The sequence below is a fragment of the Paenibacillus sp. TC-CSREp1 genome (assembly GCF_050171015.1).
Lineage (GTDB): Bacteria > Bacillota > Bacilli > Paenibacillales > Paenibacillaceae > Paenibacillus > Paenibacillus silvae.
In genome coordinates this window covers 115,344-173,014 of record NZ_JBNOKM010000016.1, presented here as the reverse complement: position 1 = coordinate 173,014, position 57,671 = coordinate 115,344, and the positions used below count along the sequence as shown (strand labels likewise).

The following is a 57,671-nucleotide window of genomic DNA, read 5'->3' as shown; positions in this document are numbered from 1 at the left end:
GCATTCAGTTTGGCAAAGGCCTCTGACAAATAGTTGCGCACCGTTCCATAAGACAGGTGCAGGGATGCAGCGATATGGTTGGCGTTCATGCCAGTGGCTGCCAGTCTCAGCACTTCCTTTTCTCGCTCTGTTAGTGGGTTAGCCGATTTGGCAGCACCAAACACAAGCTCGGGTGATACCTCACGACCACCATTCATGACGCGACGGATGGCTTCAGCCAAACGGTCACTGGGTTCGTCCTTGAGCAGGTAGCCTTGTACCCCTGCCTGTATAGCACGTTCCAGAAACCCTGGTCTTGCAAAAGTCGTGAGAATAATTATGCGACAGTTCAGTCCAAGTTGCTGTATGCGTTCAGCGACATCCAACCCACTTATGACAGGCATCTCGATGTCCATCAGACACAAGTCAGGCTGAAGTGAAATAATACGCTGTAAGGCTTCTTCTCCGTTACCCGCCTCGCCAATCACTTCAAAATCATCCTCCAGATCAAGCAGAGAGGCTAAAGCACCCCGAAGCATACGCTGATCTTCAGCGATGAAAATACGAATCATGATGGTATCCCTCCTTGAAGTTCGTTTGCAACAATGGGGAGGAACAGTGTCAATTGGGTCCCCTGTGTATCCGATTCTATCTGGAGGGAGCCATCAATCAGATGCAGCCGTTCCGACATGCCCTTCAGGCCATTGCCTTGATGCTGATTGCTTGGTATTCCTGTTCCATTATCCTGAATGGTAATATAGATTCCATCTACTTCCCGCATGAGTAAAATACGACTTCGGGTTGCTTTGCTGTGTTTCACGATATTCGTCACCGCTTCGAGCAAACATAAGCTGGCCATATTCTGCGTGAGATCTGGTATATCATTGGATACCTCCTGCGCGGTAGTCAGCTCGAGTTCAATATCTGCGCTGCGCAGCATTTCCCTGGCATCAGCCAAGGCTTCGACAAGGCTGATCGCTCGCATATCGGAGACAAGCTGACGCACTTCCCTCAGGGCTGCTCTGGAAGTGCGTTCGATCTCGCGAGCTTCCTGGATCGCACGTTCCGGATTTTTGCCAATCAGCTTTGCCACCAGCTCACTCTTTAATGTAATTAACGAAAGGGTGTGTCCCATCGTATCATGCAGATCTCTCGCAATGCGCATCCGCTCCTCGCGTTTGATTAATTCCTTGATATGCTGTTGGGCCTCATCAAGTTTTGCTTCAAGCTGCTGACGATCCAGCATGGTGCGAATACCGTAAGGAGAAATCAGCATGATGAGGTAAAATGGAGTGAAAAACAACAGCTGCTGGGAGCTGAGCTGATTAACAGCCATGGCCATAATGATCGGAATGGTCTGAATGATTGCAAATACCAACAGAAACACTCGAAAAATTTGCTTCCCGGTATACCACCCTATGAAGTTGGCCGTAAAAAATCCAAGAAAAAACATGTTAGGATCAATGATCAGAGTCAGGATAAAAACACATAACATCTGCAAAATGAGCCAGTAGGAAAATAGAATGCGGCCTGCTGTCATATATAGCTGCCGATAGGTCAGGACAAATACAATAAAAGTAATAATTCCGATGTATTGTTCATGTCCTCGAGCGTCGGACAGGTAGTATATAGGCATAGCTAAGTAAACCATCCAAATGTAAGGATAGATTCCAAATCGTTTAGGGAAAAGCTCAAATCCTCGAAGCATATACCGAGATTACGCCTCCTTCTGTCTGCTGCGGATATATGTGGATAGTAACATAAATGCCGCCAGATAACCTCCCAAAATAAGAATGTCCCGTAATTGCGGCTTGCCACCGCCAATGATGACCCATGCACCGTTGCCAAAACTGTAGGAGGGAAGCCAGCGTCCAATCTGTGCAAGCCAGCCGGGCATAACGTCAAGCGGCATCCACATGCCTCCGAGCAAGGCGAGTGAGAGGTATAAGGCGTTGCTCAATCCACTTGCGGTATCTACTCGGCGCAGCGTTCCGATACAGGTGCCGAGGGCAAGAAAGGGCAGAGAACCGGCAAGAATCCATAATGCAGATATGATCCACTGCGAGAAGCTGAGCGAGACGCCGTTAATCAGATAACCGGACGTAAAGATGACGATAATCGAGCATATATGGATGAAAGTCTGGCCTATCATTTTGCCACCGAAATAAATAGAGTTTGGCAGCGGTGTGACCCTGAGGTAGGTAACCCAGCCGTGAGCTCTCTCTTGTACGAGGCGAATACCGAGTGTCATGATCGACGAACCCATCACACTGAAGCAGGTCATGGACATTAGATAATGAGCATTCCATTTCTGGGCATCTACAGCATCGGTTGTAAATATACGTGTATATAGTACGTAGAACAGCACTGGAATCAGCAAGGACCAAAACACAAAATAGACATTCCGAATCATACGAATCATCTCTGCACGGGATTGAGCAATTAACATGGACATTATTGTTCCTCCTCCTTAACGTTACTCAGCATGGACGCATAGGCGTCTTCCAGCTGTCCTGATTCAATGCGGATATCCTGAACAGGAAGCTGCATCGTTATGATCTGACGAATCAAAGCGTCTGTATCTTTGCTGTGGAGAACGCACCGATGGTGATGATACTGCACTTGATCCACGCCCGGTATTTTTTTGATCAAGTCGAGATGTGGCGCTGCGTCTGTATCCATGATTTCTGTATGAGCCGATTCGCCATTCAACTCAAGAAAAGGTGTATAGGTAAAGGACAAGGTTCGCTTGGTCATTCCGTTTTTGATTTGTTCCGGTGTGCCGTCAGCAGCAATAGTGCCTTCGTTGAACAATATAATCCGATCAGCTGCTTCGTCTGCTTCCTGCAAATAATGTGAGGTAAAGATCACGGTTTTCCCTTGTTTCGCAAGTGTGCGGATCTGCGCCCAGAATTGTCTGCGAGTCTCGGAATCCAGGCCTACCGTGGGCTCGTCGAAAAAAAGAATGTCGGGGTTGCCAGTCATGGCCAACGCAAAATTCAAGCTGCGCTTCTGTCCACCGGACAGCTTTTCTGCTCTTCGGTTCAGATCATTCGGTGACAGGCCGGTTAATCTCTCCAATGCTGCTGTGTCCAGAGGAGCTGCATAATAGCTTTGTACCATACGGATCATCTCGCGTACGGTGAGAAAGTCCATAACACTGACATCCTGCATCATGACACCAATCCGCTGCAGGACCTGCTTGTGACCTGGAGGCATGCCAAGGATTCGGATGCTGCCCGAGGAAAGGCTGGTGAGGCCCAGCATCATTTTAATCGTTGTTGTTTTACCCGCACCATTAGGGCCAAGAATAGCTGTAATCGAACCTTGAACGATTTCAAGCGAAACTTCGCGGACAGCTGATTTGTTTCCGAACTGTTTGCTAACATTATCCAGTGTAATGATGGTCTTCTTATGTGAATTCTTCATGTATAATCACGTCCTTTGTCTAATCAATAATGGGATACTTTCATCTTATCTGTGAGGACGTGAGTGGTTTAGTAAGCATTGTCATGAATATCAGATGACAATTGTCATTTTTTCATGAATGGAACGAGTGATGATGATATATTATGAGTTGAGGCCTCCGTATCTATTAGGGGAGGAGAGAGAGCCTGCGTTTTAACTAGACAAAAGTAGTATGTATGCGCATACAAAAAAATGTGTGACATCGTTCACAATGCCTCAGGGACCGGGTATGTCCAGAGGTCTTCTCGTCTTGACCCCGGCGTATCCTTCAATTATAGTTGGTACGTAGGACTAAACTATTTTAGATAGATAAAGGTGGCTTGCAGCATGTCTGAGAAAATCTACGTTGGGGTCGATCTCGGCGGAACAGCAATCAAGGTCGGTATATGTGATGATCAAGGTCAGCTTATGCATACGTATGAAGGACCGACTGAAGTGGATCAGGGCGTTGACACGGTTATCGCCAACATCGAGAAGTATGTCCGTCATATCATTGCCGAATCGCCATACAGTTGGGAACAGCTTGAAGGTGTCGGTGCAGGAGTTGCCGGTTTCACGAATGTACGCGAGGGAATTATTGTTCATGCCCCTAACATCGGATTTCGGAATGTTGCCATTCGTTCGGTTCTGGAGGAACGACTGGGCAAGCCTGTCAAAATAGATAATGATGCGAACGTTGCTGCTCTTGGTGAAGCCTGGGCAGGAGCTGGCAAGGGCGTTGACGACTGTGTATGCTTTACACTCGGCACAGGCGTTGGTGGTGGTCTCATCCTGAACGGGAAAATCTATCAGGGCTTCTCGGGTATGGCGGGAGAGCTGGGCCATATCAGTGTTGTGCCTGATCTGGAGGCGATCAAGTGCGGCTGTGGTAAAATGGGATGTGTAGAGACGGTATCATCGGCAACAGGTATTATTCAGATGGCCAAGGATGCTGTCGAGCGCGGAGACCACACATCGCTTGCACTAGTCGACAAGATTGCTGCCAAGGAAGTGTTTGATGCAGCCAAAGCAGGCGACGAAGTAGCGCTGCGTATTGTCAAGCGTGCAGCCTTCTATCTGGGCAAAACGATGGCAACTGTTGCAGCTGTGCTGAATCCTGAATTGTTCATTGTTGGCGGCGGTGTCTCCAAAGCGGGGGACTTCCTGTTTGATGAAATTCGTACTGTATTCGCGCAACTGACTCCAGAGCCGCTGCAGCAGGGTGTTCAGATTCTGGAAGCTACACTGGGTAATAATGCAGGTATCGTAGGTGCTGCAGGTCTTCTCTTGCGTTCGTAGTAACCTCGTAACAAGATCATCCGACAGCAATATGATAAGGAGGGGACATTTATGCTTGAAGGTGAAGGCTCACCGGGCACAGGCGCCACGCTCATTATCATTACGGGCATGTCCGGAGCGGGTAAAACGATAGCTGTACAAAGCCTGGAGGATCTGGGTTTTTTCTGTGTAGACAATTTACCGCCTGTTTTGATTCCCAAATTTGCAGAGTTGATTGAACAATCAAATGGCAAGATTGGCAAGGTGGCATTGGTCATCGATCTGCGGGGACGTGAATTCTTTACTGCATTGTCTGAATCATTGAACTATATTAAAGATCATTTTACGATTCACTGCGAAATTTTGTTCCTGGATGCCACCGATTCTGTGCTCGTGCAGCGCTATAAAGAGAGCAGACGCAGACATCCGTTGGCACCGGAAGGCATGCCGCTGGATGGCATCAAGCTGGAGCGCAAGATGCTGGAGGAGCTTAAAAACTCGGCAACGCAGGTGCTGAATACGAGCACGATGAAGCCTGCTCAGCTGAAGGAGCGCATCATTTCACGCTTCTCCCATCTGGAGAGCCGGATGTTATCGGTGAACATTACGTCTTTCGGATTCAAATACGGCATCCCGATTGATGCAGATCTCGTATTTGATGTTCGTTTTTTACCGAATCCGCATTATATTGATCATTTGCGGCCGAATACGGGGCAGAATAGTGAAGTATACGAATATGTTATGAAATGGCCTGAAACGCAAGCGTTTCTGACCAAGCTGCTGGATATGCTGCATTTTCTGATTCCGCAATACCGGAAGGAAGGCAAAAGCCAGGTTATTATTGGAATCGGCTGTACCGGAGGCAAGCATCGTTCGGTAGCAATATCGGAATACTTGGGCAAAATGCTCGGCAGCAGCGAGACTGAAGCTGTTTCCGTAAGCCATCGCGACGCCGACCGGGACCGTCATTGAAGAGGGTGAAGGGATGAAAGAGGCCGGACCACGAAGAGAACGTCCGAGAATCGTTGTAATGGGCGGTGGAACCGGATTATCGGTGATGCTTCGCGGTTTGAAGGAAAAACCGATGGATATCACGGCCATCGTTACGGTTGCAGATGATGGTGGAAGTTCAGGCATCCTGCGCAGTGAGCTGCAAATGCCGCCCCCGGGCGACATTCGTAACGTGCTTACCGCGCTGGCAGATGTTGAACCGCTGCTCTCAGACATGTTAAAATATCGTTTCAATACAGGCGCGGGGCTTGCAGGACACAGCCTGGGCAATCTCATATTGGCTGCAATGACGGATATATCAGGCGACTTTGTGACCGCTGTGCGGGAGCTTAGCCGCGTGTTTGCCGTTAGGGGTCAGGTGCTCCCGGCAGCTGGTCAGGCGGTTGTGCTGCATGCGGAGATGGAGGATGGTTCCATTGTTACAGGCGAGTCCAAAATTCCTGAAGCAGGCGGGCGCATTAAACGGGTTTTCCTTGAACCGGATCACGTGGAGCCGTTGCCAGAAGCGGTAGAGGCGATTCGCCAGGCGGATGCGATTCTGATCGGCCCGGGCAGTCTATATACAAGTATCCTTCCCAATCTGCTTGTACCCAAGCTGGCAGAGGCCGTTGTTGAAGCAGATGCAGTGAAGATGTTTATCTGTAATGTGATGACACAGCCAGGAGAGACGGATAATTACACCGTGAGCGATCACCTTGTAGCGGTTCAGGAGCATATCGGTCATCAGCTCTTCGACTATGTGATCGTAAACAATGGTGAAATTCCGCTGCAAGTGCAAAATAAGTATGCGGAAAAAGGTGCAAAGCCGGTTGTGCTTGATATGAATGTACTGAAAAGCTCGGGTTATCAGGTTGTCGCAGATACGCTTGTTCTGTTCAAAACCTATCTGCGTCATGACGCCGACAAGCTTAGTCATCATATTTACCAGCTGGTTCAAAATTGGATGTTACGGAAGAGGTGAAGTCTCATGTCATTTGCAGCACAAACCAAAAAAGAATTAACGATGATTGAAAGCGAACCGTGCTGCGAACAGGCGGAACTTTCAGCCCTCATCCGTATGCTCGGTGCAGTGCAGTTATCGAATAAAAAAGTCATCTTGGATATTTCGACAGAGAATGCTGCCATTGCAAGACGGGCATACTCTCTGCTTAAAAAGCATTTTCAAGTGCATACAGAGTTGCTGGTACGCAAGAAAATGCGGCTGAAAAAGAACAATGTATATATTGTTCGTGTTCCGTCAATGGTGCAAGAGATTCTGAAGGAGCTGCATATTGTTTCCGAAGGGTTCCTGTTTACGCCTGGCATCAACGCAGAGCTGCTGGAGAAAAACTGCTGCAAGCGGGCTTATCTTCGCGGAGCGTTTCTGGCAGGCGGATCGGTAAACAACCCGGAGGGTTCGTCGTACCATCTGGAGATTGCGTCGATGTATGAGGAGCATTGCCAGGCTTTGGTCGATCTGGCGAATGAATTTCATCTCAATGCCCGGTGTATAGAAAGGAAAAAAGGATTCATCCTATACATTAAGGAAGGCGAGAAAATCATTGAGCTGCTCAGCATCATCGGTGCGCACCAGGCTTTGTTCAAGTTCGAGGATGTTCGTATCATGAGGGATATGCGCAATTCAGTGAATCGGATCGTGAACTGTGAGACAGCCAATCTGAACAAAACGATCGGAGCGGCTGTCAGACAGATTGACAATATTCGTTTACTGCAAAAGGAAGTGGGCCTCGAATCCCTTCCAGATAAGCTGCGTGAAGTGGCAGAGGTAAGACTTGCCCATCCCGACATCAACCTGAAGGAAGTTGGCGAATTGCTGAAAGGCACTGTGAGCAAATCAGGTGTGAACCATCGCCTTCGGAAGATTGATGAGCTTGCTGAGAAAGTGCGCGCGGAACGTACGTTATAGTTGAAGGTTGAAATGAATCATTTAAGTTTAAGGTTTGTTATGACCTTATCAGGTCATTGTAGGTTACTCGTGCGGGTGAAGGAGATGCTTCGGTGTCGGCTTTTTGCCTAAGTCCGGGGGCTGCGTTTTTTCTTCTAGTGTCCTGCACGGGTTAATGGTATAATGTTGTATAAATATAATTGTGTATTTAATGTCCAGATTTCATAATAGGGGGTAAGTTTCTATGACAAAGCACCCGGTAGTTGTCCGTTTGAAAACGGGTCTCCATGCCAGACCTGCAGCACTGTTCGTTCAAGAAGCGAATAAGTACTCATCTGAAGTGTTCGTCGAGAAGGACGATAAAAAAGTGAATGCTAAAAGTATTATGGGAATTATGAGCCTTGCGATCAGCACAGGTACGGAAATCCATATCAGTGCAGAGGGCGCGGACGCCGATCAGGCTGTAAACGCTTTAGTTAGTTTGGTTAGCAAGGAAGAGCTCGAAAACCAATAAGCATAAAATTTGAGTTTGTTTTGAATGTGATGAAGAAGTCCCGCAAGGGGCTTTTTTGCGTTATATATAAGTTGAAGCCAAGGATGTTTACATGTGCACACAGATATAAATTTGTATGTTATCGGCGCAGTCAAGTGCAACATTATGGAATTTGTCCCGTCTGTTAAGGTATCAAATCGCTTCAAGTTTGAGAAGTTAAATATGAGGAGGTTAATCGTAATGGGTAAACAATGGATGAAGCCGTTCGGCGCGGTACTGGTGGCAAGCTCTTTATTAGTTGGAGGTACAGCCTGGGTTGCACCAGGAAACTACGCATATGCGGCGGAGGTTCAGGGAGTGCAGCAAAATGTGATCAATGTCGTAGGTAAGGGTGAAATTCAGGTGAAGCCGGATATTGCCTATCTGTCCATTGGTGTGAACAGTACTGCAGAAACTGCGGCATCAGCGCAGAAAGCAAACGCTGCTAAAATTCAAAAGGTGACCAATCTGCTGAAAAACACTTGGAAGATCAGTGCAGATGATATTCAAACAAGCCAGTTCTACGTGCAGCCGAACTACACGTACAGTGAAAAAGACGGGCAGAAGATCAAAGGGTATACGGCTCATCACACGTTGACTGTGACGTATCGTGATATGGACAAGATTGGTGAGTTGCTGGATGCAGCTTCACAGGCAGGAGCCAACAACATCGAGAATGTGCGTTTCACAGTAGAGAATCCGGAGAAATACGAATCCGAAGTGATTGCTAAGGCAGTAGCCAATGCAGATGTGAAAGCCGGAGCAATTGCTAAAGCAGTTAAACGCCAGCTTGGAACAGTTCTCTCGGTAAGCCAACCGGATGGTAACGTTCCTGTATTCTATGCAAATGAATCTATAATGGCAAAAGCGGCAAGTGACTCCAATGCAGGCACACAGATTGAAGCAGGCCAGGTTAAGGTAAGCACGGTTCTTAATATCACGTATGAGATGAAATAAAAGCTTCTGACCCATAATAAATAAAATAGTTAAAAATCAATAATTTATAAAAATGACAAAGATGCTGTCCTCTGGACAGTGTCTTTTTTGTTGTATGAGCTCACTTTAAGGAAGCGAGAGAATATTATTTTTACGTTGACTCGTCGGTGAATGAGAAAATCATGTCGTTTTTGTATAGATGTTCGTGACAAAATGTTCATTTTCTGCTTTTTTTTCAGCACGACTTTCATCAACATTGTAACTGGAGCTGTAAATCTTTCAATGACGTGACTAGTTATAATAAACAACGTAACGACGAGCAGCAGGAGATAGGAGTATGTTTTCACAAACTTCAGCATCAGCTGCAAATTCATCTCGAAATGGGTTAATGGTTAGTAAGAGTTGAGCGTATGACATATGCAATTACAATTGTGGCTGTATACGCAATAAAACTGATGGTGAATAAAAGAGAGGAGTTTTATAGATGAATACATGGAAAAAGTGGACGAGTGCATTATTGGCAGCAGGGGTAATTATGGGAGGCAGCACAGCGTGGGTGGATCAATCTGTTCAAGCTGCTTCGGTAACTTCCAAAGTAACTGCACCAGCTGAGGTGACCTTAAAATCAGGTGGCAAAACGCTCGCGCAAAAAGGATTGCTTCAAGGTGGTTCGACCTGGGTGTCACTGACAGCTGTCAAAGATGTAGCAGGTGGTACACTCAAATATGATGCCAAAACGAAGTCATACACGGTAACCGCAGCTAATAACGCGATGACCGTTAGTCTGATGGATGGACAGCCAAACGTGTACATTAACGGTTATTACCCTCAGGTGGAAGCAAAATTAATTCAGGGCCGATTGTACATTCCGTTCTCTGCCATGAGAGATTATTTGGGTGTGCAGGGCAGTTGGGATGCCAAAACGAAAACACTGACGCTCAGCAAAGTGAAGCAAAACGACGTGAAGGTAACTTCCGTGACGGAGAAAGCAACTGTGAAAAATGCCGAAGTAGATATCCGTTATCCGCAGGTGAGCGGGCTTGCGAGCAAAGAAGTGGAAGCAACGATCAATAAAGTGCTCAAGGATGAGGTGGATACGTCCTTTGCAGCCTTCAAGAAACAAACTGCTGAATTTGGTGGTGCAACCGCCCAACGTCCATATGCCTTTGAAACATCGTATGTGGTGACATACAACGAAAATGGCGTACTGGGCCTGATTACGCAACATTATGAAGACTACGCAGGAGCACACGGCATGACGTATCGTGCAGGACACACGTTTGCCCTGGATACAGGTAAAGAGCTGACACTGGATGATGTACTGCAAAACAGCAAATCTATGCGTGAAACGATCAGCAAAAAGGTTGGCGAGCAATTAAAAGCAAGTGGTGGATATTTAGACGGATACAAAGGCTTGAATAAAGACCAGGACTTCTATGTAACTCCAACGGGTGTAGTTGTATTTTTCCAACTGTATGAGTACACAGCTTACGCGGAAGGCTTCCCGGAAATAACATTCTCTTATAAAGAAATTCTGCCTAAAGGCACTGCACCGTTCAGTAACGTAACATCCGAAAAATAAGCTGGCATTCCGAACAAACGTATACTTGCATCTTCACATCAAAAGTACTTATTCATTTATACATGTGAAAAAGGTAAAGAGAAAGCCCTCGTCATGTTTCAAGTGACGAGGGCTTTCTCTTTGTTCAGGCAATGCACCCTGTTTAACGGGTGGTGTTATTGCCTGTTCATATAAATGGCACAGGGCGGATTCACCTATATATCGGTGAATCCGCCCTGTGTATGGAACGGCAAGCCTCCAGGCTGCAGCTTAGATGCCTTGGGAGCCTACGTTTTGAATTACTTTATCGATGATACCGTAATCGGCTGCTTCAGCAGCACTCATGAAGTAGTCACGATCTGTATCTTTTTCGATGCGTTCCAGTGGTTGGCCTGTGCGCTCGGAGATGATGCGGTTCAACGTATCACGCATTTTCAGGATGCGGCGTGCGCGAATCTCGATGTCTGATGCTTGACCTTGCGCACCACCCAGTGGCTGGTGAATCATGATTTCGCTGTTCGGCAGAGCAAAGCGTTTGCCTTTAGCCCCTGCGTTCAGCAGGAATGCACCCATAGAAGCCGCCATACCTACACAGATGGTAGATACATCCGGTTTGATGAATTGCATTGTATCGTAGATGGCCATACCCGCGGTGATCGATCCGCCCGGGCTATTGATGTATAAGTGAATGTCTTTCTCCGGATCTTCCGCTGCCAGGAACAACATCTGTGCCATGATGGCATTAGCCACAACGTCATTCACGTCGCTGCCAAGGAAAATAATACGATCCTTCAGCAATCTGGAATAGATATCATAGGCGCGCTCACCCCGGTTGCTCTGCTCAACGACCATTGGAATATAACTCACGTGAAAAACCTCCTCGGAAATGTAAATGTTTAATTGGTGTTTATATTTAAACTGTTACCGTATTAACCACATCATAAACAATCTCAAACAAAAAGTCAAAGAAAGTCAAACTAACTTTGAAAAAAAAGAAACCTTTCCGGTTTCGTTGGTTAAATGCATTATGAGCTGTTGTAAAATAAGTGGCGCGCCCGCCAAGAATCGAACTTGGATCTCAGGCTTCGGAGGCCTACGTCATATCCATTGGACCACGGGCGCAAATTATGTGACAGCAATAATGATTATATCCTATGGAGTAGGGAAATGCAAGCCATTGCTTTGCAGGGCAATGGTTTCGCTTATTGGACAGGATGGTTTGAATTGATTGCGAAATGATCATGATAAAGAAGAATGGATAAAGTCTGGTTTTGAGTACATGCTATAAGAGGTTTTGGACATGCCTGCCAAAAAGTAAAGTGTGCCACATATAGACGCTAATGACGCCTTTCTTCTATATGTAGTGTGAAATATCTCATAGTATGGTGTGCAACCATCTCCTAATGAATTTGAAGCTTCGAGGTCGCTCATCGTGTCCATGACGAAAGCGCGGAGATTGTGAAAATAGGCGCGTACAGGCGCCCGCAAATGTATCGAAATAAGCCATCGAAACACTTGCATATCGCGTCAGTTTTAGGTAGAATAAACGTGGGACTTAAAAAGTTAACCCGGGACATTTTAGGGCCATGAAAGAAGCTTGGAGCGAGAAGCTTGCGGGAGTGGAAAGCATGCGAACGATTTTAGAAGTGCAAAAGCAGCTTCTGCCCGATCTCATGGATGTCTTGAAGAAGCGCTATACGATTCTGCAGCAGATCATGTTATCGGATGTGATCGGACGGAGAACGTTGGCCAATTCCATGCAGATGACCGAGCGGGTTCTGAGAGCTGAGACCGATCTGTTAAAGGCTCAGGGACTTATCGAAATTGACAGTGCCGGCATGAAGATCAGTGAGGCGGGTTACGAGTTGCTGCAGCAGTTGGAGCCTGTCGCGAAAGAGCTGTTCGGATTATCCGAGCTGGAAGAGCGAATCAAGCAAGCCTACGGCCTGCAAAAGGTAGTCGTAGTTCCTGGCGATTCGGACGTATCTCCTTTTGCCAAGAGAGAACTGGGAAGGGCCGGAGCGAAGGCTCTCGGCAGCGTTATGAATGACAACGACGTTGTAGCCGTCACAGGCGGATCAACAACGGCCGAAGTTGCAGAACAGCTCACACCACCAACTTCGCTCAAGGGGGTCTGGTTTGTGCCAGCCCGTGGCGGACTGGGAGAAAGTCTTGAAATTCAAGCAAATACGATTGCATCCACGATGGCAAAGCGGGCAGGGGCTCAGTACAAACTTCTGCATGTACCGGATTTGCTTAGTGATCATGCCTATGAATCACTGCTTCAGGACCCGAGTGTTCAGGAGATTTTGCAGCTGATCAGGCAGTCACGCATCGTTATTCACGGCATCGGTGATGCGGTAGAAATGGCGAAGAGACGCAAGCTTGCCCCGGAGATTATTGACGAACTTCAGGAGCAGGGCGCTGTATCGGAGTCTTTCGGGTATTATTTCAACGATCAGGGTGAGGTGGTACATACCATGCTTACACTGGGGATGCGGCTTCAGGATATCGAACGCACCGATGTGGTGATCGGCATTGCGGGCGGCACAAGCAAGGCAGCTGCCATTCATTCCGTACTGCGGTTCGGGCAGGAGGATATTCTGATTATTGATGAGGCTGCGGCCAAAATCATTGTCGCGGAAATGGAATGAACCCATTTTCCAGAGCTGAAATGGTTTTATTTTCAACACAACTCTTGTTGTCTTGACGGACTTCACCGTCTGTCTTGAATATATAAGTTTCATAAAAATCAATCAAAACTTGGGAGGAACTTACTCATGATTAAAGTAGGTATTAACGGTTTTGGACGTATCGGTCGCTTGGCATTCCGCCGTATTCAAAATGTAGAGGGCATTGAAGTAGTAGCAATCAACGACTTGACTGACGCTAAAATGCTGGCTCATTTGCTCAAATATGATACAACTCAAGGTCGCTTTGACGGCGATGTTGAAGTACACGACGGCTTCTTCAAAGTGAACGGCAAAGAAGTTAAAGTACTCGCTAACCGCAACCCTGAAGAACTGCCTTGGGGAGACCTGGGTGTAGATATCGTTCTGGAATGTACTGGTTTCTTCACAACAAAAGAAGCTGCTGAGAAACACTTGAAAGGTGGAGCTAAGAAAGTTGTTATCTCCGCACCAGCTACTGGCGACATGAAAACCATCGTTTACAACGTAAACCATGACATCCTTGATGGAACTGAAACTGTAATCTCTGGCGCATCTTGCACAACAAACTGCCTGGCTCCTATGGCAAAAACACTGCAAGACAAATTCGGAATCGTTCAAGGTTTGATGACTACAATTCACGCTTACACTGGCGACCAAAACACTTTGGATGCTCCACACCCTAAAGGTGACTTCCGTCGTGCTCGCGCAGCAGCTGAAAACATCATCCCTAACACAACTGGTGCTGCTAAAGCAATCGGTCTGGTTATCCCTGAACTGCAAGGCAAATTGGATGGTGCAGCTCAACGCGTACCAACACCAACAGGTTCCCTGACTGAGCTGGTAACTGTTCTTGGTAAAAAAGTAACAGCTGACGAAGTTAACGCAGCTATGAAAGAAGCTTCCGATCCACAAACTTTCGGATACACTGAAGACGAAATCGTATCTTCCGACATCGTAGGTATCACTTACGGTTCCCTGTTCGATGCGACTCAAACTAAAGTTCTGACAGTGGGCGACCAACAATTGGTTAAAACTGTAGCTTGGTATGACAACGAAATGTCCTACACAGCTCAACTGGTTCGCACATTGGAGCACTTTGCAAAAATGATCAAGTAATAACTTGAAATAACATAGAGCGGAAACAGATTGCCATTGTTTCCGCTCTTTATATATGAAACTTTTGCAAATTTCTCATGAACACCAGGGCTGACAAGGGATGAGAGCCTTGAAAGGTCCACCAAATACATGGGTGCGGAGGAAATAGAGATGAACAAAAAAAGTGTACGTGATATCGAATTGAATGGAAAACGGGCATTCGTGCGCGTAGATTTCAATGTGCCGCTTGAAGATGGTAAAATTACAGATGACAAACGTATTCGTGCAACATTGCCAACGATTAACTACCTGATCGAAAAAGGTGCTAAAGTCATCCTGGCAAGCCACATGGGTCGTCCAAAAGGTGAAGTTGTTGAATCTATGCGTTTGACTCCAGCTGCAGAGCGCTTGTCCGAATTGCTCGGCAAACCGGTTGTTAAAGCGGATGATTCCGTTGGCGAGGCGGTAAAAGCTCAAATCGCGGCAATGAACGATGGCGACGTATTGTTGCTTGAGAACGTTCGTTTCCACGCGGGTGAAGAGAAAAACGATCCGGAACTGGCTAAACAATTTGCTGAGCTGGCTGACGTATTCGTTAACGATGCATTTGGTGCGGCTCACAGAGCACATGCTTCAACAGAAGGAATCGCTCACTTGCTGCCGGCAGTATCCGGTTTGTTGATGGAGAAAGAGCTTGACGTGTTGGGTAAAGCATTGTCCAACCCTGAGCGTCCTTTCACAGCAATCATCGGTGGTTCCAAAGTTAAAGACAAAATCGATGTGATCGACAACCTGCTGAACATTGCAGACAACGTAATCATCGGTGGCGGTCTGTCCTATACATTCATGAAGGCTCAAGGTTATGAAGTAGGTCAATCCCTGCTGGATGAGTCCAAACTGGATGTTGCTCTGGGCTTCATCGAAAAAGCCAAAAAACTGGGCAAAAACTTCTACCTGCCAGTGGATATCGTAATTTCCGACGATTTCAGTGCGGATGCAAACACTAAAATTGTTGAAGTTGGCGACATTCCTGCAGATTGGGAAGGCATCGACATCGGTCCAAAAACACGTGAGATCTATGCTGACGTTGTTAAAAACTCCAAACTCGTTGTATGGAACGGACCAATGGGCGTATTCGAAATCGAACCTTTCTCCCACGGTACTCGTGCAGTAGCAGAAGCTTGTGCTACAACATCTGCTTACACAGTCATCGGCGGTGGCGACTCTGCAGCAGCAGCTGAGAAGTTCAAACTGGCTGACAAAATGGACCACATCTCCACAGGTGGCGGTGCATCGCTCGAGTTCATGGAAGGCAAACAGCTTCCAGGCGTAGTTGCATTGAACGACAAGTAAGCTTTAAGCTATAGCATGAAGGAGTTGAAACCAATGAGAACACCAATTATCGCGGGTAACTGGAAAATGTTCAAAACGGTTTCCGAATCCAATGACTTCATTCAGGAAGTTAAAGGAAAAGCGGAAGTCGAAGGCGTAGAAACGGTAATCTGCGCACCTTTTACTAATCTGCCATCCCTGGTAGAGGCTGTGAAAGGCACTAGCATCAAAATCGGAGCACAAAATCTTCACTTCGAAGACAACGGTGCATTCACTGGTGAAATCAGCGGTGTTATGCTGAAAGAACTGGGTGTAGATTACGTGATTATCGGTCACTCGGAGCGCCGTCAATATTTTGCGGAAACCGATGAGACTGTCAATAAAAAGCTGCATGCAGCATTCCGTCATGGATTGACTCCAATCTTCTGTCTTGGTGAAACGCTTGAAGAGCGTGAAGCGAACCAAACAAAAGACGTATGCAAAGTACAAACTGAAGCAGCTCTGGCAGGCTTGACTGCTGAGCAAGCAGCACAAGTGGTTATCGCTTATGAGCCAATCTGGGCGATTGGTACAGGAAAATCCTCCACATCCCAGGATGCGAATGAAGTTATTGCTTACATCCGCACGCTGGTGAAGGATCTGTACAACGAGCAGGTTGCAAATGCAGTTCGTATTCAATACGGCGGCAGCGTGAAACCGGAAAACGTAACAGAATACCTCGGACAAAGCGACATCGACGGCGCACTTGTTGGCGGTGCCAGCTTGCAACCGGCTTCGTTCATCGCACTTGTTGAGGGGGCGAAGTAAGATGACAGCTCCAAAACCTGTAGCACTGATCATTATGGACGGCTTCGGTCTGCGTAACACGGTGGAAGGCAATGCGGTAGCGCAAGCCAAAAAACCGAACTATGACCGTTTCATGAGCCAGTTCCCACATACCACACTGACTGCTTGCGGTGAAGCTGTAGGTTTGCCAGAAGGCCAGATGGGGAATTCCGAGGTAGGTCACCTGAACATTGGTGCCGGCCGGATCGTATATCAGGATTTGACCCGTATCTCCAAGTCGATTCGTGACGGCGAGTTCTATGACAATGAAACACTTGTCAAAGCAGTGCGCGAAGCGAAGCAGAACGGTAAAAAGCTTCATCTCTACGGCTTGTTGTCCGATGGTGGTGTACATAGCCACATCGACCACCTGTTCGCTATGCTGGATCTGGCTAAAAAAGAAGAAATGAACGAAGTATATATTCATGCCTTCCTGGATGGCCGGGATGTTATGCCGGACAGCGGTAAAGACTTCATGCAGAAGCTGATCGCTAAAATTGATGAGGTTGGTGTAGGGAAAATCGCAACAGTCCAAGGTCGCTATTATGCAATGGACCGTGACAAACGCTGGGAGCGTGTAGAGAAATCTTACCGTGCTATCGTTTATGGCGATGGACCGAAATACACTGATCCGCTCAAAGCGGTTGAAGAGTCATATGAGAAATCCGTATTTGACGAGTTCGTTGAACCAACGGTTATCGTTAAAGCGGATGGTGAGCCGGTAGGTTTGGTGGAAAGCGGCGATTCCGTTGTATTCCTTAACTTCCGTCCTGACCGTGCAATCCAGTTGTCACAAGTGTTCACCAACTCCGATTTCCGCGGTTTTGACCGTGGACCGAAGTTCCCTGTGGGCCTGCACTTTGTGTGCTTGACGCTGTTCAGTGAGACGGTTGAGGGTTATGTGGCTTATGAGCCGAAGAACCTCGACAATACCCTGGGCGAAGTGCTGGTACAGAACAACAAAAAACAACTGCGCATTGCAGAAACCGAGAAATACCCGCACGTAACCTTCTTCTTCAGCGGCGGCCGTGACGTAGAGCTTCCAGGCGAAACTCGCGTGCTGATCAACTCGCCTAAGGTTGCAACGTATGACCTGCAGCCGGAGATGAGTGCTTATGAAGTTGCGGATGCAGCGGTTCGTGAGATCGAAGCAGATAAACACGACGCAATCATCCTGAACTTTGCTAACCCTGACATGGTTGGACACTCCGGAATGCTGGAGCCAACGATCAAAGCGGTTGAAGTTACAGATGAGTGCATGGGCCGTGTCGTAGACGCAGTTCTTGCCAAAGGCGGCGTGGTGCTGATTACTGCGGATCACGGTAACGCGGATATGGTGTTTGATGAGCAAGGACGTCCGTTCACAGCTCATACAACAAACCCGGTTCCATTGATCGTTACAGATCCGAATGTAACGCTGCGTGAAGGCGGAATTTTGGCCGACATCGCGCCAACCATTCTTGACCTGATGCAATTGCCTAAACCGGAAGAAATGACAGGTACATCCGTTATTGCTACCCGTAAATAAGTTGCACAGCCACTATATATGAAATTGGGAAGTTTGGCGTTTACCTCGGAACGAAGGCAGCAGAAATGGTCTGAAGAAGCGAAGCGTTCGCCTTTATCACAGGATTCCAACTTATGAAAATAAGTTCAAAGGAATCCGGGGATAACAGCGATCGGAAGACGATTCTGCTGACGTAGTGGATAAGGGGAAACACAAGTGGTCCTGATTTTAAATAAATTCAAAATTAAAGGAGACTATCACTCATGACTATTATTACTGACGTGTACGCACGCGAAGTCCTTGACTCCCGCGGTAACCCTACAGTTGAAGTTGAAGTATATCTGGAGTCCGGCGCACTCGGACGCGCAATCGTTCCATCTGGTGCATCCACTGGTGCCCACGAAGCGGTTGAGCTTCGCGATGGTGACAAATCCCGTTACCTTGGTAAAGGCGTACTGCAAGCTGTTAAAAACGTAAATGAAGTTATCGCTCCAGAAGTTATCGGTATGGACGCTTTGGATCAACTGGGCATCGACAAAATGATGATCGCTCTGGACGGTACACCAAACAAAGGTAAATTGGGTGCAAACGCAATTCTGGCTGTATCCATGGCAGTAGCTCGCGCAGCTGCTGACGCTTTGGAAGTTCCACTTTATGTTTACCTGGGCGGATTCAACGCGAAAACTCTGCCAGTTCCAATGATGAACATCATCAACGGTGGTGAGCACGCGGACAACAACATCGACGTACAAGAGTTCATGGTATTGCCAGTTGGCGCACCAACATTCAAAGAAGCTCTTCGCGTTGGCGCAGAGATCTTCCACAACCTGAAATCCGTACTCAGCTCCAAAGGCTTGAACACAGCTGTAGGTGACGAAGGTGGTTTCGCTCCAAACCTGGGTTCCAATGAAGAAGCGATCACTACGATCATCGAAGCAATCGAAAAAGCAGGTTACAAACCAGGCGTTGACGTATTCCTGGGTATGGACGTTGCTTCTACTGAGTTCTACAAAGATGGTAAATATACACTGGCTGGCGAAGGCAAATCTTACACTTCCGCTGAGTATGTTGACCTGTTGGCTTCATGGGTTGAGAAGTACCCAATCATCACAATCGAAGACGGTATGTCCGAAGACGACTGGGAAGGTTGGAAATTGCTCACTGAGAAATTGGGAGACAAAGTTCAACTCGTTGGTGATGACTTGTTCGTAACGAACACAGAGCGTCTGTCCCAAGGTATTGAAAAAGGTATCGGTAACTCCATCCTGATCAAAGTTAACCAAATCGGTACGCTGACTGAAACTTTCGATGCCATCGAAATGGCTAAACGTGCAGGATACACAGCTGTTATCTCCCACCGTTCCGGTGAGTCCGAAGATAGCACAATCGCAGACATCGCGGTTGCAACAAACGCTGGACAGATCAAAACAGGTGCTCCTTCCCGTACAGACCGTATCGCGAAGTACAACCAATTGCTCCGCATCGAGGATCAACTGGATACACGCGCTCAATACATCGGTCTTAAAGGCTTCTACAACCTTAAAAAATAAGCTGTATTCACAGCTTTTCAGGCAAGCCGGGTGACCGGCTTGTCTTTTTCTTTGGTGTGACAGGGTTAAATATCCGGGAAAACGTCTGCTGTGTACTACTTGTATCACACTCGTAGCTATGCTACAATTAAAGTAACTGTTTTTATGGTGAGATGTTATGCCCACATGGGTAGGAGGTGGAAAGAATGGATATTGCTTTGAAATTGCTGCTCGTTGTTTTCTCGATCGGTCTAATCACTGTAGTATTGCTGCAGCACGGAAAAAGCGCTGGTTTGGCGGGTGCCATCTCCGGTGGTGCGGAACATCTTTTCGGTAAAACGAAAGCGCGCGGACTGGATCTTTTCTTGCAACGTGCAACAGTGGTACTTGGTGCAGGATTTATGATCTTGGCTATTATTGTTACGGTGGTTTCCAAGTAACCTCAAGTTATCTGGATTCCCGAATTGAATTAAATAGCTGAAGCCCCATGGCTTAACGGATAAAAAACCTTCGTTTCGTGCTGAAACGGAGGTTTTTTAATAGAAATTTATTGAACCAAAGTTTTCCAACTGTTAAATAAAAAATGAAGGAAAGTTTGAACTTTTTGCTTCTGTACGATTCCCCTTTTGCTGCGACGTATCCCCGAAAATAGCAGGGCATGCTCTTGCCGGTGCTGAATATTCCTAATGTATATACTCAGTTGTGCTGTTTTTTTATAAAAATGCTGATGAAGTTCAGATCGGGCAGTCTGCTGGCTGCATAAACTGTGTGAAGAAGTTCATTGCTGCCGAGCTGGTGCAGTGGACTCTGTAGTTTTTTGGCGTGGTACGGATGGGCTGGATTGAATTCGTGTATACTAGGGTATGAGATAGTGAGGCCGCAGGTTTTAACATTTGTCCTATGGCACCTGTATGATTACGACGCGAATTCCGATACATAAAGAGAAGAGATCAGACTAACACTCTTACGTTTCCCGAGGTGAAAACTAATGATAACCGAACAACAATTACTCGACTTCATGCGGGAGACCGCTTATAAACCGATGACTTATCAGGAGCTGGAACAGCACTTTCAGATTGAAGATGCTGCGGATTTCAGAGCCTTTTTGATTATGCTGAACACGCTGGAGGAATCCGGCCAAATTTTGCTGACGAGCAATAATCGCTATGGTATGCCGGAACGTATGAACCTGGTGCGTGGGCGCTTGCAAGCGCATGCGAAGGGTTTTGCCTTTTTGATTCCTGAGGATCGGGAGCATCCGGATGTGTACATCCATGCCAATGATATGAAAAGTGCAATGAATGGGGACACCGTTCTTGTAAAAGTGACGTCCCAAGGCCCGTCTGGCGGACGGCTGGAGGGTGAAATTGTACGCATCGTGAATCGTGCGATCACACAGGTTGTGGGTGTTTTTCAGAGCCACGAAGTGTATGGATTTGTTATTCCGGATGATAAACGGATTAATCGTGATATTTTTATCCCGCGTACGAATTTTGCAGGGGCTGTAGATGGACAGAAGGTCGTTGCCAAGATTGTCAGCTATCCAGAAGGCCGCGCGGCAGCAGAAGGAGAGATTATCGAGATTCTGGGTCACAAGGATGAGCCGGGCATCGATATTTTATCGGTCATACGCAAACATCAGCTGCCTGAGGCTTTCCCGGATGAAGTGATGGAAGAAGCAGAGAAAGCGCCGGATTCCATCACGGAAGAAGAGATCGTTCAGCAGGGACGCCGCGATCTGCGCGGATTGAACATCGTGACGATTGATGGCGAGGATGCGAAGGACTTGGATGATGCGGTCAACGTGGAGAAGCTGCCGAACGGCAACTACCGTCTGGGTGTGCATATTGCCGATGTGGGTTATTACGTGCGAGAAAACTCCAAGCTGGATCAGGAAGCATATAACCGTGGATGCAGTGTGTATCTCGTAGACAGGGTTATTCCGATGCTGCCACAGCGTCTGTCCAACGGTATTTGCAGCTTGAATCCGCAGGTGGATCGTCTGACGTTGTCTTGTGAGATGGAATTCAATGACCAGATGAAGGTTGTAAAACATGATATTTTCACGAGTGTGATTAAGACAAAGGAACGCATGACGTATTCTAATGTGCGTAAAATCCTTGAAGGCGAAGAGCCGGAGCTGCTCGAACGTTATAAAGATCTCGTGGATGACTTCCACCTGATGAAAGAAATTGCTCTGAAGCTGCGGGCGATGCGTATGCGCCGCGGGGCGGTTGACTTTGATTTTGAAGAGTCCAAAATCATTGTCGATGAGAACTGCAAACCGGTCGATATTGTCAAACGGGAGCGTTCGATTGCGGAGCAAATTATTGAGGAGTTCATGCTGGCAGCGAATGAGACGGTTGCCGAGCATTTCCACTGGCTTAAAGTGCCGTTCATCTATCGTGTGCATGAGGACCCGGATCAGGAAAAGCTGCAAAATTTCCTCGCCTTTGCGGCGAATTTTGGGCATCATGTTAAAGGACGTGGCAATTCCGTTCATCCACGCGCGCTTCAATCGCTCTTGGAGGATATTAACGGCACGAAGGAGCAGACGGTCATTAGCACGATGATGCTTCGTTCGATGAAGCAGGCGAAGTATGACTCTGAAATGTCAGGTCACTTTGGTCTGGCGGCAGAGTTCTATAGTCACTTTACATCACCGATCCGTCGTTATCCCGATCTCGTTATTCACCGCGTCATTCGTGAAGTCATCGAGAATAACGGAGCATTGCCGGAGAATCGTCAGGAATATCTGGCAAGCCGGATGTCGGATATAGCTCAGCAATCGTCAGAACGTGAACGTGTAGCTGTTGAAGCTGAGCGGGATACGGAGAAAATGAAAAAAGCCGAGTATATGCTCGATAAGGTCGGCGAAGAATTCGAAGGCATGATCAGCAGCGTCACGAGCTTTGGTATGTTCATCGAACTGGAGAACACGGTAGAAGGTCTGATTCGTCTCAGCGCACTGACCGACGACTATTACCATTTTGATGATCAGCATATGGCACTTATTGGGGAGCGCACCTCGAAGGTGTTCCGTATCGGTGACGAAGTGAAGATTCGCGTGGCTCGTGTAAGCATGGAAGAGTATACGATTGATTTCGAGATGGTCGATATGAAACCTCGCAGAGAGCGTGAGGGCGGCTTCGAACGGGGTGGACGCCCTGGTGGTAAAGGCGGTCGCCCAGGAAGCGGCGGCGGACGAGGCGGAGCCAAAGGTGGCTTCGGTGGAAGCCGTGGTGGTAAAGGCAGTGCTGGTGCAGGCGGTGGCAAGCGCGAGCGCGGTGGCCGATCGGCGAGTGAGGGTGGCAAAGGTGCTCGTGCGGGCCGCGGCGCTGCTCCTGCAGGAGCGAATGCTGGTTCAGGTGCAAGCGCGGGCTCCACGACAGGTGGTTTTACTGGCAAACGCGGTGGTAAACCGAAAGGTGAGCGCCGTGGAGGCGAACATGGTGGTGCGAGCAGCCGTGGGCAAGGTGCGGTAAGCTTTGGGTTTGGCTCGGGTAAAGGTGGCTACAGCTCTGCACCGATGGGTCAGGACAGTGCTTCTGCAGGCGGACCAGGAAGTGGCCTGAACGGCAGTGGCCGTGGCGAAGGCAGCTTCAAATCCGGTAAGGGCGGCAGCGGTAAAGGTGGCAAAGGCGGAGGTAAACGGAAGAATACATCGCCTAGCGGTATTTTTATCGGTGAAAATGCCACACCAGGCGGAGCACAGGAAGAAGGAGCGCCACGCCGCAAGCGCAAGAAAAACAAAGGCGGAGCCGGGAATGCCACAGCGGCTTTTGTACGGAAGAAAAAGAAGTAAGCGAGAAGCCTATAACGTGTATTGAGGAGGGGCGGCAGAGACCGCCTCTTTCTTGATTTTAACAGCGGTCCTTGCTACAATTAAGGTCTGGCACAGGGTTTAATGGTGCATCATGGATGCTATGTTAATACAGCATGGTACGGGTTTATTTTACGAAGAAGGAGTGAGGACATGGGCAAGAATGACGGGCAAAATAAAGTGCTTGCACAGAACAAAAAGGCTTCCCATGACTACTTCATTGAAGATACGTATGAAGCGGGCATGGTACTGACCGGCACGGAGATCAAGTCTATTCGCAACGGTCGTGCGAACATCGGGGATGCGTTTGCTACGATTCGCAACGGAGAGATTCATATTCACAACATGCATATTAGCCCTTTTGAACAAGGGAATCGTCACAATCCGCTCGATCCGACGCGTACACGCAAGCTGCTGCTGCACAAGGCGCAGATTCACAAGCTGCTGGGATTGTCGAAGCAGGATGGATACAGCATTGTGCCTTTGAAAATCTATGTGCGTAACGGGTATGCAAAGCTGTTGCTCGGACTTGGTAAAGGTAAGAAGCAATTTGACAAGCGTGAATCTGCTGCGAAGCGGGATGCTCAACGTGATATTCAACGTGCTCTGCGAGAGAAGCAGAAGGTTGCGCGTTAAGAGAGAATTATATTTCGTGCGAACCGAAAAGGTGTGCCCATCATGTGGCTGACCAGCTTCTCATGAGGAAGGGCACCGCGTGTTTGGAGCTGGGTTACGGTTTGTCTGTCGGCAAACTTGTTGATGGGTAATGAATGTAAGGAGTCCTCACGGCTTGCCATGTTTGGCGCAAGTGGGGATTTTTTAATGGTGGTTATTGCGTAAGGTGGCCTGATGGTGGGTAAGTTAATGTCATCAAGGGTGTCAGATTGGATTGGGAATGGAATGAAGAAGAATAGGATCAGGTATGAATTTAAAATGCTTTTGTTTGATACTTCTGGTGAAATCGACTTAGCATTATCTGCATGATGTGTGTTACTGGTAGTGCACGGTTCGCCGGATATTAATCTGTAGGATGAGGGTGTAACGGCACATATTACAGCATATGATGTGTGCTTGGGCAAACTTTACTTCCGATGATTGACGCGGTATAATATGTAGACGATTGAGCTTGATGTGTCAGGTTGAGTGATCTAATCAAGTCGGATATTGGATAACCTTACATCTGCGCTCAGTACACTGGATTGCCTTCCAGCAATCTGCACTATATCGGTGATTTAGGCTGTGTTATGATTATTCATGTAGCAGACAGGAATGCCGAGTATGTAAGAAACATCTTTTCACCTTGGAGGGACTAGATGTGCAGCACCTTTGCTCCGTATTCACGGATTAATCCTGGAGCCCTTCTTATATGAGGGGGCGTTTATGGATTCGACGGGGATAGTTCGAGCATGGGTAGCGGGTAGTGGGGACGCGTCCGCTTCATCAACGCTAAAGCCTATTAAACGGCAAACAACAAACAAACTACGCTTTCGCAGCCTAAGAAACTGTGTGCGTGCTTCTACCCTGCATCGCCCATGTGACAGGACTAGGGGCTAACAAGTAGTGGGATACGCTGTCACATCTCCGCCTGGGGTGTGCTGAAGAAGACAATCAGGCTGACCCAACGTATAGCCGGTTACGGGGCGATACTCGGGTGACATTAAAACTGTGACTACACCCGTAGAAGCTTATGTGTCGTTATCTTCGGACAGGGGTTCGACTCCCCTCGCCTCCATTCTAAAAACCCGCTCACTGAGCGGGTTTTTTACTTGTAATGCAGAAGATTATAGACAAAATATAGACATTAGATTCCTAAAGTGTATATATCGAGGATGTTGTAGACATAATGTCTATTCAGGATTGATATTATTTTATTAGGAGTAGGATCATTAATGATTGAGTTTAAGACAGGAAACTAGAGCTTTATACTTGTAAAAAGTTATGTAAAAAAGTAAGAACGACAGAGATGGACAATACAAGTGTAAAAGAATGGTATGATAATTATTGATATCAGATCGAATGCTACAATGAAAATGGACAAAAATTATTTCGTATGATTTTCTCATCTTCAGATGGATTCATTATTCCGAATTGGATAAATCATCAATATAGCCAGAAGAAAAGCGGATTAATCTCCAAGTGCTCCGTGATACGGCGATACGTCCATTTTTCTTCAAGACGTATCGCCTCTATTTCTATTGGTCATAAAAGCTTTTTTTAATACGGGAACTTTGATTGTTTAAGAAGAACTTGTCCTCTGGGGAATCCTGATCCACCATAAATAGTTACTGTGTAGGCACCTGAAGGAACAAGCGGCATAAGATTATTATTTATGAACTCTACTGTTGCACCTGCTACAATGTTTTCATCAAAAATAACTGTACCCTTACTGTTGTGCTTTACTTCTATTCTAAAAGACTGTGCTCCTGTATTTTTTACATTAAGTTTAATGTTTGGATATCCAATTTCCACAAAATAACCTTTTACAGGGTCCACTTGATCACCCACTAAATCCCAAGTTAGATGCATTTCCTTAGATGTATTAGGACTGGTTTCTATAATTTTATTTTCCTCTTCAAGTTTTAAAGAAGTACTATATTTCCAATAAACAGAAAATATTATAATAAGTGATAAAAGTAATAAAATGGCGCCTAGAACTTTTCTTTTCATTCATTTAACATTCCCTTCAATAAAATAAAATTTTATAGAATTCATTCAGAATCAATCTGATAGATATGACTTTATAATACACCTCTTTGCATACAGATGTTCCTATAACTTTATAAACAAGAAATAAGTATGTTTAGTCACCCTTAGTATAAACATTGGCTCTACAAGTTGAATTAGAACGTTTGCGTATGGAGAGTGCTTACTTATAAAAGTTAATTTCAACATTCAAACATAACCCGTGAGCATGAGCACTAACGAAACAAGGGGTAAAAATCAGATAACAACTCATTTTCAATTATAAAAGCGGTTACAAATGGCAATTTGTCGTGGTATAATATGAGGAAATTTATAATAATTTCTATATTTCTGCGGGAGGAGGACGTAGGAGATAAGAAGTAGGAAGGTAATGTTTCTGGGGTCAATTACGTTTAATATGCAGTGAAGTATAATTAGAATGGAGTGAATGACGCATGAACTTGAAAAAGTTATCGTTAGTGTGGTGTAACAGCTTGGATAAGATGTTGCTACTGCTCGCCCCTATCTTTGTAATAACTGCGGAATCTTCTGAATCTCATTACGTATCCGGTATGGATCATTCTAAAGGGTGGAATAAGGCATATGTTGGAGATATTCTGTTAAATTGTTGCCCTTCCACACATAATAGCCTATGACGATAGATACATTAGATACACAACAGATGTCGTTGCTGACGAGAAAAAAAGTGGTCAAAATTATTATGGACTATGGTTCCATTATATTCGGTCTCAAGCATATTATTGAGCAATTTGAATTTATCGAGAATGTAGTTATAAGCCACGGCCTGGATTCGGGTGACGTTGAACGGATGAAGCCTGATATTTTAATGCTGCAAGATTCGATTGCTTATCGATATGCCTCCCAACTGGCGAAGTGGAAAAGCAATGGAATTGTCGATCATATTATCGTTTTGTACGATAAAGATAGTGAACTGAGGGTAGATCAATTATGGAAATGTCAGATCGTCAGCTACTTGCCATCTTACTCAGATGCCAAACAACTGCTGATTGCGCTTGAAGGTCAATTGAGAGGTTTTTCTATTATACCTACCCATATTACCGAGCATATCGAATTAAGACAAAAATCGCAGAAATCGATGCGTTTACTGACTCAAAATGAGCAGCGGGTGCTCAAGCTGGTGGCAGCGGGGCGGACCAATACAGAAATTGCACAAGCCATGCATCTAAGTGTCCGTACGGTGGAGACATATCTGAACAAAATATACCGAAAGCTTGACGTACGTAACCGAGCAGAAGCGGTTTGCAAATATTATCAAATTAATGCACATTAATTCATCATACTATATAAGTTGAACTGTTCATTTACACGTTAACGGAGGGGACAGAAAAAACCTGAAAAAGCGGAGCGGTCGCCTGAAAGCTTTCTGCAAGAAAGCTACATCGGAAGCATAGGCTTATCACCGGATTTTCCCCTTTGGAAAAGGGAATCGAAAAAATCTGGGGATAACAGCGATTGGAAGGTTATTCTGTCATCGGAGTGGTGTGTGTAAAATCTGTAGTTCAACTTATACGAGCCGAAATCTGAGACATGAACAGTCTTGGTTTTCGGCTTTTTTCATCAAGTTTTGTAGTTATATGGAAAACCACATGGAAAAATGTGGTTTTTACGGATAGGCGGTCATGTCATCTTTGAATAATATAAATGTAACAGGATGTTGCTGATTGAGACAGTTCAGATTAATGGAAGGAGGTGAGAACCTATGAAGGCGTTGGAAATGATAGGCGAAATTAATGAACAGGAATTGATGGAATTGTCGGGTGCCACAGAAGTACAAGCTGCTTCTTCTTGGCCTTGTGCCATTGTTCCGCCAGTACTCATTTGGACAATCACAGATTCGGCTAATTCTTGCCCGTCGACAGCATGTTCTTCAAGATGCTAATTTTTTCGAATTAAAAAGGAAGGTGGGGATATCAAATGGTTACTTTTCATTCGGATCATCCATATATGAAGGCCTCATATGTATCGGAGCGAATTCCGGCTGGAGCTAATCCTCTCCGTCTGAAAGATCGTTCGGACACATTGTTATCATGGATGGGACAATCCAAAGCAACCGAGCAGGAATTCGCAACAAGGTTACAATCGAAAGGCTTGAATCTTGACGAGTTCAATCACTTGCTCGCTAACAAAGATATCCCCGCCACCTTACATACAGGGTGGATGGATGATCTGGATTCAATCTTAGACCAAACACCAGAATCCTGGTTGACTCAATATGTACATATGGGAATCGGTGTTGTAGTACTTCCTTTTTTATACGAATATTCTGAACAAGTACGGCGTTGGTTCTCGCTCTCAACCACAGAGAAAATCCTGCAGGAACCCGTCTTGAATTCGTTGCAGGCAGGCTTCTTGCGTGACTTGCGAATGGTAGCTGATCGGACGAGTGTCTATATGTATCACTTGGCAAAGGAGCAGGAGGCTGAACTGACGCTCGAAACGTATGTGAAACGGTTAGCTTCCGGAATGACTGAAATCAGAAAAATGTTAGAGCAGTTCCCTGTGTTGGCTAGAATTTTGACAGAGATGTCTCTTCGAGCGGCCAATAATACGATTGAAATGTTAGAGCGATTTCAGAATGATTATGACGAGATTGCTGCAATGTATTTTGATGGAAAGCATCGTCGCTTGAAATCAGTACAGACCGGTGCAGGTGATAGCCATCAAAATGGCAGAACAGTCACTATTCTGGAATTTGATTTGAACATCAAGTTGATATACAAACCGCGTTCGCTGGATACAGATCTTGCTTTTGCCGGTTGGCTGCGTTATTTAAAGAATAAAGGACTCCGTTATGAGTTAAAGGGACCGCTGACTTTGTCTAAACAGCAGTACGGTTGGCAGGAGTTCGTGGAGCATCGTGCCTGCCAGAATGAAGCTGAAGTGAGAAAGTTTTATTATCGCATGGGTATGCTCTGTGGAATTTTGTATGGTTTTCAATCTACGGACATGCATTATGAAAACATCGTGGCTTGCGGTGACATGCCCTACATTATCGATTATGAGACGCTTCTGGCGAATAATATATATGATGAAGAGAAGCTGGATTTCCCAATGTCCATGCTTTACCGAAGTGTATTTCTTTCAGGCTTAATCCCTGTTGGACAAGTGTTCCGTTCCCAGATTGATTTTGATCTAAGCGGGATCGGCGGCAAGCCAGACCAAACCTCAACAAATATGAAAGGTTGGGTGCTCAAACAAGACAATACGGATGAAGTCCAATTTGTAGAAGTGCCTTTTAAAACGGCTCAGCTCCAACACCTGGTACAACTGAATGGCCAGACGATTGAGCCAGTTCGCTATTTAGCAGAGATTAGCGAAGGTTTTAGGGAAATATATCAGATCATGGCGAATGAAAAGGAAACCATAAAAAGAGAAATTCGAGAGCGGTTTGGTAAGTTGACAGGGAGAGCCTTGTTGCGTCCAACATTTTTATACGGTCGCTTCTTGGCAGCATCCCAGCATCCGAAGTATTTACGAAACGGGTTAGATCGCGAGAAATTGCTTGAAATGTTATGGAATATCGTGAAAGTTGATAAGCGTTTCGAACAGATTGTACCCACCGAGATTGATGATTTGCTTAACAATGATATACCGTACTATACCTTTCCGATAGACGGCACGTGTTTATACACGAGTGATCAAAGGAAGATTCCGAATATATTCCAAAAAACGTGCTTAGCATGGATTGAAGAAAAACTTGACCGGTACAGTGAAAAAGATTTAGCTAACCAGTTGCACTTATTGCAATACGCTATTCATTCCGCTCAGGTCGAACATATGGAATTGCCTGAAATGGAAGCCTTGGACTATGTGGAATCACTTCCTTTAACATCGAGTAAATTTGATCCGACAGCTACGGCAAGAGATATAGCGGATTATCTACTTGATTACCGATTAACAGAGCAAGGTCATTCAACCTGGCTGGGTCTCAGAAATCAAGATAATCGCTTCCGCTTGACCTTGTTGGATTTCTCACTCTACAGTGGAACGTTGGGAATTTCTATGTTTCTCGGCCTTATGTATGTGCAAACTGGAGATTCTGAATATAAAAATGTCGCCATGGAGAACTTTCGATACGTCATTTCTGTTTTTGAACGGGTTGCGGATGATGAATTACCACCATCGGTGTTTAATGGTAGAGGCTCCGTTGTCTATGCCGGGTTTTTCCTGGATGCGCTCTTTGACTTTCCTGAAGCACGTGAAGCAGCCAGATTGCAGTTAACAAAGATAAAACAATATTATGCGCAACCACTGCCTGCTCAATCGGTGGACGAACTGCAGTCAAATCTGGACTTTCTCGATGGATATGCCGGGATCATCACGTTATGTGTGCATATTTGGGAAAGGTTTGCGGAACCGGAAGCTCTTGAGACAGCACGTATATATGCAGAGAGGCTCTGTCAGCACTTGAAACAGGATCAAGCAAAATTGGTCGGCTTCGCCCATGGTTCCTCGGGGATGATATATGCTCTTCGAAAGATAGAGGCATACGACTTGCTTTCCCCTGATGAAGACGTGCTGAACACCTTATTGCAATTTGAGCGAAGCAATTATGACTCTACACGAGCCAACTGGATGGATCTGAGGGGGCATGTAGAGGACCCGTTGGGCTCGTATTATTGGTGCCATGGAGCTCCGGGTGTGCTATTAGGCCGCAGTGAGTTAGATGAACCAATTGATGAGGCTGAGAGATTGAAGCTGCTGAACGCTATGCTTGAACACGCAGCATCTAATCCCAGATTATCTTTATGCCATGGTATTTTCGGAATGATGGAGATTCTTCTGAGCTTGGCTAACAATCCAGGTTGGCAAGCGTCGAGCTCAATGATTCATGATGCGATATGGGGTCTGGTCAACAGAGCGAGTGTCTCCTCCCAGATTGAGGGCATGAAAGATCGCGGTTTAGTAGGGTTAATGCTGGGCGTTTCTGGAATTGGCTGGACCTGCCTGCGGCTTGCGAACACAGAACTCCCATCTGTGATGACGCTGCAATTTCCAGCCAGAACCGTCTCGATCACGGAACAGGCGAATCCCGTACTTGCTGAGGAGGGGGCGCGTTGATTCGAAAACGGAACATTCCGTTCATTGAACAGATGAGTCAAACGGAATGCGGAATTGCATGTATGGCGATGCTCTGTGCCTATTACGGAAAACATGTAACCTTATTTGAATTGCGCGATCGCATTGGCAGCGGCAGGGATGGAAATACATTATATGATCTGAAACGGTTAGGCGAAGATCTAGGTTTGGAGGCAAAGTGCTACAAAATTGAAGATTTGAATCTATTATCCCAAATGAAAGAGCCGTTAATTTGTTTCTGGGAACAAAAACATTATGTCGTATTGGAAAGGATTAGCCCGAAATATTACTACATTCTGGACCCTGCTCAAGGGCGAATGAAATTAAATAAAGAACAATTCATGCATTCTTTTTCTAATTATGTCCTGCATGGTAAACCGGGCACCTTGTTTCAACAACAAAAGCCAAAGAGTCTATGGAAGCCGTACTTGGAAATGTTATGGAAAAAACCGAAATTGCTCACATTTATGCTGTTCACCAACTTGTTGCTTCAATTATTTGTACTGATTTCTCCCATCTTTGTACAGCAGATGATTGATAATATCGCAATTCAGGATAATAGCAAGTACATAAATATCTACTTGCTTGGAATGATTGTTTCGTTCGCACTATATTTTGTTTTTGCACTCATTAAAAATGAAGTATCCATTCATGTGTTCAAATATTTAGATCGCTCGATGTCCTGGCAGTATTTTCGTCACCTGCTTGTGATTCCGTACAACTTTTTTCAGATTCGCAGCACAGGTGATCTGATGTATCGTTTCTCTAATTTGCGATCTATTCGGCTGATCCTGTCCAACCAAGTCATGAAAAGTATTTTGGATGCGATTTTGTTCATCGTCATTGTGAGTTATATGCTTGTGAAATCGCCATTGTTATCCATCTATGTATTTTTGTTTGCAGGAATGCTCTATATCGGGATTCAACTGTTAAGGCCGCATTTACATGAAGCAAGCCGTAATGAACTGTCTAAAGATACCAAGCTGTTTTCCTATCAGAACGAATCTGTATCAGGTATTTTAAACATCAAAATTACTGGAGCGGAAGAGACAGTATCCCAGCGGTGGAAATCATACTATGACCATTTTGTTAAAGCATTTGTCACTCGCGAACGGCTGTATGGTATTTTAAGCGCATTTTCTGGCGGATTGACCATGTATATGCCTCTGTTCATCATCTGGATCGGTGCGGGTCATGTAGCAGCAGGAGGCTTGTCCTTAGGGGAATTGATCGCTTTTCAAACCATAGCGGTTTACTTTATAACCACTGCGAATTCACTGATTTTGTCCTTGGAAACATTTTATCAGCTAAAAGTGTATTTGCGAAGAATTCGGGATGTGGTAGATACCCCGGCTGAGGTGCCAGATGGAACGAGGTTGCTCCAGGTAGAGCTGACAGGTGAAATTGTTTTTGAGCGGGTATCCTTTGCCTATACGGCGTATTCTGAACCTGTATTAAAGGATTTAAACTTTCAAATTCAAGCAGGTCAGAAAATCGCGATCATCGGGGCTTCTGGATCTGGAAAAAGTACATTGGCAAATTTACTTGTAGGTTTGTATCGACCGAGTGAAGGCGAAATCTACTATGGTCCGCATCGGTTGGAAGAGCTCGATAAACCGTATATTCGTCAACAGATGGGGATCGTTAACCAACAACCATTTATGTTCAACCAATCGATTTTTGACAATATTAAAGGCAATAACGAGCAAGTAACGATGGGTGATATCGTTCAGGCCGCCAAAGTGGCGCAAATTCATGAGGAAATTATGAACATGCCGATGAAATACGAAACTCTATTATCAGAGAACGCTCAAAATATGTCCGGCGGACAAAGACAGCGATTGGCCATTGCCAGAGCCCTCGTGCATCTGCCCAAAGTTATTGTGTTCGATGAAGCAACCAATGCGTTAGACAGCATTAATGAAAAGAAAATTGATGAATTCCTATCACAATTGCAATGTACAAGAATTGTAATTGCTCATCGACTGTCAACGATTATGGATGCCGATCAAATCTTTGTGATGTCAGACGGAAGCATCGTAGAGAAAGGAAGGCATGATGAATTAATTCAAAAGAGCACCTATTATCAAAATCTGGTTGAAGCCTATCGCTTTATGGATATGAAAGGAGGTGAGAAACATGTCGTATCAAGCGTTGAAAAACCCGTATTCCAGAACTCATAACAACGTACTTCCCATTGAAAATCCGCTTGTTGAATTGAAAGAGGATGAACTCTTGAAAGCGGGCGGTGCAGCACAGCCGCAATGGGTAGAAGTCATCATTACGACTTTAGGATGTGCCGCTGCGAGTTATTTCATGGGTAATCCAGGGCATGTATGTACATTGACGGTTGAATGTCAGAAGTCTTGTAACTGATTAGGCAAAGAATAGAGAGACTGAAGGTTTTTACCTCGTCTCTCTATTATCATTTTTGGGGGTGATTCGATGTCCATCTTCAATTCAACGATCGCATACAATGCGCTTTATATTCAAGAACGTAAATTGTGCGAACCGATGGAGTCTGATGCTGATCTGTCTTTGGTTATCCCATATTGGCAACAACTTTTAGATTTTGGAAACGAGCAGTCTTTCCAATCTCATATTGAGCGCCACTATCAAATCGATATTTCCTTTCTTCGTCGCCACTTTTCTGCAGGTTCACCTGGTTTTAGTAAAGTGACTTCCCTCGATTCTGCAGCATCAAGCTGGCTTGAATGTATTACACACATTTTTGATAATCCGCTATTACAACAAGAGGATGAAACCGATTATAAGCGGGATATGGAAGGAACGGACTTATCAGCTTTTCCGTTTCATAGATTTTATGAAATTTTTGTTCGAGAGTTATATTTTGATTTGTTTAGAGACAAAAGTATAACTGCCAAGACGACGATATCCCGGCTGGCGAAGCATAATATTATTCAGTATTACCTCGATCTATTGTATGCAGTAACACACAAGACCCTTATGTTAGAAATTAATTACTTGCGGATGGAAGGCAAGCTGGAAGGGGAAAGCCCCGAGCAAAGATATTTAGCCTATGTAAAAGATTTCCTTGGAGATAAGAACTATCTCCAGAGCTTGGTGGAAGAGTATCCGGTCATGTTTAGGCTAATCGCAGAAAAAACTCGAAATCTCAAACAATTTGTTCGTGAAATCATCGCTCATCTGGAGCAGGATCGATCTGAATTACAGCAACAATTTGGTCTGAGGGAAACCGAAATTACTCGATTTATGCTGGGCAGTGGTGATGCCCATAAACAAGGGAAAACGGTAGTTATTCTTGAATTTGGTTGTGGTACGAAGTTAGTTTATAAGCCTCGTCCTATGGGAATTGATGAAACATTTCAGCGATTTTTACATTGGATGAATGAGCAGGTGCATGACGGGAAACCACTTCGGACAGTCGGCGTGTTGAACAAACGCCAGTACGGCTGGATGGAGTTTATCCCTTACCAGGCTTGTATATCGAATGAAGAGCGCAAGCGGTTTTATTACCGTCTAGGTAAACTGCTGTCTGTGCTACATACGATGAATGCTACAGATTTTCACTATGAAAATATTATCGCGAATTTGGATCAGCCTGTATTAATCGATCTGGAATCGCTGTTTCATCATACGATGAGTAAGGATCATGATTATACAAAAAGTGGCGCTATTAATCGGGCGCTTACCTTGATTCGGGATTCGGTTTTATCGACTGGCGTAGTACCCACTAACATCAATCGAGAGCAGACGTTTGACATTAGTGGAATCGGTGGAATAGGAGAGCAGCAAAGCCCCTTTCAAATTCAAACAGTAGAAGGTCAGAATACAGATGAAATCCGCTTGGTTAAGCAATTTGGCAAGCTGAATTCCGGGAACAATACCCCTCTATCAACAAACGATAGAAACGGGGAAGATGAGATTATGAACTATCTGGACGATTTGTCAGACGGTTTCCGCTCAGGATATAACGTATTCCTTTCTCAGAAGGAAGAAACGGCAAGACAACTGGAAGCATTCAAGGATTGCGATATCCGCAAGATATTAAAAAGTACAATGATTTACGGCAAGTTGCTTCACTTGAGCTATCATCCTGATTTTTTGCGCAATCAGTTGGACCGGGAGTTCTTGCTTAATCGAATTGCTCTTTCAGCGGATCACTTGGATCAACAAATTATTAGGGCCGAGATCGCCGACTTGTTAGAGGGGGACATTCCATACTTTTCTGCAACGCCTTGCGGCACATGGATACGGGATTCACGTAGTCAGATGATTAATGGTGTATTTGTTGAGGATGGCCTAACGAGAAGCTTGCAAAAATTATCCCAGCTTTCCAAAAGTGATTTAGACCAACAGATACAGATTATTAAAGCAACCGTGTCTGCGGTGTATGCCAAGGAAGATATTAAGATTGTTCAGTTGAAAAACTGGAAAGTGTCTGAATCCGAACCGATTAATTTGCTTGATAAGGCAAAGATTATTGGAGATATGTTAATCCGTGAGGCCATTCAATATGAAGGGGAGCAAGGTTTGGAATTTTGCTGGACCAGTATGGTGACCAAGGGAGGAAGGAAATATTTCTGGCAATATTCCGTGACTGGGCCAGGTATATACGATGGTAACCCAGGTGTTGCCTTGTTCTTTGCCCAACTTTGGAACTTGACGAGGGAAGATGTATATCGGGATGCGTGTATGGCTACCATTCGACCGATTCAAATGATTTTGGAAGAATTAATCCATCCAGATCAGATCAATTTGGGGGCATTTTTGGGTTTAGGCGGTATGGCATACGGTTTTGCACAACTGAGCAGTGTGTTAGGTGATCCAGCTATGAAGCAAAGCGCTGATCGTTTATTAAAGGAAATCCCCAGATTGCTCCCGCAAGATCGACTGTATGATTTGATTGGAGGTAGTGCCGGTGCATTGGCTGTTATAGCAAGTATGCTTGAACAGAATCAAGAAGATACCTGGTTAATTGACATTGGGGAACAGATTGTAAAACATCTGATTCAATCCGCTGCTCCAATGGAGATCGGGGTAGCGTGGAAGCCGGGGAACTCTCCCGAGAGTCCGTATATCGGTTTTTCTCATGGAAACGCGGGCATCATCTTTGCGTTATGTCGTTTTATGCCTTGGTCTGGGCAACAAGCAGCCATCCATAAGATTGTGCGGGATGCAATTGATTATGAAAACCGTTTTTATGATGAAACGGTTGAAAATTGGTTCAGTGAACATCTGAATCACCATTCCATTGCGTGGTGTCATGGTGCGCCTGGTATTTTGCTTTCACGTATAGAAGCCGTCCGGCGTCAAGTTGATCACGGGTTACTGGAGCGTGACTGTCAAGCTGCCTTGGCGACAACTCTTGATGTATCGTTAGGCAGCAATTTTTCATTATGTCATGGAAACCTGGGTAATCTCGATGTGTTGCTGCTGGCTTCAAAAAGTTTAAACGCACAACAACAATCCTTGATTAAAGCAAAACAAAGTTCAATACTGGATGATTTGTTCCACTGTTCTGATGTCATTCATGCAGACATAAACGCCATAGGCGTGATGAATGGTTTAGCCAGTATTGGATATGGACTGTTAAGAATAGCAGAACCGCAACACGTTCCCTCCCTCCTGACTTTAGAACTAAAAGGGCCGAAGGGGGCCGTTTCCCCCAGTGGAGACTCCTCTCGGTTGGCCAATGCAATGCGAAGCAAATAGTAATTTATTTCTTACCTAATGTAATATATTCTTGACTTTAGGTAAGGAATAATTTACAATTGCTGTAAAGGAGGGAGTGACTTGTCAGAACTACTATCGAACAACATTTATATGCAGCGTGCCGAAAGAAGGTGGTCACAGCAGCATCTAGCCGATCTAGTCGGTGTGAGTAGACAGACCATCCTCTCACTTGAAGCGAATCGCTACAATCCTTCCTTAGTTTTAGCATTTCGCATTGCAGAGGTTTTCGGGGTGGGGATTGAAGACGTATTTCAGTACCGACCTCAACAGCCGAAAGGGGATGAGTGATCTGTTTATGACGTATTTGCTGCCAGCCGCTTTGTTTATCTTCTTTTTGTCCAGCTTGTACTTTTTGCTTGTTTTTCCTCGGGAAAAGGATGAACGCTACAATTTAATTATGATGTATTCTTTCAAGTACGCTTACTATGCCTTGATGGCGATGTTACTCGCAACATTTATTTTTTCTGAATTATTGAATTTTGAAGTCGTCAATGCATACTTTACTGAAGCAATTCTGGTCGATCTGCTTATATCTCATCTCGCCTTTACACTAACGGCCATCATTTTAAATAAAAGGATGTAGGTGATGATGGGATGAGCATGCAACCAGTTCTTGCTGTTAATCAGGTGACTAAAAAAATGGGCAACGAGCAGATTATTCGCTCGGTTTCCTTTAACATTGAGCGAGGTGCAGTATTCGGACTAATCGGGGAAAACGGTGCAGGCAAAACAACAACCCTCGGGATGATCTGCGGGCTGATTAGACCAACCTCCGGCTCCGTATATATTGAAGGGATTCCCGTGACTTCAAGGCGAAAACATGTGCTCAGACAGGTTGGTGCGTTAATTGAAGAACCTCAGTTCTACAAGTACCTGACCGGGATGGAGCATCTGCTTTACGGAAGTCGTCTGTACGGTAAAGTCACAACCGAGCGTCTGGATGAGGTTCTTTCTTTGTTGAAAATGAAGGACTTTATCCACAAAAAAGTGGGACACTATTCGCTCGGGATGAAAAAACGACTTGCGATAGCTCAATGTCTACTGCATCGGCCTTCATTGCTGATCCTGGACGAACCAACTAATGGACTCGACCCGGGAGCCATGATTGAATTCCGTGAAATTGTTCAAAGCATTACAAGCAAATTTGAAATCTCCGTTCTAATTTCCAGTCACCACCTCAAAGAAATTGAATCGATATGTGACCAGTTTGGCTTGTTACAAAAGGGTGAGTTAACATTGCTTGGCGGTAACAAATCCAGTTCTGCCAATAGTGTTGTCTTTGTTATTGAAGCGAAGGAGCTTGATAAGGCTCTCACCCTGCTCCAACAACAGAACTACATTTTTGAGCCGAAGCTTTATGATCACGATAAGATCACATTTAAGATGGACCGTACTCACTATTCTTCACTGCTTATGCTGCTTAGCCAAGTCGAAGTGCAGTCGATAAAGGAAAAGTCGTTTGATTTAGAGGAGGCATATCTGGAATTGACCCGCGTGGATGAATGGGGTGGAAGTTGATGTTGGCATTGTTACAGGGTGAATGGTTGAAGATTCGGCGGCAGAAAGTGATATATCTGGTGCTTTCAGGACTTTTCGTGTTAACGCTTGTGCATGGGATATTTCAAGCGTTTCAACAACCTGCTGATCCGATACCGGAGGCGTGGCAACCAGCTTTGCAGAGTGAGTTGGCCCGATTGCAAGAAAAGCAGCCTGAGTTGAATCCGGGTACATTAATGTATGAGGTCAATCGAGAAAAAATCTTACTGTATCAATATCAGCTTGAGCATCAAATTCCGCCGGACAACAGCCAAAGCGCATGGAAATTCCTCTCCAGCAACAAGATGCTGCTGACGATTTCTGGATTGTATCTCATTACGATGTCTGCTTATATTGTAGCGTCTGAATACCAGCAGGGCACCGTCAAGTTTCTTTTCTTAAAGCCAGTGTCTCGTGTGTCCGTCATGGTAGCAAAATGGTTGATGATTTGTTTATTGATCTTGATAACTGTGGGCTTTTTTATGATCGTTTCGTTTCTAACCGGGCTTGTCCTATTCGGTAATTCCGGGCCAGCGGAAACTCTTGTGGTGGTGGGAGACGAGGTGATTGTTCAAAACGTAGCCTTGGCTACTCTCCGCTATTATTTTTTCTCAGTCTTAGGAATAGGCGTGTTGTGTGCAGTTGCATTTACGTTAGCTTGTGTGATAAGAAGTGTAGCCGTTGTCACGGCCATCTCGCTGTTTTTGTATTATTCGGGAGAGCTGGCAACCCGGCTATTGGCTGCCAGATTCGATGTGGCTAAATATTTATTATTTGCACATACGGATCTGAATGTGTACTTTGAAGGCAGGGCATTCGCCGAGGGAATGAGCATGCAGTTTTCATTAACGGTCCTGTTCATTTATTTACTCTTCTTTGCAGCCGTTGTATGGAGGAGTGTTCATCGAAAAGATGTTCCATTGTCTTAAAACATGAGACAGGAGCAGCTATCTTATGGGTAGCCGCTCTTTGTCTTATGAGTTAATCAAAAGTGAGGTCAGGTTATGTCCAAACATGATAATATGCTTGCCATTCTATGGATGTTAAACTCGGGAGAGAAGTGCACGGCGAAGCACATATCCGAAAAGTTAGAGATACATATAAGAACGGTTTATCGGTACATCGATGCACTATGTGCCAGTGGCGTCCCGATTATATCCGACACAGGACACAATGGTGGGTATAGTTTGCTGCACAATTTTATTAAATCTCCTCTATTATTTAGTATTGATGAAAAAAAGACATTGCTCCAAGCTGCTCAATTTGCCAAAGAAGCCGGATATCCTTCGAGTGAGACATTAGACAGTGCAACATCTAAGTTGAAAAGGTATTCAAATCAGGAGCAGGAGCGGTTACTAAGCGATCATTTAACCGGATTTGAAGTAATAAACCGTAAGGGGTACCCCGCTCTTCAGCCGGTTTTGCAGGAATTGGAATACGCTGTGGCTAAAGAATTGTCTGTCGAAATTTCTTATCGCAACAGTCATGAAGAGCATTCCTCTGATAGGGTCATAGACCCCTATGGCTTGGTTAATTGGAACAACAAATGGTACACCACTGCATTTTGCCATCTGCGTAATGAAATCCGCCGTTTTCGGGTAGATCGAATTATGAACATCACACGCACACCATTATCCTTTAAGCGTCCCCATGAATTTTCAGCTCGTAGTTTTTTTATGAAAAATCTGTTGCCAGATGTAGCGGATCAATCCGAATTCATTTCTTTTATTATTAGGGGCAGGGCAGAGTCACTGGATGATTTATGTATTCATTGGTTTCTGGAGCATCATCTGCAGGAGCGGACCTCAACACAAGCTATTTTTTTAATGGAGGAAAAAACACTGTACACACACATTCCGTATATCATTCTTCCCTATGGGAAATCCATTCAAGTTATAGAACCGCAGCGTTTGAAGAATAAACTTGTGGAGGTTGCTTCAGAGCTAATGGAATATTACCAAGAATAACACGTTCACTGACAGGAGTTGTCAGTGAACGTGTTTTATTATAAGAGCAAGCAGGCACCCATCACAGATGAAGACTGCTGTCACCGAATGAACTTTAAGAGGAGAGTTAAAAATGAATAGCAATAGTACAGTATATCTCTATGTGTTTGACACAATGGCCGATTGGGAAGTAGGTTATTTAACTGCCGAACTGAACTCTGGAAGATACTTTAGAAAAGGATTGGAAAGAGCAAAAGTAATTACTGTTGGAATGGAAAAAACACCAGTCACGACAATGGGTGGATTGAAAATTATACCTGATGTTATCGTACATGAATGCAACATTACAAGCATCGATGCACTGATTTTACCAGGTGGAAATACATGGACAGAAGCTGTTCACGGGCCCATATTAAAAATGGCCGAGATGTGTTTAAAGGAAGAAATAGTCGTTGGCGCAATTTGCGGTGCTACCTTGGGACTTGCTCAAGCAGGCCTGCTAAATTCACGTTGGCACACAAGCAATGACTTGGATTATCTTAAAATGGTGTGCCCTTCTTATACGGGAGAAGAATATTACAACAGGGAATTGGCTGTTACCGATGGGACATTGATCACTGCATCCGGAGTAGCTCCGTTAGAATTTACTAATGGTGTTTTAAAAAGGCTTGATGTATTTTCTGACAGGACATTAGACGCTTGGTATCATCTTAATAAAACGCATGAGCCTAAATATTTCTACGAACTAATGAGTTCGATCCAATGATTTATGATCTGGGTCAACTCGATATCCGAATACTTTCGGGTTTCTTGAGACACGGATAGGGGGCTGTCCCGATAACCGGGAGATTGCGATCAGCCTGACTTACAGGCGACAAAAAATGAGATGCGGGAACGCCTGCGTAGCGTGGAAGGATACACTCTTTCCTGTCGGCGCATGATCGAGCCTGAAAGCGTGTTTGGGCAGATCAAAAAAAAATCGGGGATTTTGAGGATTCCTACTTCGTGCTTGCAAAAAGAAGCCTCGAGACCGGGTGTTTTTGCCTTGCCCACAATCTGCTCAAAAAAGCGGGAATGGCGGAAAAACGCAAACGGGACCAGCAGGTAAACCGCTGCTTGGTCCCGTTTGGGCGTATCGCTGTTAGTTTTCTTCACCGATGTACGGTTTTAGTTTCTAGTTCATATCTTGCGTTTTCATCTTCATAAGTTCCTTGCGTCTCTTCTGTTGAAGCGCTTTCCTCCCGACAGTCCATTCTGATATGAGGAAGAGTAACCCCAACAGTGAATAAAGCATAAAGCTCAGGACACTTTCAAAGCGATCTGTAATCAACATCCATGTTGAGAATGCGATATAAGCCACGGGTATAACCGCTCCCCAAATAACATGATCTCGAGTTGATAATACATATTGAACAGCGAATACTCCGACAATGATGAATAGGTTGTATAGGTCAGTCATTGTTCATCTTTCCTCTCTGATTTATATTTTTCAATGATTAGTTTTGCGTCGTCTACACTTATCCGGTCATCGATTGATAAATTCTTAATGAATTTGATGAAATCTTCATTCTCTTCGGCTTCATTAACTTTTATTTTCTCGATTAATCGATCAAGCTTGATCCGAACTGTAGGATATGAAACTTCATATATCTTCGCGATCTCTTTCAGAGATCCAGAGTTGAGGACAAATTTTTTTATAAACTCCAGGTCCTCATTTTCCAAAGACAGCACCCAGTTGGGTAAATGTTTTCTCTCCATAATTTCCCTCCTTTTAGAATTATAATAACACATTATTGAATAAAGTTAAATTTTATTTTAATAATATTTATATTAAATAAAAATAAATATTAAATAAAATGAAATTCATATGCTTGGAGATATGTATGATTCTCTTTTTGGAGGAGCAGTAAGAATGTGCTTTTAGGGTGCTTTCATGTTGCATTAGAAGCAATATTACTGCATGTTATGATAAGGTAATATATTGAGCAAGAAACAGGACAAACATGAGATGAGTAAACTATGGAAAGGTAGGAAACCTCATGAGTGAAAAACACTGGCTTGTTGTGCAATACCCGCTCAAAAGTGCCAAGGGCAGCAAACGCGATCAGTGGTTAAAGGAGACGGTGATGGAATACCTGGAAGCCGCTCTGACCCGGAATGAGCTGGGAGAAGTGGATGGATGTGACCAAGGGAGCAGTATGGCTGATCCCCAAAAATATGTGATGAACATCTTTTGTATCGTGACGGATGAGGAGAGGGGCATAGCGCTGGTCAAAAAAGTATTGAGAGAGAGTCGGCTGGATTACACTCGTATTCAAATAGCTACTATGCCTTATGGCACAGAGGGAAGTTACACGCTGAAATATGCTTCCAAAAAGGGTGTTGCTGAATTTTCGCTTTAAGTCGCGAGACTGCGGCCAAAGCGCCGCTTCGGCACATCCACGCTAATAATCACTTGTCCTAATCCCTAACGTATTCAATCTGAGCCCACTAACGTAAACTAGCAATAAGCGATAAATATAGTTGAGGTTCCTCCAAAACCAGGCATATAATATACAATTGTATAAAATCTGAGGGAGTGTATACGCCCGGGAAAATTGAGCCGATGGGAGGGCCTGATGTTGAGAAGGAAGCTCCAGCTAAAGTTTCATTGGAGAGAGTTGATGCAGCGTAAGCCCAGAACACTTGCTTTTAAAATCCCCTTTGCGTACTTTGTCATTATTCTGCTAACGGTGGCGTTCAGTGCGCTGGTGCTGAATCGTATTTCGGAAAATGACGCGCAGCAGAAAATTAACGAAGCATCTCTGCAGACGATTACCTCCATCCAGACAAACGTGAATCTTATGATGGAGAATGTGAACAATTATTCGAAAATGATTTTCTCCGATCCCAATCTGCAAAACCTGCTTCGACAGGGCAATGTGTATTCCAATTTGCAGACACAATCCAAGGTCAGTGCATATTTGACTAATCTTATGCAAGCGGTTCCAATTATTGATTCCGTCTATATATACGACAATTCGGGGCATCGATTTTCGGTAGGGACACAGGAGTGGCCTGCTTTTCTCGAGGCGAATGTGAAGGATGCGCCATGGTATGAGCAGGCTTTGAAGTACAAAGGGCGGTATCTGCTTAGACTTAATGGTGGGGACAGCAGCGAAAACGAGGTTGAATCGGTAACGGTGGCTGACAAGGAAACAAACAGGAGCTCGAAAAACAATGATCGAGGCATTGTACAGCCTGGTAGAAGCAATCGTGATAACAATAGCGGGAATATCGGTGAAAACAGCAGTCCAAAAGGGAATAGCCCTCCAGCCGTTGGAATGAACGCGGAACAAGAAGATGATAAAGAGAGAATCGTCTCTTTTATACGTTTAATGCGTGATCTGGATGACACATCCCCGCTTGGCTTTCTGGTAATGAACATTAAAGAGAAATCCATTGCTCAGGCTTACGCCAATCTGCCTGCATCTGATTCGTTTCAGGTGGCTATTCTGGACGAGCATCAGCGAGTTATCGCAACCAATGCGGCCACAAACCTCGCTGGAAATACCGCTACAAACACGGCTTCCCAAGCCTCCACAGCTGCGGCTCAGAAGCAGGCGGGTATGCAGGAGATTTTACAGGCCAATCAGGCCAGGTTATCCCAAGCATTTCAGGAACAGCCCTCGGGCGTTGTGACACTGCATTCCGGCGGGCAGGATTACGCAGTAACCTATCTCTCCGCTGGTGGAAATCAGTGGAAATATATCAGCATGAGTCCATACCGTGCCACAGATACCCGTAACAAATCATTGGTGCTGCTTGCACTTATGCTGCTTGCGGTGAACGGGTCTGTCTTTTTCATCAGCTCCTTCATCATCTCTCGAAGTGTAATCAAGCCCATCCATAAACTGCTTCGGTCCATGCAGAAAGCACCAAGCGGTAATTTTCGCAAAGTCAAAGTGGAGCTGAACAGTTCCGAATTCGAACAGCTGTACAGCGGTTATAACCAGATGATCGAGCAGATTGAACAGATGCTGAAGCGTATTATTCAGGAGCAGCAGACGATCCGCCGAGCCGAGCTGAACACGCTTCAAGCGCAGATCAAGCCACATTTTCTATACAATACGCTGGATTCGATCACATCCCTGGCAATGTCGGGTTTGAACGACAAGGTATGCGAGATGCTGGAGGCGCTCGGAAGCTACTATCGGCTAAGTGTAAGCAAAGGTAATGAGGTGATTACACTGCATGAAGAGGTTGAGATTGTTCGTCATTATCTGACCATTCAGCAGGTACGTTATCCGGGTGTGTTTGAGGTGCAGTATGATATTGATCCTGGCTGCGAGCGGGTTATGATACCAAAGCTCGTACTCCAGCCACTGGTGGAAAATTCACTGTATCACGGCATTCGTGCCAAAGGCAGCTCGGGCATGATACGTATTCAGGCTCGGCAATCGGCAGATGCTGTCACACTAACACTTACTGACGATGGAGTGGGTATGTCCGAAGAACAAATGCAGCAGATCCAGCGTTCAGAAAAGCAAAGATCCTTTTGGCCAATGCTCAAGCCATCGCAATCTGGCACCAACAGTTCCATTCAGGACTCTTCTGTCTCGACTTCTGCCTCCAAATCGGACGCTAATGTGAATGCGAGCTTTGGCCTGTGGGGAACGATGGAGCGGCTGCGTATTTATTATGATCGTGAAGATGTAATGAAGCTTGAGAGTGAGTCTGGAAAAGGAACCACCATAACCATTACCATCCCGAAGGGAGAAGGTGCACCATGGAATCATTAAAAGTATTGATTGTGGATGACGAGTACCTCATCCGAAATCTGCTACGGATGCGCATCGACTGGCAGCAGCAGGGCATGCAGATTATTGGCGAAGCCTCTGATGCTGCGGAGGCTCTGGAGCAGGTAGAGCAGCTGCATCCAGACATCGTGTTCACGGATATTTATATGCCCAAGATGGACGGCATTGAGCTGAGCGAGCGGATTCTGGAGTGTTATCCGAACATCAAAATCGTAGTGGTGACGGGACATGATGAATTTGAATATGCACGTCAGAGCGTGAAGCTGGGCATATCCGATTTTATTTTGAAACCGATCCGGGCCTCCGAGTTATTGCAGGTTACCGCCAAGCTGCGAGCATCCATTAAGCAGGAGAGAGGGCGAGAAATTGAACTGGTGAAGCTGCGGGAGGAGATGGAGCGCAGTCTGCCGTATCTCAAGGAGCGATTTGTGAATCAGTGGCTGCAGGGGGCGCTGCATGAAGAAGAGGTACGTGAGCAGATGCGTTTTTTCGACATTTCCATCCCGTCAGGCATGCCGGAATCTCAAATAGCTGTAATCGAGATCGATGCCCCTGTCCATCCATATGTCACAGAGGAGATCCCGATCATGCTGCGTTTGCAGGGTTTACAGCACGTCCAGGCCTACTACCATGAGAATCCGCACATCATTATCGTGAATGACACACATAACCGCATTGTCACCCTCTCGATCGCCTCTCAAGACAGTCTTGTTGCTCAGATGGAGCTTCTCCAGGAGAAACTGCAGCATTCGCTTGCCCTCGAAGGCATTGCAGTACAAGTAACGGTCGGGATCGGACAGGAGCATGCCGGGTGGGAGGGGGTCTGTACGGCGTATCGGGAGGCTTGTCGGGCGCTGGAATACCAGGCATTTGCGGGGAAAAATCAGGTCATTTGCTTCGAGGATCTCGTGATGGACGGACGCAATCACAATCAGCCCTATCGCTCCGACACCAGCCTGCTTCAGCAGCTGCAATTTTGTGTCAGTGTAGGTGCGGGGGAAGAGGCACTGTCTCTGCTCGCCAAAATCCTCGCTGCTCCATTCTCCAATGTGGCGCAGTTTCGCATGGCTGCCATGGATGTAATTACGGAATGCCAGCGCGCCGCGATGGAGCAGCAGCTTGAGGGAGAGCAGGTGTTTAACAAGGAAGCTGTAGCCATGATGCTGACGGCAGAGCATCTGCCCGACCTGAAAATGCTGCTGGAGCAGCATGTCCGCACCATAGCGGATGCGATTCAGTCGAAACGTCAAGCGAGGGAAGGCAATCTGATTGATCAGGTCAAGGCATACCTTGAAGAGCAGATGGGCAATGCAGATGTGGGGCTGTCGAGCACAGCGGCGGCTTTTTACGTAAGTCCGGGTCATTTGGGGCGGCTGATGAAAAAAGAAACCGGGCAGACGTTTGTTGAATATTTAACGCAGCTGCGCATGAAGAAGGCAGAGTCGCTGCTGAAGCAGACCGATCTGAAGGGGTATGAGATCGGGGAGCAGGTAGGCATCCCGGACCCGCATTATTTCAGCGTGTTGTTCAAAAAACAGTTCGGCCGCTCCATGAATGAGTATCGGAACGTCAAGAGTTAGTGCTATCCGCACTCCGCAATTTGGTCGCGCTTTCATACATGTTTGAATATTACAAAGTGATGCCTGTTTTCTAAATGGAGCACACTGCACACGTTTACTAAAATGTGGATATATAGAGTCGAGCTACTTGTTTACACATCAACGGAGAGGACAGAAAAAACCTGCAGAAGCGGAGCGTTCGCCTTTATCACCGGATTTTACCCTTTCTAAAAGGGAGTCAAAAAAATCTGGGGATAACAGTGATCGAAAGGTTATTCTGTCATCGGAGTGTACGTGTAAATATTTGAGTTCAACTCTATTAGAACCAACAAAAAGATCAGGGAGGTCATATGATGAAAGCGCTATTAAAGAAATCTTTACATCTGTTTCTGGCTCTGGGGCTTGCGGGAAGTCTGGTGGCATGCTCGTCTGGATCAAGCGGCGGGTCGCAGGGAGAAAGCAATGGCAAAATCAAGCTGACACTGTGGGATCAATCCGTTGGTACAACAGACCCGTCAGCCAAGCTGCTGCCCGAGATTGTGGAGAAATGGAACAGCGAGCATCCCGACATCCAGGTTGAACGTACAGGCACCACAGGAGAGCAATATAAAACCAAGGTGAAAACCTCCATCGCGGCAGGTGAGGCGCCAGACCTGTTTTACGGAATGGGTGGGGGCAGCTTTATGCAGCCTTATATCAAATCCGGCAACATACTCGAGATTACGGAATATCTGACAGACGATATCAAGGAGCGAATGGGCCCAGGGATGGCAGAGGCGATTAACATGGATGGCAAAATATACACGCTGCCTGTGTACACACACATCGCTAATCTTTACGTGAATACGGACCTGTTTGACAAGGCGGGGGCCAAAATTCCGACTACATATAACGAGCTGCTGGATGCCGTCAGCAAGCTGAAGGCGGCGGGAATTACGCCGGCTGTCATTGGTGAGAAGGATCGCTGGCCGGGCATGTATTGGTATGACATTATTGCGATGCGTCAAGCAGGTAATGCCGCGGTAATGGAGGCCTTCAAAGACCCGTCCAAGTGGGATTCCCCGGACTTTGTGGCAGCCGCCACCAAAATGCAGCAGCTCGCTAAGGCTGGAGCGTTCAACAGCAGCATGTTCAGTATGAGCTATGACGAGATGCTGGGGGCATTTAACGCTGGCAATGGAGCGATGATGTTTCAGGCCAACTGGGTGAATGCAGGCATTGAAGACCCTTCGTCTTCGGCGGTAAAAGGCAAGGTGAAGGTCATCCCGTTCCCGGTATTTGAGGATGGCAAAGGCACCAATACCGAAATCTTCGGCGGAGCGGTCGATGGATTCTACATCAGTCAGACGACTCAACATCCGAAGGAAGCCGTGGAATTTCTCATGTATCTGAGCGAGCAACTGGGTACGCAAGGTTTCCTGGCAGGAGCCGGACTGCCAAGCTGGAAGACGGATTCTCTCGATACGTCCAGCCTGTCCTCTCTCGACCTGTCTGCTGCCGACATTATGAAAACGGCAACCTCATTCATCGCCTGGTGGGATAACATCCTGCCTGCCGAATCGGCCGAAGCACATAAAAACTTGATCGCACAACTGTTGGCTGGTGATGTAACGCCAGAGGAGTTCTGCAAGCAAATGGCGCAGCTGAAGCCAACGGAGCTAAGTCTGTAGGTTAAACGGGCAAGCAAGTATATGCTTATGCTGCGTGCGCGTCCTTCCGAATTCCCTACGAAGTTCGAATGCAAATACATCTTGTAAACTGGCTCTCTCTGCCACCTTCTAGTAATCAAAATAAAGCCCAAACGAGGCGTGGTCCGGGAGTTCCCGGTCACGCCTTTGAGAGGAGAAGAGTAATGAACGCTGTATTTTCCAATAAAGGCACGATTGCTGTTTTCGTCCTGCCCACACTGATTCTGTTCTGCGGTATTGTGCTGATTCCGATTTTCATCTCCAGCTATTACAGTCTGCTCGATTGGAACGGGGTAGGAAAGGGCACATTTATCGGGCTGGACAACTATGTAGAGATGTTCAAGGATACCCGGGTGCTCAACTCGATCAAAAATTCCCTGCTCTTTGCAGGTGCCTCTGTATTCATTCAGTTGCCTATATCACTGGTGCTGGCGCTGATTCTGGCCTCCAACGTGAAGGGGGAGGGCTTTTACCGGACGGTATATTTCATTCCTGTATTGATCTCCACGGTGGTCATTGCTCAGCTTTGGTCCAAAATCTACAATGCGGACTACGGGCTGCTGAACGTCCTGCTGCAGAACATCGGTCTATCCAGCTGGGCGCAGGATTGGCTCGGACAGAAGCATACAGCCTTGACGGCTTCGTTCATTCCTACACTGTGGCAGTATATGGGATATCATATGCTGCTTATGTACGCAGGAGCGAAATCTGTATCCCAGGATGTGCTCGAGGCGGCCCGCATGGACGGTGCTTCCCGTATACGTGTGGCCTGGTCCATTATGATTCCGCTGATGAAGCCGATTCTCAAGGTATGTCTCGTATTTTCGGTCATCGGTGCATTCAAAGTGTTTGACCTGATCTATGTCCTGACAGGCGGCGGTCCATTCTACAGCACAGAGGTGCCAAGCACGCTGATGTACAGCACGATTTTTGACATGTTCCGGTACGGATACGGCAGTGCCATTTCAGTATTTATCATTGTGGAATGTCTGGTGTGCACCATTCTCATTAATTCATTGTTCAAGACAGAGTAGAGGAGGGAAGAAGATGAGTACCCTTAATGTGATGCTGCAAAAAAAGCCCCGACCTCAGCGCTCCATCACCGGAGCCATCGGCAAAGTGCTGCTGCAGGCGTGTCTGATGCTGATCGCCTTCATTCAGATTTATCCGCTGATCTGGCTGGCGCTGTTTTCCTTGAAGGATAACAGTGAAATTTTCAGCGGGGATGTGGTCGGGCTGCCCAAAGCTTTTCTGTGGAGTAATTATAGCAGGGCGCTGTCTGACGGGCATGTACTGAACTATTTTATGAATAGTGTGCTGGTTACGGTGGTGTCCATTATTCTCGTGCTGATTCTGTCCTCGATGACGGGATATGCGATTACAAGAATGAACTGGAAGCTGAGCGGGCTGACGATGACGCTGATTCTGCTGGGTATGATGGTGCCGATTCATGCGGCGCTGCTGCCGCTGTTTATTATTTTGAAAAACCTGAGTCTGCTCAATAGCTATTGGGCGCTCATTATCCCCTATGTGGCCTTCGGTATTCCGATGGCGGTATTCATTCTGGGCAGTTTTTTCAAAGGCATTCCGCGAGAGATGGAAGAGTCTGCTGTCATGGATGGGTGCGGCATATACCGCACATTTTTCTCTATTATTCTTCCGCTCGTAACCCCGGCAATCTCCACGGTAGCGATTTTTACGTTTTTGTCGTGCTGGAATGAGCTGATGTTTGCAGTAACGTTTATTAACAATACAGCTTATCAGACGCTGACGGTGGGCATGATGTCCATGGTCGGAACGTACATTACGCAGTGGGGCATCATCGGAGCGGGTCTAATGATTACAACGGTGCCAACGGTGGTAATCTACCTGCTGCTGAATAAACAGGTGCAGAAGAGCATGATTGCAGGTGCAATCAAGGGGTAGCTCTAAGGGTGCCTTCAATGTTCTGTCATCACCGTGTCCGTGTACACATGTTCAACTTTTTATGGACTAGACCCGGGCTTTGGGCCATGGAATAATAAGGTAGAGTGAATCCGAGCAGTCAGAGAGAGGGGAACGAGGTTATATGGTAAAACAGTCGATCATCGAGCAAGTAACCGTGCAGGAAAAGGTTGTAGCTTTTACATTTGATGATGGTCCGCACCCGGTATACACCCCGCAAGTGTTGGACATTTTCCGCCGCGCTGGCGGTCATGCGACATTTTTTATGATTGGCGAGGAGATGGAGGCACACCCGGACATTGCGGCAGAGGTACACCGTGAAGGGCATGAGATTGCCAATCATACCTATACTCATCCGAACCTGACCGAGCTTACGCTGGAAGAGGCCGGGGAGGAGCTGCGGCGGGCAGAACAGCTGGTTCAGAAAGTCACGGGTGGGTCTGCCCGGAGCTTCAGGCCGCCTTATTTTGGCGTCAACGATGATATTCTGGCTCTGGCTGCGGAGCGTGGATATCGCACAATTGGTGCAGCGAACGGCGCCGCCAGGGATTGGGACAATCCCGGAACCGAGCATATTGTGGAGCATAGCCGTTCGGCAGTGAAGCCTGGCAGTGTGCTGATTTTCCATGACGGATATGGCGATCGCTCTCAGACTGTTGAGGCCGTTCGTGTGCTGGTGGAGGAGCTGACGGCAGACGGGTATCGTTTGGTTACAGTGAGTGAGCTGTTAGATATGTAATGCTTGAAGTGAATATGCAGGTATGAAAATAAAACAAAAATACTCCCCGTAAAAGCGGACAGATCATTGCAAGCATGCTAACTGTACCGTTCATGGGGAGTATTTCATTTTGTATGGACTTACTTGCTCGTGGCTCTATTCACGTTTACCGTGATATTGGCAGGACTATACGGAATCCACCAACGTCAATAACTCCGATACAGGTGTACGTGGTCTGGCGCGGCGAACCTTCGACGGATCGAAATATCCCATATGCAGGGTACCAACCACCTTTTGGCCTGGCTTCACGCCCGCTGCCTCCCGGAATGAGGGATGCCAGTTGTAGTCATTCGTTTTCCAGACAACGCCGATGCCTCGTTCCCAGGCTAACAGCTGCAAATTTTGAATGAGAGCACTTGCCGCTGACAGAGCTTCTTCCCATTCCTTCCAACGGGGCTCCTCGTCAATCAGCACCAGCAGGTGCACCGGGACCTCGGAGCAGTAGGCCTGCTCAACTCGTTCGCCGTACTGCTCACGCTTGTCCGCGGTATATGTAGCAAGCACTGCATCCGAGAAACGCTTGCGCCCTTCGCCAACAAACATGAGGAACCGCCAAGGCTCCTTGCGGGAGTGAAAGGGTGCCCATACGGCGGCATCCAGCAGCTCCATGATGAGCGGTACAGGCACGTCCTCGCCTGTAAAATGATTCACGGTGCGCCGTTCGCGGATCGTTTTTTCAATAGCCTGGTAGGTTTCTTCCATCCTCTGCTCCATGCTCAATTCCCTCCTGATTATGCATATCTTCAGTACATACAATTACGATCATTTGACGAGTGCCTGCAGCACATCATCCACCTTTTTGTTGTAAGCGAGCGGCCCGAAGGTCATCCAATGATCCATGCTTACCTCGTAGGTGTGATTGTTTTTCACGGCAGGGAGGGATTTCCAGATATTGCTGTTGATCAACTCCTGCGCCAGATCTTTGCCGCCCTCATCGTAAGTGATGAACAGATGATCTGCTGTAATCTCCGGGATGACCTCTTGAGAGATGACAGCCATGCTGGTGTCTTCACCCCAAGCCAAATCTTTAGCAATCTGCGGTGGGTTCAATCCCAGATCGGTATAGAGGACATTACCGACATATCCCCCTGGTCCGCCATAGAGCCGAATTTCCTTATTGCTGCGAACACGGACAAAACCGACCGTTTCATCTCCGATGGCGGCTTTAAGTTTGGCCTTGGCATCCTTCACCTTGCTGTCATAGCTCTGGAGCACCTTCTCTGCTTCGGCCTGCTTGCCCGTTAGCTCCCCGATGGTCCGTAAGGCTTCTCGCCACTGATCTGGAGCATCTGCTCCGAAAACATAAGTAGGTGCAATGCTGGAAAACTTGTCGTAATTCCCGTCATTCGCATAACTAGGGAAGGCAAGCAGGATCAGATCGGGTCTGGCAGCGAGCATCGCCTCGTAATCGATAGCGCTGGTATCCACTTTAGGCAAATCCCCGATGGATGACTGCAAGTATTTCAACGAGAACGAGCCAATAACCGTCTGCGTCACGGGTTTGATTCCCAGAGCTACAAGGTAATCTTCCAGATATAAACCCGCAATCCGCTGGGGGTGGGCAGGTACTTCAATACTTCCAAAGTCATGTTTGAAAGTGTTCACCTGAGCTCCGTCCTGCTGTGCGGTTGTTGTTGATGCTTGGTTGTCGCCGGATGCCTCTGCTGTTTGGTCTGAACGGCTATCCTGAGTGGAACTTGCCGGATTCGTGCTCCCACAAGCGGTTAGAACAGCGAATACTAAAACGATCAAGCACACCAGCAAGTGGTCACGTAGATTCCTCATGTTGTATCCTCCTATATGATAAAGATTATCATTCTCATATGGATTCTAACATGGGCTCTGGCGAATCGACCATACAGAATTGTTCGATTTCATTTATGAGATTGTACGTTTCATCCGTGCACAGCCTTACTTCACCGTTGCCGAATCGCGTTTATAGAGTTTATTTTCTGCGGCTCCGTATGGAGTCCAGTAGCTGCTGGATTTTTCGTTCATGTCCGAGCACACCAAAGGTCATCCAGATATCGGTTGTACCCATGTACACCTGATTTTTTCGAACTGCGCCGAGTTCAATCCAATAAGGACTTTGAAACAGCAGCTGTGCCTGTTCAGTCTGAGCATCGTCCACAATAACCAGCAGATGATCTGCTTCAAGCTGGCTTAGACTCTCGGGTCTGATCGGAATGACTACACCTGCAGGGTGGCGAGACCATTCCTGAAGCAGCGGAGGCATGTTCAGGCCTAAATCCTCGTATAACACAGAGCCGGTGTAGCTTTCAGGCCCACCATACAAGCATAATCCTTCTCTGAAATGAAACCGGAGCAAAGCCACGGATTCATCTCCGATCATGTCTGCCAACTCCTGCTTGGCCCTGTGTGCCTGCTCATCGTATCGTTGAACCACTTGCTGAGCTCGTTCCTCCTGGTGCACCAGATCTGCGATGCTCATTAACGTTGATCTCCAGTCCAACCCGGCTTGCTGGAATATATACGTGGGGGCAATCTCTGCGAACTGCTCGTATCGCGCATCTGCTGCAAAGTCGGGAAATGCAAGCAGGATCAGATCAGGACGCAAGCTTCGCAGCAAGCCAAAGTCGATGCGGCTTACATCCAGCTTCTGCACACCGTCCAGAGCGCTCGACAAGTATCTCTGATAGTAACCGGAGCGTGAATACTGCACAATAGGCTGGATGCCCAGTACAGTTAAGTAATCTTCCAGAAAGAGACCGACAATTCGCTCAGGCGGTCGGTTTTCGGCTGCTGCCGGAGAAATGGAAGCACGCAGATGAGTAGTATACAGCAGGGAGCTGGCGATGCTTCGTTCTTGATTACGCTGTACATATGCCGTCGGTGGCAGGCCCACCACCTGTTTAAAGCGTGAACTGAAATAATATGGCGTACTGAAGCCGACAGATTGAGCAATCTCGCGTATAGGTTTATCGGAGGTGACCAGCATTTGTTTTGCATGCTTGATTCGAATCTCGGCAAGCCTGTCCATCGGGCTCGTACCCGTTTCTTTGCGAAATAAAGATGAATAATAGCCAGGGCTCATATCAGCGATCTGTGCAAGCTGCTCGCGGGTCAGCTCCTGATCATACTGCTGCTCCATATAGAGAATGGACCGCTGGATGGCCGGGTTGATGTCTGGAGCCGTGGTCTCCAACCAGTCTGCCTGTTCCCACACATGATCCAACAGCTCCATGAAGAGCCGTTGCCTCTGAAACTCCTGTCTTTCATCAGACTGTCCACGTCTTGCATATAATTGATCTATCATTTGGCCGATCTGTGGCGGTTCGTACCAGCAGATTTCTCCTTCATACGGGAATCTTGCGGGTACACGCCTGATCTGTCCTTTTGCATGGTAAGCTTCGATGATGCGTATCCCGTCAAAGACGAGTTCATACCCTTGCAGAGGCGCTTCTTCTTCCTCCATAGAGAGATAATATGCCGTTTCCGGCGAGAGCAAAAAGCAGCTTCCTGAACGCACGGGACATGGCGGCTTGTCCTTCCATTGGAGCCATCCCTGTCCTGAAGTAATATAGATCAACCTGTGGCCGTCGAAGCGAGGTGTATTTCCCTCCTGTCCGTACAGCTGTCTTATATGTAGAAGCGCAAAGGTCAGAGATGACGGGCCATGCGATGTATATGAATTCATCATGATGGGATTCCATTCCTTTCATATCGTTGACGAGTCAATTCCATAGTCTTTCGTCCATCGTTTAAAGCCATTATAGAAACTTGCAGACAAGGACGCAATGCATCAACCTAAGCATAACCAAAGGAAACAAGACAAAAGCACGAAGCCAGTTACGTCGCTGCTTCGCCGCTTTTATCTCCAGTGTTTGATTCACCTAAGTACTCCGTGCTTACTGGTTATTGAAAATGGGCTCTGTCCGTAGCAGATAGTTGCCTCTAACTTCAGCCGTCCAGTTGGCAAAGACCTCTCTCCACTGCACACTGTCAAAAAATTTATCAACGGACTGGTTGTCAGAATCCCAATCGACGAATATGTTAAGCGGGGTAATCCCCCCTGCCCAGATACCGTTGCTGACGTCCGTTCCTGTCTCTCGTACCAGCAGGATCGGGATGCCGAATTGGAATGCCATGGCAGGTTCAATCTGCGAAAAGGTCGAGCCCTCCCAGAACGGTGTTGTCGTTGGCGGATCACCTACATTGGAGCGAAGAATCTCCACATAAAATCTGCGGAAATTGATAGCCAGCAGACCATAGCTGGAAAATACGAGCCGCCGGATATTCGTCAGAATATTTTCCGGGTATTGTTCACTAACAGGCAGTGTGCGCGGAAATAATAACGCATCTTCAATCTCCAATACGAGACGGTTCAAAAACAGCCCCTGTACATCATTGACCGTATTGGTTGTACTCAGGAAGATCGGAATACGAAAAGCACGATCGACACAGGTCTGGATCGAGGAAGGTGCGTCCTTCACCACAGACATCGATTTGCTGCGCGGGGTGGAGGCAAGAGCAGATGTCCGCACCTGTCCACGGACGTGCGGCAGTTCGGTTACAAAGCTGACAGGTGAATGGTTTTTCATCGGAACCTGCTGTGTTTTGGTGGTTTTCGCCTTACCTTTGGATTGATTCAATGTTCACATCTCCAATGCACAAGATTCGGGTTCAATCGTTAACCCCAGCCTATGCACATTAGCCCATCCGTGTGACCGGGCAAGTGTATTAAAATTTTACTTCGTGCAGGAATCTACTTTATAATAGTAGGCTAAACCAGACTGCGTCAGGAGGTAATCATGGATTTTATCAGAAAACAGCTAGAGGAACTTGGCATGAGTGAACCCTCCATCGGGTATCTTTCCAACGTCATTATGGTTGTATGGATCGCACTAATCTCGATTATTGCCAACTATATCGCCAAAAGACTTGTATTGAAGACCGTGCATCGGATCGTGAGCCACAATCGGTTTAAATGGGGACACATCGTTGTTCAGAAACAGCTATTCCAGAGGCTGTCCCATCTTGTACCGGCTGTTATTATCTATTACACTGCGTATATTTTCCCGGCCTATCAGGCTTTGATTGAAAAAGCGGCAATGACCTACATGATTGTGATTATGATAACGGTACTGAATGCACTGCTGAATGTGTTTGACGATATTTATCGTACCTACGAAGTGTCCAAAATTCGCCCAATCAAGAGCTACATTCAGGTAGCTAAAATTGTCCTGTTTATTATCGGCGGCATCATCGTCATCTCCAGCCTGATTGGACAGAATCCGTTAATTATTCTTAGTGGACTTGGTGCGTTATCAGCGGTGCTGATGCTGATCTTCAAGGATTCCATTCTGGGTCTCGTTGCAGGTGTGCAGCTGTCGTCCAATGATATGGTGCGTGTTGGCGACTGGATTGAGATGCCCAAGTACAACGCCGATGGCGATGTAATCGACATTACCCTGAATACAGTGAAGGTAATGAATTTTGATAAGACCATTACGATGATCCCGAGCTATGCGCTCATTTCGGACTCGTTCCGCAACTGGCGAGGTATGCAGGTGTCAGGCGGAAGAAGAATCAAGCGAAGCATTTTTATCGATATCAGCAGTATCCGTTTTTGCAATGAAGAGATGGTGGCCGATTTTGAGAAAATTCACTATTTATCGGAGTACATCACATCCAAATTGAAGGAAATTGAAGCCTATAACACAGAACACCAAGTGAACAGGGAAAGTAATGTCAACGGTAGACAGCTCACCAACATCGGTGTGTTCCGTGAATATATTCATCAGTATCTGAGACATCATCCGAAGATCAATAAGGATATGACCATGATTGTGAGACAGCTGGCCCCTGAAGATCGCGGACTGCCTCTCGAAATCTACGCATTCAGTAACGATACCAACTGGGGTGTGTACGAGAATGTACAGGCAGATATTTTTGACCATATCTTTGCGGTGGCACCAACGTTTGGGCTGCGGGCATTCCAGAACCCGACGGGTCATGACATTGCGCAGCTCAAGGAGACACAGGAAAAGGAATATGTTCGCGAATATTAACGTCTTGTCTTCAAACTCTTTTACCTGCGATATTTTCAAATTTTAGATTGATAGAAAGCCATGACCCTCCCCGGTTGATGGCTTTTTGTCTGTGATATAATAGGCGTATTTAAGGGACGCAGGATAAGAAAAAGAAGCAGTATGGGTCATGAGGGAAGGATATAGGCAGGGGGAAGATTGGATGGAGATGTTAGTGGATTGGAACGCCCATATCGAGCAATGGAGCCATGCGGCTGTTCGCCTGCAAAGTATCCGGGCCTACCGTGAGCAGGGGCAGGGTAATGGTGAGGTTGTGGGGGAACAGTTCGATTCGCAGCCTGAATTCGAGTACGGGTCGGAGCCGGAGCCCACTTTGGATGCACATATCGGCTGTTTCTTCGTTCTTACGCGAGGAGAGGTCAGGGTAAGGATGGCAGATGAGGTATATCATTGCCGCTCACCGTATATTTTGCATGG

The 57,671-nt window shown here is 46.3% G+C and carries 49 protein-coding genes, 1 tRNA gene and 1 other RNA gene (2 of these 51 cut by a window edge); 39 read left to right on the top strand and 12 right to left on the bottom strand.

Going from position 1 to position 57,671, the window contains the following annotated elements; all coding sequences use genetic code 11:
• The 4 genes from ACQSGY_RS23610 to ACQSGY_RS23595 all read right to left on the bottom strand — a co-directional run.
• Positions 1 to 551: the 5' portion of a response regulator transcription factor gene (locus ACQSGY_RS23610; protein ID WP_216518646.1), read on the bottom strand. Its footprint begins 52 nt before the window's first position; the window shows 551 of its 603 coding nt (coding positions 1–551); the start codon lies at positions 549 to 551; its stop codon lies beyond the left edge, outside the window.
• Positions 548 to 1,630 (bottom strand): sensor histidine kinase, encoded by a 1,083-nt coding sequence (locus ACQSGY_RS23605; protein ID WP_427181190.1) that lies wholly within the window; start codon positions 1,628 to 1,630, stop codon positions 548 to 550. The genes ACQSGY_RS23610 and ACQSGY_RS23605 overlap by 4 nt, the downstream gene beginning before the upstream one ends.
• Positions 1,631 to 1,696: 66 nt before the next feature.
• Entirely contained in the window at positions 1,697 to 2,434 is a 738-nt protein-coding gene (locus ACQSGY_RS23600; protein ID WP_184191128.1) for an ABC transporter permease, read from the bottom strand.
• The gene (locus ACQSGY_RS23595) at positions 2,434 to 3,408 is read right to left on the bottom strand and encodes an ABC transporter ATP-binding protein (protein ID WP_427181142.1); all 975 of its coding nucleotides are present in this window, start codon (positions 3,406 to 3,408) and stop codon (positions 2,434 to 2,436) included. The genes ACQSGY_RS23600 and ACQSGY_RS23595 overlap by 1 nt, the downstream gene beginning before the upstream one ends.
• Positions 3,409 to 3,774: 366 nt before the next feature.
• On the opposite strand from ACQSGY_RS23595, the gene ACQSGY_RS23590 reads away from it, so the two are divergent.
• The 7 genes from ACQSGY_RS23590 to ACQSGY_RS23560 all read left to right on the top strand — a co-directional run bounded on the left by ACQSGY_RS23590 (position 3,775) and on the right by ACQSGY_RS23560 (position 10,650).
• Complete coding sequence (locus tag ACQSGY_RS23590; RefSeq protein ID WP_145405836.1) at positions 3,775 to 4,725, top strand: ROK family glucokinase; 951 nt, start codon at positions 3,775 to 3,777, stop codon at positions 4,723 to 4,725.
• Between the two features lie 51 nt (positions 4,726 to 4,776).
• Positions 4,777 to 5,676, top strand: coding sequence for an RNase adapter RapZ (rapZ, locus tag ACQSGY_RS23585; RefSeq protein WP_427181141.1), 900 nt, complete (start codon positions 4,777 to 4,779; stop codon positions 5,674 to 5,676).
• Between the two features lie 13 nt (positions 5,677 to 5,689).
• Positions 5,690 to 6,676 (top strand): gluconeogenesis factor YvcK family protein, encoded by a 987-nt coding sequence (locus ACQSGY_RS23580; protein WP_111270237.1) that lies wholly within the window; start codon positions 5,690 to 5,692, stop codon positions 6,674 to 6,676.
• Positions 6,677 to 6,682: 6 nt separating this feature from the next.
• Entirely contained in the window at positions 6,683 to 7,621 is a 939-nt protein-coding gene (whiA, locus tag ACQSGY_RS23575; RefSeq protein WP_427181139.1) for a DNA-binding protein WhiA, read from the top strand.
• A gap of 223 nt (positions 7,622 to 7,844) precedes the next feature.
• Entirely contained in the window at positions 7,845 to 8,114 is a 270-nt protein-coding gene (locus ACQSGY_RS23570; RefSeq protein ID WP_090924792.1) for an HPr family phosphocarrier protein, read from the top strand.
• 219 nt (positions 8,115 to 8,333) lie between these two features.
• Positions 8,334 to 9,089, top strand: coding sequence for an SIMPL domain-containing protein (locus ACQSGY_RS23565; RefSeq protein WP_289376164.1), 756 nt, complete (start codon positions 8,334 to 8,336; stop codon positions 9,087 to 9,089).
• Between the two features lie 463 nt (positions 9,090 to 9,552).
• Positions 9,553 to 10,650: a stalk domain-containing protein gene (locus ACQSGY_RS23560; RefSeq protein ID WP_427181136.1), complete on the top strand. Its 1,098-nt coding sequence runs from the start codon at positions 9,553 to 9,555 to the stop codon at positions 10,648 to 10,650.
• Positions 10,651 to 10,899: 249 nt separating this feature from the next.
• Here the strand turns inward: ACQSGY_RS23560 and clpP are convergent, their stop codons facing one another.
• Both clpP and ACQSGY_RS23550 read right to left on the bottom strand, forming a co-directional pair.
• Positions 10,900 to 11,496, bottom strand: coding sequence for an ATP-dependent Clp endopeptidase proteolytic subunit ClpP (gene clpP / locus ACQSGY_RS23555; RefSeq protein ID WP_090924795.1), 597 nt, complete (start codon positions 11,494 to 11,496; stop codon positions 10,900 to 10,902).
• A 180-nt stretch (positions 11,497 to 11,676) separates the two neighbouring features.
• Positions 11,677 to 11,751, bottom strand: a tRNA-Arg gene (locus tag ACQSGY_RS23550).
• Positions 11,752 to 12,257: 506 nt separating this feature from the next.
• Here ACQSGY_RS23550 and ACQSGY_RS23545 point away from each other — a divergent pair.
• The 10 genes from ACQSGY_RS23545 (at position 12,258) to ssrA (ending at position 25,147) form a co-directional block, all read left to right on the top strand.
• Positions 12,258 to 13,283, top strand: coding sequence for a sugar-binding transcriptional regulator (locus ACQSGY_RS23545; RefSeq protein WP_145405832.1), 1,026 nt, complete (start codon positions 12,258 to 12,260; stop codon positions 13,281 to 13,283).
• 126 nt (positions 13,284 to 13,409) lie between these two features.
• Complete coding sequence (gap, locus tag ACQSGY_RS23540; RefSeq protein ID WP_111270233.1) at positions 13,410 to 14,417, top strand: type I glyceraldehyde-3-phosphate dehydrogenase; 1,008 nt, start codon at positions 13,410 to 13,412, stop codon at positions 14,415 to 14,417.
• Between the two features lie 150 nt (positions 14,418 to 14,567).
• Positions 14,568 to 15,749, top strand: a complete 1,182-nt coding sequence (locus ACQSGY_RS23535; protein WP_427181135.1) for a phosphoglycerate kinase — start codon at positions 14,568 to 14,570, stop codon at positions 15,747 to 15,749.
• 33 nt (positions 15,750 to 15,782) lie between these two features.
• Positions 15,783 to 16,535 carry a triose-phosphate isomerase gene (gene tpiA, locus ACQSGY_RS23530; protein WP_145405830.1) on the top strand — a complete coding sequence of 251 codons (753 nt, stop codon included), beginning with the start codon at positions 15,783 to 15,785 and terminating at the stop codon, positions 16,533 to 16,535.
• A 1-nt stretch (position 16,536) separates the two neighbouring features.
• Entirely contained in the window at positions 16,537 to 18,081 is a 1,545-nt protein-coding gene (gene gpmI, locus ACQSGY_RS23525) for a 2,3-bisphosphoglycerate-independent phosphoglycerate mutase (RefSeq protein ID WP_111270230.1), read from the top strand.
• 242 nt (positions 18,082 to 18,323) lie between these two features.
• Entirely contained in the window at positions 18,324 to 19,610 is a 1,287-nt protein-coding gene (gene eno, locus ACQSGY_RS23520) for a phosphopyruvate hydratase (RefSeq protein WP_110898842.1), read from the top strand.
• Between the two features lie 185 nt (positions 19,611 to 19,795).
• Complete coding sequence (secG, locus tag ACQSGY_RS23515; RefSeq protein ID WP_111270229.1) at positions 19,796 to 20,029, top strand: preprotein translocase subunit SecG; 234 nt, start codon at positions 19,796 to 19,798, stop codon at positions 20,027 to 20,029.
• A gap of 548 nt (positions 20,030 to 20,577) precedes the next feature.
• Complete coding sequence (rnr, locus tag ACQSGY_RS23510; protein ID WP_427181132.1) at positions 20,578 to 23,394, top strand: ribonuclease R; 2,817 nt, start codon at positions 20,578 to 20,580, stop codon at positions 23,392 to 23,394.
• Positions 23,395 to 23,565: 171 nt separating this feature from the next.
• Positions 23,566 to 24,048 (top strand): SsrA-binding protein SmpB, encoded by a 483-nt coding sequence (smpB, locus tag ACQSGY_RS23505; RefSeq protein WP_111270227.1) that lies wholly within the window; start codon positions 23,566 to 23,568, stop codon positions 24,046 to 24,048.
• A gap of 734 nt (positions 24,049 to 24,782) precedes the next feature.
• Positions 24,783 to 25,147: a transfer-messenger RNA gene (gene ssrA / locus ACQSGY_RS23500) on the top strand.
• Positions 25,148 to 25,626: 479 nt separating this feature from the next.
• Here the strand turns inward: ssrA and ACQSGY_RS23495 are convergent.
• Positions 25,627 to 26,079 (bottom strand): hypothetical protein, encoded by a 453-nt coding sequence (locus ACQSGY_RS23495; protein WP_427181131.1) that lies wholly within the window; start codon positions 26,077 to 26,079, stop codon positions 25,627 to 25,629.
• 697 nt (positions 26,080 to 26,776) lie between these two features.
• On the opposite strand from ACQSGY_RS23495, the gene ACQSGY_RS23490 reads away from it, so the two are divergent.
• The 13 genes from ACQSGY_RS23490 (at position 26,777) to ACQSGY_RS23430 (ending at position 41,523) form a co-directional block, all read left to right on the top strand.
• On the top strand, positions 26,777 to 27,406 hold the full coding sequence (locus tag ACQSGY_RS23490) for a response regulator transcription factor (RefSeq protein WP_427181129.1): 630 nt from the start codon (positions 26,777 to 26,779) through the stop codon (positions 27,404 to 27,406).
• A gap of 429 nt (positions 27,407 to 27,835) precedes the next feature.
• A complete protein-coding gene (locus ACQSGY_RS23485) occupies positions 27,836 to 28,015 on the top strand; it encodes a class II lanthipeptide, LchA2/BrtA2 family (RefSeq protein ID WP_427181128.1) in 180 nt (59 codons plus the stop codon).
• Positions 28,016 to 28,050: 35 nt separating this feature from the next.
• Entirely contained in the window at positions 28,051 to 31,197 is a 3,147-nt protein-coding gene (gene lanM / locus ACQSGY_RS23480; RefSeq protein WP_427181127.1) for a type 2 lanthipeptide synthetase LanM, read from the top strand.
• Positions 31,194 to 33,398: a peptidase domain-containing ABC transporter gene (locus ACQSGY_RS23475; RefSeq protein ID WP_427181125.1), complete on the top strand. Its 2,205-nt coding sequence runs from the start codon at positions 31,194 to 31,196 to the stop codon at positions 33,396 to 33,398. The genes lanM and ACQSGY_RS23475 overlap by 4 nt, the downstream gene beginning before the upstream one ends.
• Complete coding sequence (locus ACQSGY_RS23470) at positions 33,355 to 33,591, top strand: plantaricin C family lantibiotic (RefSeq protein WP_427181123.1); 237 nt, start codon at positions 33,355 to 33,357, stop codon at positions 33,589 to 33,591. Before ACQSGY_RS23475 ends, ACQSGY_RS23470 begins: the two co-directional genes overlap by 44 nt.
• Before the next feature lie 69 nt (positions 33,592 to 33,660).
• Complete coding sequence (locus ACQSGY_RS23465) at positions 33,661 to 36,912, top strand: type 2 lanthipeptide synthetase LanM family protein (RefSeq protein WP_427181121.1); 3,252 nt, start codon at positions 33,661 to 33,663, stop codon at positions 36,910 to 36,912.
• Between the two features lie 111 nt (positions 36,913 to 37,023).
• Positions 37,024 to 37,221, top strand: coding sequence for a helix-turn-helix transcriptional regulator (locus tag ACQSGY_RS23460; protein WP_427181188.1), 198 nt, complete (start codon positions 37,024 to 37,026; stop codon positions 37,219 to 37,221).
• Positions 37,222 to 37,228: 7 nt separating this feature from the next.
• On the top strand, positions 37,229 to 37,516 hold the full coding sequence (locus ACQSGY_RS23455) for a hypothetical protein (RefSeq protein ID WP_427181119.1): 288 nt from the start codon (positions 37,229 to 37,231) through the stop codon (positions 37,514 to 37,516).
• Positions 37,517 to 37,527: 11 nt separating this feature from the next.
• Positions 37,528 to 38,451 (top strand): ABC transporter ATP-binding protein, encoded by a 924-nt coding sequence (locus ACQSGY_RS23450; protein ID WP_427181117.1) that lies wholly within the window; start codon positions 37,528 to 37,530, stop codon positions 38,449 to 38,451.
• Positions 38,451 to 39,398, top strand: coding sequence for an ABC transporter permease (locus tag ACQSGY_RS23445; protein WP_427181115.1), 948 nt, complete (start codon positions 38,451 to 38,453; stop codon positions 39,396 to 39,398). The genes ACQSGY_RS23450 and ACQSGY_RS23445 overlap by 1 nt, the downstream gene beginning before the upstream one ends.
• 75 nt (positions 39,399 to 39,473) lie before the next feature.
• The gene (locus ACQSGY_RS23440; protein ID WP_427181114.1) at positions 39,474 to 40,436 is read left to right on the top strand and encodes a helix-turn-helix transcriptional regulator; all 963 of its coding nucleotides are present in this window, start codon (positions 39,474 to 39,476) and stop codon (positions 40,434 to 40,436) included.
• 112 nt (positions 40,437 to 40,548) lie between these two features.
• Positions 40,549 to 41,181 (top strand): type 1 glutamine amidotransferase family protein, encoded by a 633-nt coding sequence (locus ACQSGY_RS23435; protein WP_427181112.1) that lies wholly within the window; start codon positions 40,549 to 40,551, stop codon positions 41,179 to 41,181.
• Positions 41,182 to 41,301: 120 nt separating this feature from the next.
• Complete coding sequence (locus tag ACQSGY_RS23430) at positions 41,302 to 41,523, top strand: hypothetical protein (protein WP_427181111.1); 222 nt, start codon at positions 41,302 to 41,304, stop codon at positions 41,521 to 41,523.
• Between the two features lie 347 nt (positions 41,524 to 41,870).
• On the opposite strand, the gene ACQSGY_RS23425 is transcribed toward ACQSGY_RS23430, so the two are convergent.
• The gene (locus ACQSGY_RS23425; protein WP_427181109.1) at positions 41,871 to 42,173 is read right to left on the bottom strand and encodes a DUF2089 family protein; all 303 of its coding nucleotides are present in this window, start codon (positions 42,171 to 42,173) and stop codon (positions 41,871 to 41,873) included.
• Positions 42,174 to 42,454: 281 nt separating this feature from the next.
• On the opposite strand from ACQSGY_RS23425, the gene ACQSGY_RS23420 reads away from it, so the two are divergent.
• The 7 genes from ACQSGY_RS23420 to ACQSGY_RS23390 all read left to right on the top strand — a co-directional run bounded on the left by ACQSGY_RS23420 (position 42,455) and on the right by ACQSGY_RS23390 (position 51,144).
• Positions 42,455 to 42,817, top strand: a complete 363-nt coding sequence (locus tag ACQSGY_RS23420; protein ID WP_426333864.1) for a hypothetical protein — start codon at positions 42,455 to 42,457, stop codon at positions 42,815 to 42,817.
• A 261-nt stretch (positions 42,818 to 43,078) separates the two neighbouring features.
• Entirely contained in the window at positions 43,079 to 45,196 is a 2,118-nt protein-coding gene (locus ACQSGY_RS23415; RefSeq protein ID WP_427181107.1) for a cache domain-containing sensor histidine kinase, read from the top strand.
• On the top strand, positions 45,184 to 46,794 hold the full coding sequence (locus ACQSGY_RS23410) for a response regulator (protein ID WP_427181105.1): 1,611 nt from the start codon (positions 45,184 to 45,186) through the stop codon (positions 46,792 to 46,794). The genes ACQSGY_RS23415 and ACQSGY_RS23410 overlap by 13 nt, the downstream gene beginning before the upstream one ends.
• A gap of 329 nt (positions 46,795 to 47,123) precedes the next feature.
• Positions 47,124 to 48,443, top strand: a complete 1,320-nt coding sequence (locus ACQSGY_RS23405; protein ID WP_427181103.1) for an extracellular solute-binding protein — start codon at positions 47,124 to 47,126, stop codon at positions 48,441 to 48,443.
• A 182-nt stretch (positions 48,444 to 48,625) separates the two neighbouring features.
• Complete coding sequence (locus ACQSGY_RS23400) at positions 48,626 to 49,495, top strand: carbohydrate ABC transporter permease (protein WP_145405812.1); 870 nt, start codon at positions 48,626 to 48,628, stop codon at positions 49,493 to 49,495.
• Between the two features lie 13 nt (positions 49,496 to 49,508).
• Entirely contained in the window at positions 49,509 to 50,387 is an 879-nt protein-coding gene (locus ACQSGY_RS23395; RefSeq protein ID WP_206098645.1) for a carbohydrate ABC transporter permease, read from the top strand.
• A 142-nt stretch (positions 50,388 to 50,529) separates the two neighbouring features.
• Positions 50,530 to 51,144 (top strand): polysaccharide deacetylase family protein, encoded by a 615-nt coding sequence (locus ACQSGY_RS23390; RefSeq protein ID WP_427181101.1) that lies wholly within the window; start codon positions 50,530 to 50,532, stop codon positions 51,142 to 51,144.
• Between the two features lie 165 nt (positions 51,145 to 51,309).
• Here the strand turns inward: ACQSGY_RS23390 and ACQSGY_RS23385 are convergent, their stop codons facing one another.
• The 4 genes from ACQSGY_RS23385 to ACQSGY_RS23370 form a co-directional block, all read right to left on the bottom strand.
• Complete coding sequence (locus ACQSGY_RS23385; RefSeq protein WP_427181099.1) at positions 51,310 to 51,897, bottom strand: nitroreductase family protein; 588 nt, start codon at positions 51,895 to 51,897, stop codon at positions 51,310 to 51,312.
• A 48-nt stretch (positions 51,898 to 51,945) separates the two neighbouring features.
• Complete coding sequence (locus ACQSGY_RS23380) at positions 51,946 to 52,968, bottom strand: ABC transporter substrate-binding protein (protein ID WP_427181097.1); 1,023 nt, start codon at positions 52,966 to 52,968, stop codon at positions 51,946 to 51,948.
• Positions 52,969 to 53,128: 160 nt separating this feature from the next.
• Positions 53,129 to 54,844: a helix-turn-helix domain-containing protein gene (locus ACQSGY_RS23375; RefSeq protein ID WP_427181095.1), complete on the bottom strand. Its 1,716-nt coding sequence runs from the start codon at positions 54,842 to 54,844 to the stop codon at positions 53,129 to 53,131.
• Between the two features lie 208 nt (positions 54,845 to 55,052).
• Positions 55,053 to 55,646: a hypothetical protein gene (locus ACQSGY_RS23370; protein ID WP_427181186.1), complete on the bottom strand. Its 594-nt coding sequence runs from the start codon at positions 55,644 to 55,646 to the stop codon at positions 55,053 to 55,055.
• A gap of 309 nt (positions 55,647 to 55,955) precedes the next feature.
• Between ACQSGY_RS23370 and ACQSGY_RS23365 the strand changes: the two genes are divergently transcribed.
• Together ACQSGY_RS23365 and ACQSGY_RS23360 are read left to right on the top strand one after the other, a co-directional pair.
• Complete coding sequence (locus ACQSGY_RS23365) at positions 55,956 to 57,215, top strand: mechanosensitive ion channel family protein (RefSeq protein WP_427181094.1); 1,260 nt, start codon at positions 55,956 to 55,958, stop codon at positions 57,213 to 57,215.
• A gap of 181 nt (positions 57,216 to 57,396) precedes the next feature.
• On the top strand, positions 57,397 to 57,671 hold the 5' portion of the coding sequence (locus tag ACQSGY_RS23360) for an AraC family transcriptional regulator (protein WP_427181092.1). The gene runs 1,729 nt beyond the window's last position; the window shows 275 of its 2,004 coding nt (coding positions 1–275); the start codon lies at positions 57,397 to 57,399; the stop codon falls past the right edge of the window.

Coding starts and splice junctions, on each gene's coding strand:
- ACQSGY_RS23605 (WP_427181190.1), bottom strand. CDS start 1,630: ATGGTTTACTTAGCTATGCCTATATACTACCTGTCCGACGCTCGAGGA.
- ACQSGY_RS23600 (WP_184191128.1), bottom strand. CDS start 2,434: ATGTCCATGTTAATTGCTCAATCCCGTGCAGAGATGATTCGTATGATT.
- ACQSGY_RS23595 (WP_427181142.1), bottom strand. CDS start 3,408: ATGAAGAATTCACATAAGAAGACCATCATTACACTGGATAATGTTAGC.
- ACQSGY_RS23590 (WP_145405836.1), top strand. CDS start 3,775: ATGTCTGAGAAAATCTACGTTGGGGTCGATCTCGGCGGAACAGCAATC.
- rapZ (WP_427181141.1), top strand. CDS start 4,777: ATGCTTGAAGGTGAAGGCTCACCGGGCACAGGCGCCACGCTCATTATC.
- ACQSGY_RS23580 (WP_111270237.1), top strand. CDS start 5,690: ATGAAAGAGGCCGGACCACGAAGAGAACGTCCGAGAATCGTTGTAATG.
- whiA (WP_427181139.1), top strand. CDS start 6,683: ATGTCATTTGCAGCACAAACCAAAAAAGAATTAACGATGATTGAAAGC.
- ACQSGY_RS23570 (WP_090924792.1), top strand. CDS start 7,845: ATGACAAAGCACCCGGTAGTTGTCCGTTTGAAAACGGGTCTCCATGCC.
- ACQSGY_RS23565 (WP_289376164.1), top strand. CDS start 8,334: ATGGGTAAACAATGGATGAAGCCGTTCGGCGCGGTACTGGTGGCAAGC.
- ACQSGY_RS23560 (WP_427181136.1), top strand. CDS start 9,553: ATGAATACATGGAAAAAGTGGACGAGTGCATTATTGGCAGCAGGGGTA.
- ACQSGY_RS23545 (WP_145405832.1), top strand. CDS start 12,258: ATGCGAACGATTTTAGAAGTGCAAAAGCAGCTTCTGCCCGATCTCATG.
- gap (WP_111270233.1), top strand. CDS start 13,410: ATGATTAAAGTAGGTATTAACGGTTTTGGACGTATCGGTCGCTTGGCA.
- ACQSGY_RS23535 (WP_427181135.1), top strand. CDS start 14,568: ATGAACAAAAAAAGTGTACGTGATATCGAATTGAATGGAAAACGGGCA.
- tpiA (WP_145405830.1), top strand. CDS start 15,783: ATGAGAACACCAATTATCGCGGGTAACTGGAAAATGTTCAAAACGGTT.
- gpmI (WP_111270230.1), top strand. CDS start 16,537: ATGACAGCTCCAAAACCTGTAGCACTGATCATTATGGACGGCTTCGGT.
- eno (WP_110898842.1), top strand. CDS start 18,324: ATGACTATTATTACTGACGTGTACGCACGCGAAGTCCTTGACTCCCGC.
- secG (WP_111270229.1), top strand. CDS start 19,796: ATGGATATTGCTTTGAAATTGCTGCTCGTTGTTTTCTCGATCGGTCTA.
- rnr (WP_427181132.1), top strand. CDS start 20,578: ATGATAACCGAACAACAATTACTCGACTTCATGCGGGAGACCGCTTAT.
- smpB (WP_111270227.1), top strand. CDS start 23,566: ATGGGCAAGAATGACGGGCAAAATAAAGTGCTTGCACAGAACAAAAAG.
- ACQSGY_RS23495 (WP_427181131.1), bottom strand. CDS start 26,079: ATGAAAAGAAAAGTTCTAGGCGCCATTTTATTACTTTTATCACTTATT.
- ACQSGY_RS23490 (WP_427181129.1), top strand. CDS start 26,777: ATGTCGTTGCTGACGAGAAAAAAAGTGGTCAAAATTATTATGGACTAT.
- ACQSGY_RS23485 (WP_427181128.1), top strand. CDS start 27,836: ATGAAGGCGTTGGAAATGATAGGCGAAATTAATGAACAGGAATTGATG.
- lanM (WP_427181127.1), top strand. CDS start 28,051: ATGGTTACTTTTCATTCGGATCATCCATATATGAAGGCCTCATATGTA.
- ACQSGY_RS23470 (WP_427181123.1), top strand. CDS start 33,355: ATGTCGTATCAAGCGTTGAAAAACCCGTATTCCAGAACTCATAACAAC.
- ACQSGY_RS23465 (WP_427181121.1), top strand. CDS start 33,661: ATGTCCATCTTCAATTCAACGATCGCATACAATGCGCTTTATATTCAA.
- ACQSGY_RS23460 (WP_427181188.1), top strand. CDS start 37,024: ATGCAGCGTGCCGAAAGAAGGTGGTCACAGCAGCATCTAGCCGATCTA.
- ACQSGY_RS23455 (WP_427181119.1), top strand. CDS start 37,229: ATGACGTATTTGCTGCCAGCCGCTTTGTTTATCTTCTTTTTGTCCAGC.
- ACQSGY_RS23450 (WP_427181117.1), top strand. CDS start 37,528: ATGAGCATGCAACCAGTTCTTGCTGTTAATCAGGTGACTAAAAAAATG.
- ACQSGY_RS23445 (WP_427181115.1), top strand. CDS start 38,451: ATGTTGGCATTGTTACAGGGTGAATGGTTGAAGATTCGGCGGCAGAAA.
- ACQSGY_RS23440 (WP_427181114.1), top strand. CDS start 39,474: ATGTCCAAACATGATAATATGCTTGCCATTCTATGGATGTTAAACTCG.
- ACQSGY_RS23435 (WP_427181112.1), top strand. CDS start 40,549: ATGAATAGCAATAGTACAGTATATCTCTATGTGTTTGACACAATGGCC.
- ACQSGY_RS23430 (WP_427181111.1), top strand. CDS start 41,302: ATGCGGGAACGCCTGCGTAGCGTGGAAGGATACACTCTTTCCTGTCGG.
- ACQSGY_RS23425 (WP_427181109.1), bottom strand. CDS start 42,173: ATGGAGAGAAAACATTTACCCAACTGGGTGCTGTCTTTGGAAAATGAG.
- ACQSGY_RS23420 (WP_426333864.1), top strand. CDS start 42,455: ATGAGTGAAAAACACTGGCTTGTTGTGCAATACCCGCTCAAAAGTGCC.
- ACQSGY_RS23415 (WP_427181107.1), top strand. CDS start 43,079: ATGCAGCGTAAGCCCAGAACACTTGCTTTTAAAATCCCCTTTGCGTAC.
- ACQSGY_RS23410 (WP_427181105.1), top strand. CDS start 45,184: ATGGAATCATTAAAAGTATTGATTGTGGATGACGAGTACCTCATCCGA.
- ACQSGY_RS23405 (WP_427181103.1), top strand. CDS start 47,124: ATGATGAAAGCGCTATTAAAGAAATCTTTACATCTGTTTCTGGCTCTG.
- ACQSGY_RS23400 (WP_145405812.1), top strand. CDS start 48,626: ATGAACGCTGTATTTTCCAATAAAGGCACGATTGCTGTTTTCGTCCTG.
- ACQSGY_RS23395 (WP_206098645.1), top strand. CDS start 49,509: ATGAGTACCCTTAATGTGATGCTGCAAAAAAAGCCCCGACCTCAGCGC.
- ACQSGY_RS23390 (WP_427181101.1), top strand. CDS start 50,530: ATGGTAAAACAGTCGATCATCGAGCAAGTAACCGTGCAGGAAAAGGTT.
- ACQSGY_RS23385 (WP_427181099.1), bottom strand. CDS start 51,897: ATGGAGCAGAGGATGGAAGAAACCTACCAGGCTATTGAAAAAACGATC.
- ACQSGY_RS23380 (WP_427181097.1), bottom strand. CDS start 52,968: ATGAGGAATCTACGTGACCACTTGCTGGTGTGCTTGATCGTTTTAGTA.
- ACQSGY_RS23375 (WP_427181095.1), bottom strand. CDS start 54,844: ATGATGAATTCATATACATCGCATGGCCCGTCATCTCTGACCTTTGCG.
- ACQSGY_RS23370 (WP_427181186.1), bottom strand. CDS start 55,646: ATGTCTGTGGTGAAGGACGCACCTTCCTCGATCCAGACCTGTGTCGAT.
- ACQSGY_RS23365 (WP_427181094.1), top strand. CDS start 55,956: ATGGATTTTATCAGAAAACAGCTAGAGGAACTTGGCATGAGTGAACCC.